Here is a 41,121-nt window from a genome sequence, read left to right on the forward strand (position 1 = left end):
GCCCGCCCAGCGTCTTGTGCGTGGTCGAAGTGACGACGTGCGCGTGCGGCACCGGCGAGGGATGCAACCCGGCCGCGACGAGACCGGCGAAGTGCGCCATATCGACCATCAGGTAGGCACCCACCTGGTCGGCAATCCGCCGGAATTCGGCGAAGTCCAGCTGACGCGGATAGGCGGACCAACCCGCGATGATCAGCTTCGGCTGATGCTCTTCGGCCAGCCGTGCCACCTCGTCCATGTCGACCAGCTGATCCTTAGCCCGAACATGGTATGCGGCAACGTCATACAGCCGCCCGGAGAAGTTGATCTTCATGCCGTGCGTGAGGTGACCACCGTGGTCCAGCGCCAAGCCGAGAATGCTGTCACCGGGGCGCAGCAGCGCGTGCATCACCGCGGCGTTCGCCTGCGCACCCGAATGTGGTTGCACGTTCGCGTATTCGGCGCCGAACAGCGCGCGCAGCCGCGACAGGGCCAGCGACTCGATCTCGTCGATGTGCTCGCAGCCGCCGTAGTAGCGGCGGCCCGGATAGCCCTCGGCGTACTTGTTGGTCAGCACGGTGCCCTGGGCTTGCATCACCGCGAGCGGCGCGTAGTTCTCCGACGCGATCATCTCCAGTCCGCGTTGCTGGCGGTCGGTCTCCCGATCGACCATCGCGGCGACCACGGGGTCGAATTCGCGCAGGGAGACATCGAGTGGGGTGCGGAGATCGGCGGCGGGATCTGCCATGGGGAGCCTTTCGTCGACGCGTGCGCGCGTAAGTGTGGCTCCTCCCGCTCTGTCCTAGGGCCTGAGAGATTCACGCGCTGTGCGTTTGCCCCGTCGGCGAGTGCCTCGATGCACTACTTTTCAGAGTTGCCTGATGCGCAGCGGTACTGGGCCTGAGAGTTTCCCGGGAGGTGTTGCTCCTTCGGCTCTCCATCGAACGGATGGAGATCTCCCGCTGCGTGTGCGGCGAATATTCAGTTGTTGCATATAGCGCAACAACTGCGCAATACGGCACTCAGTATTGTCGGCGGCCGCGCGCGTTGTCAATGGCGAACCCCGGCCCCAGGAGCCCGGCCCGTCAGCCGAAGTAGCCGAGCCGCCTGCTGATGTCCGCGGCGCTCGCGATCGCCAGTTCCGCCATCGGCGCGAAGCGGTCCGGGCCGAGCCGATACGACGGCCCCGAAACACTCAGTGCCGCGACGATCGCGCCGTTGCTGTCGAAGACGGGAGCGGCGACGGCATTCAGCCCGATCTCCAATTCCTCACGCACACTTGCCCACCCGTTCTCGCGCACCGCTACCAGCTGGGCGGCCAGGTCGGCGACCTTGGTCAGCGTGTTGACGGTGTAGCCCTCCAGCTTCGGGCCGACCTGCTTGCGCAGTGCCGCCGGTGCGAGCCCGGACAGCAGCACCTTGCCGCTCGACGTGGCGTGCGCCGGGCAGCTCTGCCCGACCCAGGAACGCAGGGCGATCGAGCCGGTACCCGCCGCCTCGACGATATTGATGATCCGATTACCGTCCAGCACAGCGATATTCGTGGTCTCGCCGGTCTCGGCCGCCAGCGCGTTGCACGCGCCCTGGCTCTGCCCGACGAGATCGACCTGCGCACTGGTGGATCCGGCCAGCCGGACGATGGAGAACCCGAGCCGATACTTGCCGCGGTCGGAGAGCTGCTCGACGTAACCGCGCGATTCCAGCACGGCGACCAACCGGGAGACGGTAGATTTGTGCACGCCCAGTTCGGCGGCGATCTCCGTGACGCCGGCCTGCCCCAGCTTGGCGATGATCTCCATCACCAGCAGCGCGCGGTCGACCGACTGCACCGCAGCGGCCCGACCTGTGTCCTCACCATCCTGTTTCGCCATGACGCCGTCATTCTAGGCTGATCCCCTGATCAGGTCCGCGCACTTCTCCGCCATGGCCATGACGGTGATGTTCGGGTTCACCGCGGGCAGTTTCGGCATCGCGGACGCGTCGACCACCCGCAGCCGCGACACCCCCTTCACCCGCAGCTCCGGATCGAGCACCGCCAGCGGATCCTCGGGCGCACCCATCCGTGCGGTGGCGGCCGGGTGGTAGACCGTGTTGTGGGTGGCGTGGATATAGCTCAGCAGCTCGTCGTCGGTGGTCGCGTCCGGTCCGGGGGCGAGTTCCGCGGCGACCCACTCGCGCAGCGGCGACTGCTCGGCGATCCTGCGGGCCAGCCGAACTCCGGCGAGCATGACCTTCTCGTCGTGGCCGTCCGGATCGGTGAAGTATCGCGGGTCGACTTTCGGCCTATCCCGGAAGTCGCGGGTGCGTAGCCGGACGGTTCCGCGCGAGCGTCCCTGGGTCACGTTGGGGGTCAGGCAGAAACCGTTGTCGGTGGTCGGGTAACCGTGGCGCAGGGTGTTCATATCGAACGGCACGCTGCCGTAGTGCATCATCACGTCCGGCAGGCGCAGCGCCTCGTCGGTGGTGGCGAAGAGCCCGATCTCCCACCACTGCGTCGAGGTCTGCACCATCGGCTTGGCGGCCTCCCAGAACACCAGCCCTTCCACATGGTCGTCCAGATTCGCGCCGACGCCGGGCGCGTCGACCAGCACCGGAACGCCGATCTCCCGCAGATGATCGGCGGGCCCGATCCCGGACAGCATCAACAACTTCGGCGTGTCGATGGCGCCCGCGGTGACGACGACCTCGCGCCGAGCCGAGACGGTGTCGTAGCCGGTGAGGTCGGGACGTTGGTAGCGCACGCCGGTCGCGCCGCGGGCCTCGTCGAAGAGGATCTCGCTGACCCGGCAGTCGGTGCGCACCACCAGATTCGGGCGCGAGTTCAGCACCGGATGCAGGTATGCGTGCGATGTCGACATGCGCGTGCCGTCCTCGGCCGCGTTGATCTGGAACCAGCCCGCCCCGTTACGCACGGTGGCGCCCCGGTTGAATTGCACCGTCGGCAAACCGACCGCCGCTGCCGCTTCGAGCACCGCAAGGCCGCACGGGTCGACGGGCGGAACATCGCGCAGCCGAACGGGTCCGGTGCGCCCGTGCTGCTCGCCGGGCGCGTCGTTGTTCTCCAGCCGCGTGACGTAGGGCAGCACCTCGGCCGCGCTCCACCCCTTCGCGCCGAGGGCGGCCCACTCGTCCAGATTCTCCGCGGGCGGCCAGAAGGCGATACAGGAGTTGTGCGAGGAACATCCGCCGAGCACTTTCGCGCGGGCATGGCGCAGATAGCTGTTCCCGCGTTCCTGCGGTTCGATCAGGTAGTCCCAGTCGTAGCCGGAGTCCAGCAGGTGCATCCAGCGGGTGAGTTCGAGAATCGCGCGATCGCCGACATCGGACGGACCCGCCTCCAGCAGGCACACCGACACGTCCGGATCCTCGCTGAGCCGGGCGGCGAGCACACACCCGGCGGTCCCGCCGCCCGCGATCACGTAGTCGAACACGGTGTCAGCCATCGGCCCGCACCTCCGCGGCGTGCGAGGCCAGCGTGCCGATTCGATTGCGCCCCTTCACCGCGTACCACAGCAGGCCGGAACCGAGGATCAGCCCGATGTAGACGAACGCACCCCAGGTGTTGTACCAGGGACTGCCGTACACCTCGGGACGCGGCCAGGCCAGGTTGAGCGCCATGCCGACGCCCCACACCACCGCGACGATATTGACGAGCATGCCCCACCGTCCCATCGTGAAGTAGCCGCCTTCGGCCAGTTCCTTCGGCGGCCACTGCCCTTGCAGCCGCTTCTTCAGCATCGGCCCGGTCACCATCAGGTAGGCCAGGTAGATCATGATGATCGCGATCGATGTCAGCACCGTGAAGATCTTGGGCTGGCCGACATTGATCACCAGGATGAGCGCGGCGAGGACGCCGATCAGGATGGCCGGAATCACCGGCGTCTGCGTCTTGGGATGCACCCGCGCGAGCCTCTCGCCGAACGGCAGCGCGTTGTCCCTGGCCATCGCGAAGGTCAATCGGATGGCGGCCGTGTGCACGGCGAGCGAGCACACCGTCACCGCGACCACGATGCAGCACAGGAAGATCGTGCCGAGCGGACCCCACATCACCTGCTCGACGATGTATTGCAGGCCGCCGCTGGAGCTGCCGATCTGCGGGTCGTTGAGATCGGGCGCCGCCATCACGGCGAAGGCCAGGATGCCCCCGCCGATGACGAACGAGGCCAGCACGGCGCGCAGGATGGCCTTTGGCGCGGTGCGCCGCGGCTCGACCGTCTCCTCACCCAGCGAACTCGCGGTGTCGAAGCCGTACATGACGTAGCCGGAGGCGAGCGAGGCCACCAGGAACGCGCCGAGATAGCCGCCGGACTCCCCCGCGCCGTAACCGTGGGTCGAGAAGAACACCTGCGGACCACGAGTCGCGTTGGCCGCCAGGATGATCACGATCAGCACCGCCGCGATGAGCTCGATGAACACGCCCGAGCTGTTGATCCGCGCCATCAGCCGCACGCCGAGCGCGTTGATCGTGGTGGTGAACACGATCATGATGGTGCCGAGCAGCACCGCGTTGGTGGCGTAGTCGTACTCCCCGGTCCCGTCGCCGATGATCTGGAAGCCGCTCCACAGCCGCGGCAAGTTCAGCTGGAGCGCGAGTACCACGGCGGCCAGCGTCACGATCGAGGCGGTCAGCATCAGCCAGCCCGACGACCATCCGACGATTCTGCTGCCCAACGACTTCGACCAGTTGTAGACCGACCCGGCCACCGGATAGCGCGCCGCGAGTTCCATGAAGCACAGCGCGACAGCCAGCTGTCCGACGAAAACGAGCGGCCAGGACCACAGATACGCGGGTCCGGCGCTGCCGAATCCGAAATAGAACAGCTGGAATGTGCCGGTGAGGATGGAGATATAGCTGACGCCGGCCGCGAAGCTCGCGAATTTTCCGATGCTGCGGTCGAGGGATTCCTTGTAGCCGAAATCCGCCATGCCGGTACCGTCGGGCACCCCGCGCTCTGTGACTACCATCGTTACTCTTTCGCGGTAATGGCCGATACGGGCTGTCCGGCCGACAATGAAACTACGATCAGACGCCCTTGAACCACTCCGCAGGCTTCGGTGCCGTGTTGTGCCAAATGTGTTTGATTTCTTGGTATTCGGCCAATCCGGTCGGGCCCAGCTCGCGGCCGTTGCCGGATCTCTTGAATCCGCCCCATTCCGCGCCTGCGGTGTAATAGCCGAAGTCGTTGAGCCACACGGTGCCGTGGCGCAGCGCGCGCACCACCCGCTCGCCGCGGGCCGCATCCGAGGTGCGAACCCCTGCTGCGAGACCGTATTCGGTGTCGTTGCCGAGCCGGATCGCCTCGGCCTCGGTGCTGAAGCGCTCGACCGTCAGGATCGGGCCGAAGGTCTCCTCCTGCACCAGGCGCATCGACCGGTCGCAGCGGTCGAAGATGGTCGGCAGGTAGAAACTGCCGTCGCGCAGGGCGGGGTCGTCGGGCCTGGCACCGCCGGTCACCAGCTTCGCGCCCTCCGAAATACCCAGCGCGACATAGGCTTCCACCTTCGCGCGGTGTTCCTCGGAGACCAGCGGGCCGGTTTCACTGGCCGGGTCGAGGCCGGGACCGACCCTGATCCGTTCGGCCCTGGTCGCCAGTTCCGCGACGAAGTCGTCGGCGATGGACTCCTCGATGATCAACCTGGTGCCCGCCGAACAGACCTGCCCAGAGTGCAGGAACACCCCGGTCAGCACGTGGTCGACGGCGCTGTTCCACTCGGCGTCCGCGAAGACGATGTGCGGGTTCTTGCCGCCGAGTTCCACCGCCACCTTGGTGACGTGCTCGGCGGCGACCCGACTGATCGTCCGGCCGGTGGCCAGCCCACCGGTGAACGAGATGAAATCGACCTCCGAGTTGTCGGTCAACGCCGTGCCGAGAACCGCGCCGCTGCCCTGCACCAGGTTCAACACCCCGGCAGGAACACCCGCCTCCTCGGCGAGTCGAGCGAACTCGATCGTGCTCAGCGGGGTGACCTCGCTCGGCTTGAGCACCATCGTGCAGCCCGCCGCCAGCGCTGGTGCAACCTTCCAGGACATCTGGAGCAGCGGGTAGTTCCACGGTGCGATCAGCACGCACACCCCGATCGGCTCGCGCACCACCCGGCTGATCACCGCCGGATCGCCCACGTCGACCTGCCGGTCCGACTGCACCCCGACCAAGCCGGCGTAGTAGCGGAACACCGAGATCACGTCGTCGATGTCGATCCGGCTCTCCACCAGTGTCTTCCCGGTGTCCGCCGTCTCCAGCCGCGCCAGCCGCTCCTTGTCGCGGGCCAGCAGGTCCGCGATCCGCAGCAGCAGCGCCACCCGATCGATGACCGGCGTCGCGGCCCAGCTTCCCTCGTCGAAGGCGGCCCGGGCGGCGGCGACGGCGTCACGCGCGTCCTGCGGTGTCGCCTCGTCCACCGTGGCCACGACCGCGCCGTTGGCCGGGTCGGTGATCTGGCGCAGCCCGCCGTCCGCGGCGTGCGTCCATCGACCGCCGATGAGTAGATCAGGGTCGCCATTCATCACATTCACCTCACGTCACCGATCCGACAGGACAACCATTCGTGGAACTCCGCGATGTGGTGCTCTGCGGGCACGAGCACCCCGCCCTTACGGTAGGAGCGGGAGGACATGGTCGGTTGTGTTCGCGCACATGCCGCGAAGTCTTGCTCGTTGACCCGGTGGAACAATTCGACAGAACGGGACACATCTCGTCCCGAGGCGACCACATCTTTGGTATACAACCAATCACACTCGACGATAGTGCGGTCTGCCGACACGGGGAACATCCGGTGAAAAATGATGTGATCCGGGACCAGATTCACAAAAACCGTCGGCCTGATGGTTATCGCGAAGTAGCGACGGTCCTGTTCGGGAGTAACCCCCGGTAGCCGGTCGAAACCCGGCGAGCCGTCGACGGTGAATCCGGCGATATCGGGTCCGAATTCGGCGCCGTGACCGACGAACACCTGTGCGGCCAGGCCCTGGGCGAATTCGGGCAGCACCTCGGTCAGCTCGGGGTGGATGGTCGCGCAGTGGTAGCACTCCATGAAGTTCTCCACGATGAGCTTCCAGTTCGCCGCGACGTCGTAGACCACTCGGCGGCCCACCTCGAGGGTGTCGATCTCGTAGGCGTCGATCGCGGCCGGGTCGCCGAGGCGTTCGGTGACCGCGCCCATCACGTCGTGCTCGAACGACGGGGGCTCGTCGGCCAGGCAGACCCAGGCGTAGCCGAGCCATTCGCGCAGCGCGACCGGGACGAGTCCGTAGGCGACCCGATCGATGTCCGCGCCGGTGGCGTCCTTCAGCGCACCCATGTTCGGCGCCGCGACCAAGGTGCCGTCGAGTGCGTAGGTCCACGCGTGGTACGGGCATTGCAGGTTGCGCCGCACCTGTCCGGTGTCCTCGGTGCACAGCATCGCGCCGCGGTGGCGGCAGATGTTCAGGAACGCACGTAACTGCTCGTCGCGGCCGCGCACGATCAGCACACTCTCGCGGCCGACCTGCACCCGCTTGAACTGTCCAGGTTGTGCGATATCGCCGGTTCTGCTGGCGCAGAACCACATTCGTTCGAAGAGCTGCTCCTGTTCGGCCGCGAAGACGCGGTCGTCGACGTACCACTTGCCGCCGAGGGTCGGGATCAGCGCCGGTGGCGCAGGCGTCGCCCTGCCAGGATCGCTATGCGAGGTTGTTTCCACTGGTCACCAACCTTTGCGGGTCGAAAAGTGTGATGGGGTGCGCGGTCTTCGCGTCGATGACCAGGTCGGCCAGGATCTCGCCCACCACCGGGACGAATTTGAAGCCGTGACCGGAGAAGCCGCAGGCGACGGTGACACGGGTGCCGCCGGGATGGCGGGCGATCACGAAATGCTGGTCGGGGGTGTTGGAGTACATGCAGGTCGCCGTGTGGACGCACGGACCGGAGACGGCCGGGACCAGGGCGGCGACGCGGTGGCGCATCTCCTCGACCTCGGATGGGTGCACGACGCGGTCGATGGTGTCCGGTGTGCAGACGATGCCCTTGCGGAAGAACGCCGTCTTGACCCCGCCGGTCGGTCCATCGATGGCGGGGAAGCCGTAGATCTGCGTGCCGGAGTCGTCCTCGGCGATGTAGATCGGCTGGTCTTCGAACGCGGCGGTCCCGCCGATCGGATCGAACCAGTAGAGCACCTGCCGTTCGATGGTGATCGGAATACCGAAGTCCGCCAGCAACTGTGGCGCCCAGGCTCCGGGGCAGACAACCAGCTGATCCGCGCGGTAGGTAGCTCTGGTCGTGGTCACCGTCACGCCAGAATCGGTTTCCGCCCAGCGGAGCACCTCTTCGCCGAACGACAGGGTCGCACCGGCCCGCAGCGCCAGGTCGATGTGTGCTTGCACGGTCAGTTCGGGGCGCGCGAACCCGCCGTTGGGCTCATACACCGCGATATCGTCGGGCGCGGGCGTGAAAAGCGGGAAACGCCGCCGGATTTCGGCGGCGTCCAGCACCTGGTGCGGCAGCGACCATTCGCGACTCGCCCGCAGACTGCCCGCGACCGTCAGGCTGTCCGGAGGGCCGAGATACAGGCCGCCGGTGCGTCGAATGACTTCGCGGTCGGCGTCGGTGGCCAGCTGCTCCCACAGTTCGTAGGCCCGCAGCAGCAGCGGAACGTAGGCGGGGTCTTCGAAATAGGACTGCCGGATGATGCGGGAACCGCCGTGGCTGGAGCCTCGGTCGTGCGCGGGCGTGAACTTCTCCAGCCCGAGCACCCGCTGACCGCGGGCCGCGAGGTGATACGCGGCGGCGCTGCCCATGCCGCCCACGCCGATCACGATGACGTCGTAACCCTGTGTGGTCATGTCGCTACCTCTTGATCCTGGACATCTCGGGATCCACCACCGGCTCCGTGTGCACCGTCGCGGGGTAGCGGGAGCCGAGGTAGTCGACCTCGACGGTGTCGCCCACGGCGACGGCCGCGGGTAGCCAGGCATAGGCGATGCAGCGGCCGAGGGTGGCCGAGTAACCCGCGCTGGTCACGTATCCCGCGCACGAGCCGTCCAAGTAGACCGGTTCCTTACCGAGGACGATCGCCGAGGGGCTCTCGAAGACAATGCTGCGCAGCAGTTTTGCCGGTTCTGCGGCCTGTTCCAGGGCGCTCTTGCCGATGAAGTCGGGCTTGTTCATCCGCACCGCGAAATCGAGACCCGCGGCGGCGGGCAGGTGCTCGGCGGTCATGTCGGTTCCCCAACTGCGGTAGCCCTTTTCGATCCGCAAGCTGTTGAACGCGATCCGGCCTGCCGCGATGACGTCGTGCGCGGCGCCTGCCTTCCACAGCACGTCCCAGAGTGCGTTGCCGTACTCGGCGGTCGCGTAGATCTCCCAGCCGAGCTCACCGACGTAGGAGACGCGCAGCATGGTGACCGGGATGGCGCCGAGGTTGGTGTGCAGGGCCCGGAAGTATTTGAACGACTGGTGTGACAAATCGTCGGAGCACAAGGACTGCACCAGGTCTCGCGCGTTCGGGCCCCACACGCCGATACAGCAGGTGCCGCCGGTGATGTCGCGCAGCAGCACCGACCCGTCGGTGGGCAGGTGCCTGCTGAACCAGTCGAAATCCAGCGGACCGTTGGCGCCCACCTGGAACCGTTGCGGACCGAGCCGGGCGACCGTGAGATCGCTGCGGATACCGCCTGTCTCGTCGAGCAGCAGTGCATAGGTCACGGAGCCGACGCTCTTGTCCAGATTGTTGGTGGTGAGCCGCTGGAGGAGTTCCAGCGCGCCCGGACCGGCGACCTCGTATCGGGTCAGCGGCGTCATATCGAACATCGCGACCCGCTCCCTGGTCCAGTGCGCCTCGGCAATGGCGATCGGCGACCAGAACTTGCTCGACCATTCGTCGCGGTCCGGGAACGGCAGCCCGTCGGCGCGAAGTCGTTGCGCCAGCGCGGCATTGGCTTCGTACCAGGCGGGCCGCTCCCAGCCGCCGCCCTCGAAGAAGAACGCACCCAGTTCCTGCTGGCGACCGTAGAACGGGCTGGTCCGCAGCCCGCGGAGCGCCGTCCGATACTGGTGCGGATGGATGATGTCGTAGACCTCGACGAAGGCCTGCGAGCTCGTCTGCATGATGAATTGGTCGCTGCGCGCGACGTCCTCGAAACGATAGAGATCGCACTCGTGCACGTCGGTGCCCGGCGCGCCGTCGATGATCCATTCCGCCGTCGCCTTGGCCACGCCGGCCGAATGGGTGACCCATACGGCCTCGGCGACCCAGAATCCCGCGAGGTCACGGTGCTCACCCATGATCGAGAAGCCGTCGGGGGTAAAGGAAAATATCCCGTTGAAACCCTCTTCCGGTTTCGAATCACCGAGCGCCGGGAGCAAATTCATCGATTCCCGCCAGGCGGGCGCGAAATCCGCCTCGGTGAAGGGCAGCATCGAGGGCATTGCCTCGTCGGCGGTGGCCGATTCCAGGGTGGACATGTCCACCGGCATCGGGGCGTGGCCGTAGTAGCCGATGCCCATGCGATCGCCGTGTTCGCGAAAATACAAATCTTGATCTTGGTGACGCAGGATCGGCAGGCTTGCGACTCGGCCGCGGTTTGCCAGCGCGGCCAGCGGTCCGGTCTTGGCGTATTGGTGGGCCATCGGCACCAGCGGCACGACGAGGCCGACCTTTCGCGCCAACTCCGCGCCCCAGAATCCCGCAGCGCAGACGACGATATCCGCGGCGAGCACGCCGTCGGCTGTCCGCACACCGACGACTCGGCCACCGCCCTCCTCGATGCCGAGCACCTCCTGGTTCGGCAGGAACCGCGCGCCACGACCGGTCGCCGCCCGCGCCTGCGCCGCCGCGGCATTCAGCGCATTCGCCAAACCATCTGCCGGAGTGTGGAATCCGCCGATAACCTGGTCGATATCGAGCAGTGGATACAGGGCCGCGCATTCGGACGCATCCAGCAGGCGCCCCTCGATGCCCCACGACTGCGCCCAGCCCGCCTTGCGGTGCAGGTCGCGCCAGCGGTCCGGGGTCGTCGCTACCTCGAGACCACCGACCGGGTCGAAGGCTCGCCCGTCGGAATGGTCGAGCGCGCCGAACTTTTCGGTGGTGTACCGGGCGAACTCGGTCATCGTCTTGGACGGGTTGGTCTGGAACACCAAACCCGGTGCGTGCGAGGTGGATCCGCCGGTACGGAAGAGGGGCCCCCGGTCGAGCACGGTGATATCGGACCAACCGCGGGCGGTCATTTCGTCGGCGAGAGATGTCCCGACTATCCCGGCTCCGATGATGACAACTTTCGGGTTAGCCAAAGGGTGCCTCCGGTGTTGCTTGTAGCGCAACGAATTCTTATTACGCAACAAATAGTCCGCCTGCGGAGGCGCGCTGTCAACAGCTGGAAACCTGTTGTTCACAGGGCGATTCAGGGGTTGACGGGTGCCGTTCACCGGCGCACACTGTTGCGTATTGCGATATCAGTTGCGCTCTGAGCAACTCTTGGAGGGTTTATGGAATCCCTTGCGAAACAGCCAGCCCCTTCCGGGACGGAACTGTTCGTCGCGCGCCTCGCGGACCTGCCGGTCGGCGAAGTCGCCACGGTGCGGCCGGACCACGGCGCGCCGATCGCGGTATTCCACACCGAGCAGGGGTTGTTCGCGATCGACGACACCTGCACCCACCAGGACGCGTCCCTCGCCGATGGCTGGGTGGAGAACTGCACGGTCGAATGTCCGTTGCACGAATCATGTTTCGATCTGCGCACCGGGCGGGTCTCGGGGCCACCGGCCAAGGTCGCGGTCCGTACCTACGCGGTGCGGGTGCTCGACGGCAACGTCGTGGTCTCGACCGAGGCGTCATGAGTGCATTGCGGTCGGCGACGCGCACGGTGGAGTCGCGTGTCAGCGAGACCGAGTCATGTAGCGAGCGAATCATGTGGCGCGCTATGCGCATCACGGAACCGAGCGCCGACGAGGCGAAGTCATGAGTGTGGTCGTCGTCGGTGCCTCTTTGGCCGGGTTCTCGCTGGTACGGGAGCTGCGCACGCATGGCTACGATGGCGAGATCACCGTCATCGGCGATGAGGTACATCCGCCTTACGACCGCCCACCACTGTCAAAGGAGTTCCTGCACGGCGACGTTGATATCACCTTGGACGACGGCACCGACGATCCCAGCACCCGCTGGCTTCTCGGCCGCCGCGCAGTCGGAATCACCTCGGCGGCAACCGGTCCCGGCGTGACCCTGGACGATGGCACAGTCGTTGCCGGGCAATCGCTGGTGCTCGCCACCGGGGCCCGCGCTCGATCATTACCCGGCGCACAGACACTCACCGGCATCCATACGCTGCGCACCATCGATGACGCACGCGCGATCCGTGCCTCCTTGCACACCGCACGCACCGTGGTGATCGTCGGCGCGGGCCTGATCGGTGCCGAAATCGCCTCGACGGCAGCTTCTCTCGGCGTGCAGGCGACCATCGTCGAACTCGCCACCGACCCACTCGCCGGTGTCTTCGGCCCGCGCCTCGGAGCGCTGTGCGCGGATCTGCACGCGGCCAACGGTGTCCGGTTACGCACCGGCATCGCCGTGGCCGAATTCGTGGGCGGCCACCGCGTCAGCGCGGTCCGGCTGACCGACGGCACGCTGCTCCCCGCCGATGTCGTGATCATCGGCATCGGCGCGATCCCCAACACCGAATGGGCACAGGATTCGCCGCTGCGCATCGACAACGGCTTCGTCACCGACTCCCGCTGCCGCACACCAGTTCCCGATATCTACGCCATGGGCGACTGCGCCCGCGCCTATCACGATGAGCTCGGCGCACTCCATCGTTGCGAGCACTGGTCGAACGCCACCGCGCAGGCCCGGATCGTCGCCGCCACCCTGACCGGCGCAGCACCGGAGCCCATGCCGTCCACCTATTTCTGGTCACGCCAGTACGGCCGAATGATCCAATTCGCCGGCTACCGCCGACCGGACGACGTGCTGCGCTTCGTCGACGGCGACCCGTCCACGCCGTCGTGCACCGCACTCTACGAACGCGACGACGTACCGGTCGCCGTCTTCGCCATCGACAACGCACGCCTGTTCACCAGGTACCGCAAGCAGATCGAGCGGCGGCCCGCGGCCATCGCCACCCCGTAGGAGGATTTGTGTCCGAAACCGTTCGCGGCGTCATCGCCCGCCGCACCGGCGCCCCGGTCGAGCTGGTCGACGTGGTGATCCCCGATCCCGGACCGCACGACGTCGTGGTGCGCGTGCAGTCGTGCGGGGTGTGCCACACCGACCTGCACTACCGCGAGGGCGGCATCAACGACGAGTTCCCGTTCCTGCTCGGCCACGAGGCGGCGGGCGTCGTGGAGACTGTCGGGGAATCCGTCACCCACGTGTCCATAGGCGATTTCGTCATCCTGAACTGGCGGGCGATCTGCGGCGAATGCCGCGCGTGCCGGCGCGGACGTCCCTGGTACTGCATCGATACCAGCAATGCCAGCAAGAGCATGACGCTCATCGACGGCACCGAGCTCACCCCGGCTCTGGGCATCGGCGCGTTCGCCGACAAGACGCTCGTCCACGAAAGACAGTGCACCAAGGTCGATCCCGCCGCCGACCCGGCCGTCGCCGGACTGCTCGGCTGCGGGGTGATGGCGGGCATCGGCGCGGCAATGCACACCGGCAATGTCTCGCGCGGGGACAGCGTGGCGGTGATCGGCTGCGGTGGTGTCGGCGATGCCGCGATCGCCGGTGCTCGTCTGGCGGGGGCGGCGACCATCATCGCGGTCGACCGTGATCCACGAAAGCTCGCCTGGGCCAGGCAGTTCGGCGCCACCCACGAGATCGACGCGAGCGCCGAGGACGTGGTCGAGCGGATCCAGGAACTCACCGGCGGCTTCGGCGCCGATGTGGTGATCGACGCCGTCGGCCGACCGGAGACCTGGAAGCAGGCCTTTTACGGCCGAGACCTGGCGGGCACCGTCGTGCTGGTCGGCGTGCCGACCCCGGAGATGACCCTCGAGCTGCCGTTGATCGAACTCTTCTCGCGCGGCGGCGCGTTGAAATCCTCCTGGTATGGCGACTGCCTGCCCGAGCGTGACTTCCCGATGTTGATCGACCTCTACCACCAGGGCAGACTGCCTTTGGAACACTTTGTCACCGAACGTATCTCACTCGACGAGGTGGAGAAGGCGTTCGACGCCATGCACCACGGCGACGTGCTGCGTTCGGTCGTGGTGTGGTGACGAGCCCGGGTCCGGTCAGCGTGGCGGCAAGAGCCCGTTCACTATGGCCGCCAGCCCATTCCGATGTATATCGCGATAGGTCAGCTCGCCCCACTGGTCTGCGATCGCGGCGAGCGTCGGCAGCTCTTCGGCATCGAGCCGATCCATGGCCGGGTCGGTAGCCGTCTCGAGCCGCGCCTTCCGGCGCTCCCGGTTCACTCGGATGATGAGGTCGCCCACGATGTAGTACCAGATGGTGCGGTACACGTCGACGGCTTCCTCGGTGCTGCACCCACAGTCGACAGCAGCGGCCACCATCAGCTCGACCATCCCCATCGCCGAGGGCACGAACAGCGGGTCGGAGGTCAATACCTCGATGATCCACGGACGCTCGGCGAGGCCTTCGTACAGGGCACAGGCGACTTCGAGGAGCCGCTCCCGCGGGTCATCGGAGTACTCCCGCCGCGGAATATGCCGGGCATGCGACTCCAACAGCAGCAGCAGGAGCTCGTCCTTGTCGCGCACATGGTGATACAGCGCCATCGGCGTGCTGCCCAGCTCCTTCGCCAGCCGCCGCATCGACAGGCCGTCGGCACCTTCGGTCCGCAGCAGTCGATCGGCGGCGACGACGATCGCGTCCTGCGACAAACGCGGTGGTCGGCCCACCTTTCCCTTGCGATCCGTTTCTCCGGGCATCGGTCCATCTTCCCCTTCGCCGGTCGCCCCTGAAATCAGGGGCGGTGCGCCGCCTGTGCTGAAGTGGGCGCTGCCACCTGGCTGATCGGATCTGGAGAACTTGATGAATGTGGTCGACCCCATGGAAAGCGTCGTCGTCTTCATGGTGGGGCCCGACCCCGACGACGGTTTCCTCGCCATGGTGCGCACGCAGGACGACCACGCGGTGCAGCGCGCCTGGCAGGAATTGGTCGCAGAGCACAACATTCGGGCCGAGCAGGTGACCGCCGTGGTCGCGGAATGGCAGCCGTCGGCGGCGGACGCCGCGTTCATCGAGCAGACGTTCGGCGAGGTCGACCTGTCCTATCTGTTCGACCGTCCCGCGGCAGACGGCTGGGATGCCGCGTTCGCCGCGGCGCAGGTCGCGCTGCAAGCCGAGATCGAGCGCCGCGACGCGGATCCGGCCGCGATGGCGCTGATCGAGGAGAGCACCAAGGACGGGGTGGTGCTGCCCGTGCTGCGCAGCCGTTCGCTGCCCGGCAGCGATATCGTCCGGGACGCGATGGAATATCTCCCGCTCGGTGACCATGTCTATGCCACGTTGGCGCGCATGGCGAAGACCCCGCGCGGCACCATCGCTCAGACGCCCCTGCTGAACCACGACTTCGCAGACCACGAGGATGTCGTCACGCAGTTCGCCAACGCGACCATCGCCTTGGCGGACGGCCTCGGCCTCGAGGGCTGGGACACCGAAGACGGTCCGATTGCCCGCGTGTTCCGGCGGGACAGCTTTCAGGGCAGCTCCGCGATTCTGTTGCCCAGGTTCCACAGCTGGGTTGCCGAGGCGACCGGTTGGCAAGAGCTCGTCGTAGCCGTGCGCTGCGCCGATGAATTGCTTGTTACGCCTGCGGATTCCCCGATGGCCGAGCGGTTGCGGCGCGACATCTCGAATGCCGAACCGGAGTGCGCCGAGCTCCGGCCGACGCTCTTCCGGGTCACCGGCGACGGGCTGGAGAACATCGAGTTCGTGCTCGAGAGCAGCGCCGCTTCGCCCTCCGCCATGGGCTGATCTGCAGCGAATCAGCACGTTCGGCCCCGGGCAGCCGCTTTGTCCTGTCAGAGAACAAACTTCGTCTCGATCTATCGAAAGCACCTCCAGAACTCACCGAAGTGCGGTTGAATTCGCTCAGTTGCAGAGAAAGAAGCATCTGATGCGGATCGCGGCACGACCTGAAAATGCCCACCAGGCCCGGATTTTGCGGTTGCTGCGGGATCGGGGGCCGCAGTCGCGGTCGGAACTGGGTCAGCCGATGGAGCTGTCCCGGTCCAAGCTCGCGGTCGAACTCGATCGGCTCGCCGCGCTCGGGCTGATCGAGGCCGGCGGATTGGCGGCCTCCAGCGGCGGCCGACGCTCGGCGATCGCCATGCTGGCGTCGGGTCTGCGTTTCGCGGCCATCGATATCGGCGCGACATCCATCGACGTCGCGGTGACCGACGGGGAGCTGCGGGTGCTCGGGCAGCTGTCCGAGCCGTGCGATATCCGGCAGGGTCCGGCCGCAGTGCTGGAGCGGGCCCTCGATCTGCTCGGCAAACTCCGCGCCGACCCGAGCATGTCCGGGCGGCTGCACGGGGCAGGCGTCGGCGTGCCGGGCCCGGTGAGTTTCCGGGAGGGCATGCCGGTCGCGCCGCCGATAATGCCTGGCTGGCACCGCTTTCCGGTGCGCGAGGCCATCGCGCAGGAGCTCGGCTGCCCGGTGCTGGTCGACAACGATGTGAACATCTTGGCGCTCGGTGAGATGCAGGCCGGCTCAGCGCATTCGGTGGCGGATTTCCTGCTCGTCAAGGCGGGCACCGGGATCGGCTGCGGCATCGTCGTCGACGGCGGCATCTACCGCGGTGTGTCCGGCAGCGCGGGCGATATCGGCCACCTGCGGATCACCGACGACGGCCCGGTCTGCGCCTGCGGCAACAGCGGCTGCCTCGAGGCCTACGCTGGTGGCGCCGCATTGGCCCGGGAAGCCACCGCCCGCGCCGCACGGTCACCCTTCCTCACCGAACGCCTGGCCGCCGCGGGCGCGCTCACCGCGACCGACCTGGCCGACGCCGCGGCGGCGGGAGACCCGTTGGCGGTGGCCATGATTCGGGACGCGGGCACCCATCTCGGCACCGCGCTGGCCGGGTTGGTCAGCTTCTTCAACCCGGGGCTGGTGGTGATCGCGGGCGGACTCACCGGGTTCGGCCATCCGCTGCTCGCGGAGATCCGCAGCGTGGTCTATCGCAGGTCGTCGCCGCTGGCCACCGGCAACCTCCCGATCGTGCTATCCGAGCTCGCCGAGCTCGGTGGGGTGATCGGCGCGGCGCGGCTCATCAGCGATCACATCTTCAGCGTCGCCTGACGACACGGCAAGGAATTCGGCCATGAACACCGTGCTGACCATGCGGGGCATCGTCAAGGACTTCCCCGGCGTGCGCGCCCTCGACCACGTCGACCTCGACATTCGCGCCGGCGAGGTGCACTGCCTGCTCGGCCAGAACGGCGCGGGCAAGTCCACGCTGATCAAAGTGCTTGCCGGAGCGCATCATCCGGATGCGGGCGAACTGCACTGGCTCGGCAAGCCGGTGCGGCTGTCCGGTCCCGCCGCCGCCACCCGGCTCGGCATCGCCACGATCTACCAGGAATTGGACCTGTGCGACGGCCTCGACATCGCCGAGAACATCTTCCTCGGGCACGAACAGGCGCGGGCCGGATTCACCCGCCGCGCGTCGACCGCCCGCGCCGCGACCGCCCTGCTCGAGCGCCTCGGGCACGGGGAGCTGCGGCCGGACACGATGGTCGGTACCCTGCCCGCGGCGGCCAAGCAGGTGGTCAGCATGGCGCGGGCGCTGTCCTACGACGCGCGCCTCATCGTGATGGACGAACCCTCCGCCGCGCTCGGTAACGACGAGGTGACCAACCTCTTCCGCATCATTGATCAGTTGCGCGCGGAGGGCGTTGCCGTCGTGTACATCTCGCATCGGCTGGACGAGATCCGCACCATCGGCGACCGGATCACCGTGCTGAAGGACGGCCGCACCGTCGCCACCGGACTACCCGCCCGCACCACCGGCACCGACCAGGTCGTCGCGCTGATGACCGGCGGCAATGGCGCCGAAGAGCTGCTCGCGCAACAGCCTTCGCATGCCGAGGATGCCGCCGAGGTGCTCCGGGTGACCGGACTCGGTCTGGCCGGGCGGTTCCGAGATATCTCGTTCGCGGTGCGCGCGGGCGAGATCGTCGGTCTCGCAGGTTTGGTCGGCTCGGGCCGCTCGGAAGTACTCGAAACGATCTACGGCGCACGGCCCGCGTCGACGGGGTTGGTCGAGGTCGACGGTCGCCGGGTCAGGCCGGGTAGCACGTCCGCCGCGGTGGCCGCCGGGATGGGGCTGGCGCCCGAGGAGCGCAAATCGCAGGGCTTGTTTCTGCTGGAATCGGTGGGGCGCAACATCTCTGCCGCGTCACTACCGCGCTATTCCCGGTTCGGCTGGTTCGACCGCCGCCGGGAACGCGCGGAGACCGGCGGCGTGCTCGCTCGCGTCGGCGTCCGCCCCGCCGACCCGGACTACCCCGTGCGTGGCCTTTCCGGTGGCAATCAGCAGAAGACGGTGCTGGCTCGCTGGCTGTTGGAGGACTGTCGGGTGCTGCTGCTCGACGAGCCGACCCGCGGGGTCGATGTCGGGGCCCGCACCGACGTGTACACGCAGGTCCGTGGGCTCGCCGAACGGGGTGTCGCGGTGCTGATGGTGTCCAGCGACCTGCCCGAACTGCTCGGGCTGGCCGACCGGGTGCTGGTCCTGCGCGACGGCGAGATCATCCACGCGGCGGCCGCGGCCGAGCTCACCGAGCCGGACATCATCGCCATGATCATGGAAGGGAGTGCGCTGTGACCGAACGCATCCGCAGCACACCCACAGTTCGCACCGAGGCGAAAACACCGGCGGTGGACGGTGATCCGCCGACCGCAAGCCGACGTAAGGGCGGGCGCGGCGAACTACGCAAGCACCTGACGTTGATCGTCGCGCTCATCGCGCTACTGCTCGTCGGGGCCTTGACCAAGGGCGAAGATTTCCTCAGCACCGGCAATATGATCACCATCCTGACCCTGGCGTCGGTCATCGGCGTGGTGACCGTCGGCATGACGTTCGTGATCATCGGCGGCGGCATCGACCTCTCGGTCGGCGCGATCATCGCGTTGGCCTCGGTCTGGTGCACCACCACCGCCACCCAGTCCTACGGCGTGGCCGGGATGGTGCTCTGCGCGCTGCTCGTCGGCCTCGGCTGCGGCGTGCTGAACGGGGCACTCATCGCCTACGGCCGATTGGTACCGTTCATCGTCACGCTGGCCATGATGGTGGCCGCCCGCGGGCTGGCGGAACAGATCTCCGGGCGGCAATCGCAGCTCGTCACCACCGACCTGCTCGCCCTCGCGCAGAACCGGGTGCTCGGCATACCCCTGCTGGTCTACCTGTTCGTGGTGGTTGTCGCGATCGGCTGGATCGTATTGGAGCGCACCACCTTCGGCCGACGTAGCGCGGCGGTGGGCGGCAATCCGGAGGCGGCCCGGCTGGCCGGGATCGACGTGCGCAGGCACACCCTGCTCCTCTACGCGGCGTCGGGGCTGTGCTGCGGTATCGCCGCCGTCATGCTCACCGCGCAGACCACCACCGGCACCAGCACCAACGGCCAGCTCTACGAGCTGGACGCGATCGCCGCGGTGGTCATCGGCGGCACGCTGCTCAGCGGCGGCTTCGGCACCATCACCGGCTCGATCCTCGGCGTGCTCGTCTTCACCGTGATCGAGGATCTGTTCATCCTCAACAACCTCGAACAACCCATCCAGGCGATCGGCAAGGGCGCCATCATCGTGGCCGTCCTGCTGTTCCAGCGCTTCGGTCGCGCCCGCGCGGTCCCCACCCTCACCTGAACTCTCACCAAGGAACATCATGGGCTCCACACTCTCGCTCCCCCGTCGCGGCATCCTGCTCTCCGGCCTGGCCGCAGGCGCAGGCGTCCTCGCCGCCGCGTGCACCTCGAACGACACCACCGCCAGCACGCAGGTGGCCGGTGGTACCGGCGACAACTCGGCTGCCGGAAAGCAAGTGCGCGTGGGCTTTTCCGCGCCCGCCGCCGATCACGGCTGGACCGCGGCGGTCACCCGCAACGCGCGGGCGCAGGCCGAGAAGTTCGCCGACGTCACGCTGAATGTCACCGAGGGCACCAACGACGTCAGTCGTCAGATCGAGCAGGTGCAGTCGATGATCAACCAGAAGGTCGACGTGCTCGTGGTGCTGCCGTTCGACGGCAACGCGCTCACCGAGGTGGCGAAAAACGCGATGGCCGCCGGAATTCCGGTGATCAACCTGGATCGGGTCTTCGCGTCGGCGCTGGCCTACCGCACCTGGATCGGCGGCGACAACTACGGAATGGGCGTCAACGCAGGCACGTTCATCGTCGGCAAGATGAAGGACGCGGGCATCGCCGATCCGGTGATCGTGGAGATCGCGGGCATCGACAACCTCCAGCTCACCCAGGAACGCAGCCGAGGTTTCCAGGACGCCCTCGCCGCCGCCGGATTCCGCGTCGCCGCAAGGCAATCCACCGATTTTACGGCCGCGGGCGGACAGCAGGTCGCCAGCCAGATGCTCCAGGCGACGAAGAAGATCGACGCGATGTGGAACCACGACGACGACCAGGGCATCGGCGTGCTCGGCGCGATCAAACAGGCCAACCGATCCGGTGAGTTCGTCATGGTCGGCGGCGGTGGCTCGGCCCAGGCCATGCGCGAGATCCAGGCGGGCAACTCGCCGCTGCAGGCCACCGTGCTCTACAGCCCGGCCATGGCCTCCTCGGCGGTCGCGCTGGCCCGGCTGCTCGGGCAGCGCAGGGCCCTCGGCGATCTCGCCGAACACGATGTGCCCGCGAAGATCACCACGTTCTCCGCGGTGGTCACCAAGGACAACGCCGAACAGTACCTAGCGAACGGCTATTGACCGATCGGAGCCAGATGACCTCGACAGACCGCCGCACGCTCGGCATCGGGATGGTCGGCCACGCCTTCATGGGGCGCGCCCATTCGCATGCCTGGCGCAGTGTGGACGCGTTCTTCGACCTGCCGCGGCGGCCGGTGCCCGTCGTGCTCGCGGGGCGCGATGCCGATCGGGCCTCGGTCGCGGCCGCCCGGCTGGGCTGGGCCGGCGCGGTGGGTGACTGGAAACAGTTGCTCGACCGCGACGATGTCGATCTCATCGATATCTGTACGCCCGGCGACAGCCATGCCGAAATCGCCATTGCCGCATTGCAAGCCGGCAAGCACGTGCTGTGTGAGAAGCCGATGGCCAACACGGTCGCAGAGGCGGAGTCGATGGCCGCCGCCGCCGAGCAGGCCGCCACCCACGGGGTCCGGTCGATGGTCGGGTTCAGTTATCGGCGGGTGCCCGCGCTGGCGCTGGCCCGAAACTTGGTGGCGCAGGGGCGGATCGGCACCGTCCGGCATGTGCGGGCGCTGTATCTGCAAGATTGGCTCGCCGATCCGGGCGCACCGCTGACCTGGCGGCTCGATCGGCGGCGCGCCGGGTCGGGGGCGCTCGGCGATATCGGGGCGCACATCATCGACGCCACCCAGTTCGTCACCGGGGAGACGTTGACGGGAGTGTCGGCGCTGCTGGACACGTTCGTCACCGAACGGCCGCTGCCGGGCGGGGTCGGCAGCGGTCCGGTGACGGTGGACGATGCCGCGCTGTTCCTCGGGCGGCTCTCCGGTGGCGGGCTGGCGTCGTTCGAGGCGACCAGGGTGGCCGCCGGGCGCAAGAACTCGCTTCGCCTGGAGCTCAACGGCACCCATGGCAGCCTGGCCTTCGACCTGGAGTCGATGAACGAGTTGTGGTTCCACGACCACACCGAAGAACCCGAGACCGCCGGGTTCCGCCGCATCCTGGTGACCGAACCGCAGCATCCCTACACCGGGGCCTGGTGGCCCGCCGGGCACGGGCTCGGCTACGACCACACCTTCACCAACGAGGTGGCCGATCTGGTCATCGCGATCGCGGCGGATAAGGATCCGAGCCCCAGCTTCGCCGACGGGCTCGCGGTGCAGCGAGTCTTGGCCGCAGTGGAGGCGAGCGCGGCGGACGACGGGCGCTGGACCGTCATCGGAGGAGGACAACAATGAGACCGATCACGCTGTTCACCGGGCAGTGGGCCGACCTACCGTTCGAGGAGGTGTGCCGGCTCGCGGCGGAATGGGGCTACGACGGGCTGGAAATTGCCTGCTCGGGCGATCATTTCGAAGTGGACAAGGCGCTCGCCGATCCCGATTACTCGGCACGCAAGCGGAAGACCCTCGAGCGACATGGACTACAGGTTTTCGCCTTGTCCAATCACCTTGTCGGTCAAGCGGTCTGCGACCATCCGATCGACGAGCGGCACCGGGCCATTGTGCCGCAGCGCATCTGGGGCGACGGCGAGCCGGAAGGTGTGCGCAGGCGCGCTGCCGCCGAAATGGCCGATACGGCAAGAGCGGCCGCACAACTGGGCGTGCGCACGGTCGTCGGGTTCACCGGATCGAGTATCTGGCACACCGTCGCGATGTTCCCGCCCGTGCCACCGGAGACCATCGAACGCGGCTACCAAGACTTCGCGCAGCGCTGGCATCCGATCCTCGACGTGTTCGATGCCGAAGGAGTCCGATTCGCGCACGAGGTGCATCCCAGCGAGATCGCCTACGACTACTGGACCACCGTGCACACCCTGGCCGCCATCGATCATCGCCCCGCCTTCGGGTTGAACTGGGACCCTTCGCATTTCATCTGGCAGGACCTCGATCCGGTCGCCTTCATCCTGGACTTCGCCGACCGCATCTACCACGTGGACTGCAAGGACACCAAGGTCCGCTGCGGCGACGGCCGTCGCGGCCGCCTGTCCTCCCACCTACCGTGGGCCGACCTGCGCCGCGGCTGGGACTTCGTCTCCACCGGCCGCGGCGATGTGCCGTGGGAGGACTGCTTCCGCGCCCTCAACGCCATCGGCTACACCGGACCGATCTCCATCGAATGGGAAGACGCGGGCATGGACCGCCTCGCGGGCGCCCCCGAAGCCCTCGCCTTCGTCCGCCGTCTCAACGCCATCACCCCACCGAGCGCCTCGTTCGACGCGGCATTCAGGTCCGAGCCGAGGAGCTGATTCACGCGTCCGCGGTTTCCAGTTGGGAAACGTTGCCGAACACCGCGACTGCGACGGCTCCGCCGATGGCCAGGACGAAGCCGGCACCGACGAGACATTCCAGACCGGGGCGCGCGGTGTCGCCGAGGACGAGCACGCCGACGATGCCGGGAATGACGGTCTCGCCGACCACCAGCGCGGCGGTAGCGCCGTTCACCGAACCCAGTTGCAGCGCAACGGTGTGCAAGTAGAAGCCGCCGATGCCGGCGATCGCGATGGTCCAGGCGGCGGGGTCGGCGAGCAGGGCCGGGATGTTCAACGGGTCGATTCCGTGCACGACACGCACCGCGATCGCCAAGGCCCCGAACAGCATTCCGGCGGCCAAACCCGCGGCCACCGCGCCCCTGGAGCCGAGGCGGCGCACCACCAGCTGGCTGCCGGCGAACAGCACCACCGAGCCGATCAGGACGCCCCAGTGCATCACGGGGTTGTCGCTGCCACCGCCTTCATGGCCCGCAGCGGCCCCTAGTGCGGCGAGGGCGAGGATCACCGTGCAGATCGCCAGCCAGTCGCGCAGGTGCAGGCGGATCCCGAGTATGAAGATGCCCAGCACCGCGGTGACGATCAGATTCGCGCTCATGATGGTCTGGGAGAGGAACAGCGGGATCAGGCGCGCGGACACCGCGTTGCCGGCGAAACCGACGATGTCGAGCACGCTGCCGACGATGAACCACACCGTCAATGCCGCGGCCACCGTGGCGGCAACGGTCGGTGCGCCGGTCTCGGTGACCTGCCCGCCCACCCCATGCTCGAGCGCCGCCGCAGCCGACCGGCGCGCGGCATACGCCTGCAAGACCGACCCCAACCCATACCCCACGCAAGCAAGTAATGCAGCGATCAAACCGATCAGCATGCGATCAGTCCCATTAGCGGCACGCTCGTCGTTTCGATCACGATCGACCATAACGTTCGCAGACCAAAGGATCTTCCACCGGCACCGCGTCAGCCGATCGAACCGGACAAATACCCGAACCACCCTGTCTGCACCGGCACAGCGTTCGCATTCGCCGTTTCCGACCGCGCGGAACTGTTTGGCAAGTGGTTTGGCCCGGCACCTCGCGGCCGCATACTCAGGGCACGCGCGCCTCGCGTTCACCGACCCGTAGGAGTCCTCATGGATCTCGCGGCACCCGTCTGCATTGTCGGTGCGGGCCAGAGTGGGATTCTGACCGCGGCGAAACTGCGCGAACTCGGGTTCGAGAATATCGATATTCTCGAGGCAGGCTCGGAGGTCGGCGGCTACGCACAGACCGTCGAGGTCGAGGGTGAAATCTATGACTTCCAAGCGCATCTCGTCGCTCAGCAGGACTTCGGTGCGGATATGGCGGGCACCGCCATCCATGAGTTGATGCGCAGGCATCCGGTTCGGACGCAGCCCGAAGCGCTGTACTTCGTCGGCAGATCCGAGTCCGGTAAGCCGCAGCTGGCGGTGCCGCCGCATTTCCCACCACTGTTCCGGACCCTCACCCCGGAGCAGGCGGTCGATCAGCTGATCGAGGCCTGGACCATCCTCGAGCAGGCGATCCGGAACAGGACCGCGCCGGGGCCGGGCGGATTGGCGTTCGATCGGATTCCCGGCGAGACGTGGGAGACGTACCGGGCGCGCCACGCACCGCTGGTCGGCGAGATATTGCAGGGCCTGGTGATCTACGCCAACATGCGTCGACCGCGCCAGCCCGCCGAAACCATCATCAATATCAATGCGCACATCTGCGGGCATGTCTCGCAGCTGGCGAAGCTGATGCTGTCGCTCTATCCGTCGGAGAAGCAGGCGCTGCTGGCGCGGATGCCACCGTCATTGGTCGCGCAGCTGGGTTCACGCCGACCGGTCAGCGTGAGCTTTCCGCAGGGGTTCGTCCGTTTCCTGCGGCAGGTGCTCGATGACCATCGGCTCGACGTGACGGTGAACAGTCGGGTGACCGGCATCGAACCTGTTCCCGCAGAAGGGGCTCGAGTCACCTACGCGGTGGACGGCGAATCGCGCAGCGCGATCTACTCGCGGGTGCTGGTGACGGCGCGGGCCGCGCAGATTCGAGAGATCTTCCCCGCCGGGGAGATTCATGAACTGTTCGCTGAGCAGAACTGTCCGCGGGCCTGGACGCGCAGCTATCTCATCCGGGTACCGGAGGAGCTGATCGCCTTCCCGCGGCGACCGGATTCCCCAGAGCCCCTGGGGTTCTGGGTGATCGACCCGTACGGCAGCTACACCGACACCGATCCCGAGCAGGCCAGGCACCGCATCACCGCGGCCAACAAGCAGCACCCCGGTCCGTACTGGGTGTGCTTCAGCAATTCCGACACCTCGATATCGGACGCCCAAGCCTGGTCGCTCGCCAAGGAGAGCTTGTTCCTGTTCCCCGACCCGCAGCTGGTCGCCGAGACCATCGCCGAATGGCCGGCGTACCCGAGCGCCGCCGCGGTCCGTGCGGGCTGGTTCGACCGGATAGCGGACATTCAGGGCAGGCACGGCATCTACTTCGTCGGTGAAATCCTGTCGGGTCCCACCGCCGAGTGCATCAGCTCGTTCATCTGGGACGTGATTCCGCGGTGGTTCGGGTCGCTCGCCGACAACCAGTAGGACGCCCGACCGGATCTACCGCTTCCGTGGACCCCGCATTTTCTTTGATACTTTGGTTGGCGAACTTCCAGTTACCGGAGATTTGCCAGCGTAAGGCGGTGGATCGGTGACCAACAGTCGAGCGATGGTGCGCGCCTGGTGGCGATACCGGGTCGATTATCGGTGGCTGATCGACACGCTCGAATCCCACTCCGCGCTCGGGCCGTTGAAAACGATGCTCGGGTCCGGGGGCATCGTCCTCGGTTTGATCACGGTGCTGGCACTGCTTTCGCATGCGGGTCAGACCGGGACCCTCGGCGATGTGCAGGCCATCGTCGTGGTCGGGCTCGCCGGGGTGTGGACGCTGCGCTGGTGGTTGTTGCCGTGGCCGAGCGAGGTGGAGTCGCTGCTGTGGGTCGCCGGGGTGGATCTCGCCATCACCGCCAACAATGTGATGATCCAGGATCGCCTGCTCGGCGCGATGGGGTGCGTACTGCTGGTGACCACGGGCGGATACATCACCATCTTCCACGGTCCGCAGGTGCTGGCCCTGCATGTCGGCTGGTCCGTGATCTCGATCGTGGTGCTGGCGGCGATGATGGTCCTCGGCATGCCGCCGGGCACGGGCCACGGGAAAGGCGATGTCGCGCTCGGCCTGGTGGTCGTGCTCGTCGTGCTCGCGGTGACCGTCGTGGTGCTGCCGGTCGTGCACTTCTGTAGCTGGCTGCTGCGGGTGGACGCACTGTCGGACCCCCTGACCAGACTGTTGAACCGGCGCGGTCTCGAATCGCACCTGCCGCGATTCTTCGGACCGCGCAGCCGCGGCGGCGTCTATGTGGTGACGCTGGACCTGGATCGGTTCAAGTCCGTCAACGACACCTTCGGTCATTCGTTCGGCGACGAGGTGCTCATCCGGACGGCCGACTGTTTACGGGCGGCGGCGCGACCCGACGCGATCGTCGTGCGCACCGGAGGTGAGGAGTTCATGGTCGTCGGCCACCTGCACGGTGAATCCATCGGTGCCGTCGCCGAGCGGCTGCGGCATGCGGTCGAGTCGATGCCCGGCCTGCCGAGCCCCGTCACCGCCAGTGTCGGGGCCGCGGAGTTCGAGCCCGTCCGGACTTACGGGCAGCATCCCGCGGCGATTCATCGCACCGTGTTCCGCAGTTCGGACGCGGCCATGTATCGGGCGAAGCAATTGGGCGGCAACGCCGTGGTGATCGCCGACCACCACGACGCGCTCGAATAGTTCAGTCGGTCACTGCTTTTCCGCAGGCGTATCGAGCTGTTTGGCCAGCCATGCCAGTGACAGCGGGTAGCGATAGTCGATGCCGCCGTGTTTGGCGTCGAACAGTTCGAAAGCGATGATGTCCGACGGCACTCCGTTGTCGAGCAACGCCTGTCGGAAGGCGTCGGCGCCGATATCGAGGTACCACTCGTCCTGGGTGCCGCCGTCGATCCAGATCGCCCGCATCGACCGCATCGCCTCGGCGTACTTCGGCACCATGCGAACCGGATCCCAGTCCAGCCAGCGTTGCCAGACCTCAGGTTTCAGCACGCCGGTGCGCGGATCGAACGGCAGCTCCGGTCGTCCATCCGCGCCCGGCGTGAAGCAGGCCGTAACCCCGTACAGCAGTAGCAGATCCTGGTCTTCGGGCTTGGTGAAGGACACCCGCTGCTGAAACTCCGCCCACCACCGATGAATATCGCCGTCGTACCCGCGCAGCTGCCGCACCGCGTCGGCGAAGCCCGGCAGATAGCAGTACTCGTAGAGTGCGTCACCGGCATGAGTTGCCAACGCGCCGAACAGATCCGGTCGCAGCATCGGCGTGATCATCGCACCGAATCCGCCACTGCTCTTCCCCATGATGCCGCGGTGATCACGATCGGCGACCGTGCGATAGCGCGCATCGACCCACGGCACGATCTCATCGCACAGATACGAGTGATACGGCCCCGTCCCCACCGAGTCCACGAACTGGCTACCGCCGTAGGCCGTCCACGCATCGACATACACCACGATGGCAGGCGGCGCCTCCCCCGTCGCGAACACCTCATCGGCGGTCTCGGTGAACGGACGGCGGTACGGCATCCGATTCCGCCACATCGAAACATGCCCGGTATAGCCCTGAATCACATAAATCGACGGATACCGCCGATCCCCCGCCTCCTCGTAACCCGGTGGCACATAAACCCACAACGGCCGCTCGTGCGGATCCCGCAACGGATTGTCCCGCAACAACACACTGTCGAAGACATGTTCATCGAGACGTCCGGCGAGCTCAGCAGACCAAGGCAACATCCCTGCGACGCTAGTCGCGCCCCGCCCCATCCGCCTCCGCATTTCGGCGACGATGGCCAGCACCATGCCCGTGAGGGTAGGTGGATACTTCTCGGGTGCGGATAGAGATCAGTGTCGAGTCGATTGCCGGGGTGCGGGTTGCTGCGCGGGCGGGGGCGGATCGGGTCGAGTTATGTGCTGGGCTTTCTGATGGGGGGTTGACCCCGAGTATGGCGTTGATCGAGCGTGCGGTGGCGTTGGAAATCCCGGTGCACGTACTTATTCGGCCGCGGCCGGGCGACTTTCACTACTCGGCTGAGGAAGTTTCGGTGATGGTCGGGGATATTGCGGCGGCTCGGGCGGCTGGAGCCGCGGGAGTTGTGGTCGGGGCGTTGGATTCGTCGGGTGCGCTCGATCCGGCGTGTGCGGCGTTCGTGGATGCGGCGGAAGGTTTGGATGTCACATTGCATCGTGCGATCGATGTCAGTGCTTCTTCGCAGCGGGCGTTGGACGACGCGATCGGATTCGGCTTCACCCGGGTGCTGACTTCGGGGCGGCAGCGCTCCGTGCTGGATGGCGCGCCGTTGATCGAAGAGCTGGTGCGGCAGGGGTTCGGGGCGATCGAGGTGATGGCGTGCGGTGGTGTGCGCGCGGCCAATGCCGTTCAGGTGATCGAGGCTACTGGTGTCGCCGACCTGCACGCTGCCGTTCGCACGCCGGTGCTCGGAGCTACGAACGGCGCGGTGTCGTTCGCAGGAGTCGGTGTGCCCCAAGGTTTCGATCGTTTCGAGACCGACCCCGACGAGGTCGCCGCACTGTGCGCGGTCATCCGTGACCGGAACCAGTTGCCCATCGAGTAGTTCAGGCACCGCGAGAAAACCGGTCCGGTGACAACACCGGACCGGTCTGAACTCACCTGCGGGTCGCCTCGATCAACCGCTGCCGCAACCAGGTCAGCGGCGTGGCTCCCCCGCCGACGGCGTAGCCGGGGTAGCTCTGGTGGATACCGGACTTCAGGAAGTCGTCGACCTGCCGTTTGCGCTCTTCGTAGGCCGAATTGTTGAGCTGGTCCGCCAGCAGGCCGAGTCCGCCCGCAGCGAGTGCATCGGCGATGAGTGCGTTCGCCTGCTGCTGGTAGATGTCGAACATGGCCGGGTTCGGGTTCGACATCTGCGCGAAGAGGCCGGCGAAGCGTGCGGCGAAGTCGCCGTCGGGGGTGGCGCAGTACAAATCGCCTGGGATACAGAAGGTGTAGGTCTGCGGGCTGAGCCAGCCGAAGCCGCCGAGACGCGGACCACCGGCGCCGGCGCCCGCGACGGGCGGGCCGATGAGGGTGTCGGTGGGCGAACGGCGCGGATCGGAGACGAGTCCGACCAGCTCGACGCGGCTGGGCGGCACGGCACCGAGCCCGGTGCCGATCTCCGCGGCGACGTCACCGGCGGCGTCCGCACCCTGGCTGTAGCCGAGCAGCGCGAATCGGGTGTTGTCACAACGCTGTGCCATCGCGCCGAGCAAGCCGCGCGCACCCTTGACGGCTTCCTGCTTGGACCGACCGTAGACGTCGCCCTCCCACGGGAACGCGGTCGCCGGGTACGCGACGTAATCGGTGAGGACATTGCCGGGCAGGTTGTCGGCGGCCGCGGCGAGGATTCCCTTGCCGGGCTCGGCATTCGAGGTCTCCCAGGTACCGGGGATCGCCACGACATACAGGTCAGGGCAGTCCTGCGGGGCGGCGTGCGCGGTCGACGCGACGCCGACCGGTAGTGCGGCCGTGACCATCGCTGCCGCGCATGCGGCGGTGTGCTTCCATCGCGAAACCATCGTGTACTCCGTGTTCACTGCCGGGTGGGTGCCCGGTCGGCGATGGCGCTCCGTGTCCGCTCGAGCGCCGATGACTGTCTTTCTTCAGGTGGTCATTTCGTCGGGAACGTCCCCGTACCTGGGAACAGTGTCCCCAGAAAGTCCGTCTGACGCCAGCGGTTCAAAGACTACGTTGCCCATCGGCGAATCGGCCTGCCGTATTCAGATGCCGCAGCGCCTGTGCGTAGGAGTCGAGCAGGCTCGTCTGGCAGTACGGCAATCCGAGTTCGGCGCAGAAGTCGATGACCATCGGCTGGGCCCGGCGCAGGTTGGACCGGGGCATGGACGGGAAGAGGTGGTGTTCGATCTGGTAGTTCAGTCCGCCCAGCGCGGTATCGATGACGGCGCTGCCGCGAACATTGCGGGAGGTCAACACCTGTCGGCGGAGAAAGTCGGTGGCATCGTCTTCGCTCAGCATTGCCATGCCTTTGTGGTTGGGTGCAAACGTGCAGCCCATGTAGAAACCGAACAGACCTTGCTGCACCAGGATGAACGCCACCGCTTTGCCCGGCGACAGCACCAGGAACGCCGCCCCGAGGAATCCGGCGAAGTGCGCCGCGAGCAGCGCGCCCTCCCAGACGCGATGCGGGATAGGCCAGCGGAACACCGCCCGGACGCTCGAGTAGTGCAGGCTGCCCGCCTCCAGCAGCAGCAACGGGAAGAACAGCCAAGCCTGGTACCGGAAGATCAGGCGCCGGAGGCCTTTCCCGGTGCGCGCGCGGTCACCGGAGTGCGCCAGGATTCCCATCACGTCGGGGTCGGAGCCCTCGGTGTTGGGATGTGCGTGGTGCCGGTTGTGATTGCTGGTCCACCAGCCGATGCTCAACCCGGTGGCGAGATTGCCTGCGATCAGGCCGAACACATAGTTGCCGCGTCGTCCGGCGAAGATCTGCCGGTGCCCGGCATCGTGGCCGAGGAAGGCGAGCTGGGCGAACACCGCCGCGAGGAACACCGCGACGGCCAGCTGCCACCACGAGTCGCCGAGGAAGAAGAACGCCGTCCACCCGGCGACGAACGCACCGGCGGTGATCGCGCTCTTCCAGGCGTAGTACCGCACCTGCCGGTCGAGCAGTCCCGCCTGACGGATCCGGCGCATCAGCACCGCGTACTCGCTGCCACGCACCGACGGCATCGGTGCCGAGGCCTGCGTGGGCGGCGGCGCATCCACCACCGCACTCGACGCGGCAGCGAATCCCGGCGCCGGGCCGGTTGAAGTTCCTGTGACCACGGGCGCCTACGCATCCTGCTAGCAGTGGTGTTCCTTGGGCACTAACTGTCGTCTACGAAGCAGCGGCCACCGACAGCGGGCCTCCGCAACCAGCTTGACCGCCGCCACCACACGATCGTCCGGGCAGACCACCAGCAGGTGAACGCCGGTACGGATCGGCGACACATCTGCGTGACAACTCTGGACGCGTCCTGCGACGGGTCAGCGGCCACCGCAGGCTTCCCCGGACGGCTCCGGATTACCTGATGCCACCCGCCGCCGCGAATTGCGTTGGATCAGCGCCGAAACAAGCGACGGAGCCGACCGCGGATTCCGGTGGCGTCCTGCGATGCCTCGGGGGCGGCCTCGGCTTCCTGCACCGCCGTCGCCTGCGCGAACCGCACGTGGAGCTGCTCGCGCACCTGCTCCGGGGTGTAGGCGCGACGGCGACGCTCGGCGCGCACCACCACGACACCGGTGGCGACCACACCGGCCGCACCCGCCAATCCCACTGCCTTCCACCACCTCATGGCACATAGGCTACGGCCATGACGGGTACGGCCATCACACTCGACCGCGCGCTAGAGCTCACCAGAACCGGCGACATCTGGTTGTTCCGCGGACATTCCGCCGCTGACCGGGCGATCCGGATGACGACGAACAGTCCGGTGAATCATGTCGGCATGTCGGTGGTGCTCGATGATCTGCCCGCCTTGATCTGGCATGCCGAGCTCGGCCGATCACTGCCGGACATGTGGTCGGGCAACGAGCACCGCGGCGTCCAGCTGCACAATCTGCGCGACGCGGTCCTGGTGTGGGCGAATCGCTATGGCCAGCAGGCGTGGCTGCGCCAGTTGAACCAACCGGCCACCCGCGAGATGGAAGACAGTGTGCTGCGCACTATTGCCCGGCTCGACGGCACGCCGTTCCCGTCCACCGCCGGTCTCGCCGGACGCTGGCTGCGTGGCCGGGTGAGCATTCCGCGTCGCAAGCGGCGTCAGGCGGTGGCCCGCGAGCTGGAGAACGCGTACTGCGCGGAGATCGTGGCGACGACGTACCAGGCGATGGAACTGCTGCCGTCGGATCGCAGCCCCAATTGGTATGACCCCGGCCGCTTTTGGAGCGGTGACCGACTGCGGCTGACCGGTGGCTATGAATTGGGCGACGAAATAGCCGTCCAGACCTGAAAAGCCAGTCCACTGGCGGTTTCTGCACTTTTGCAGACGATGCCTGCGCAATTCCCCCTTGTCTGCGCAGAGGGTGCCATCAATACTGTCCAACCGAGCCTGTGTGCGGTGCGTCACATTCGCACGAGGCGGCGTGTGGAAAGTAGAGGAACACCCGAATGACGTCCACGATCGAAGAAGAAGCCAGCTCCGAAAAGGGCCTAGCGCGAGTAGCGCAATCGCTCGCCAAGTGGACGGAGAAGTGGTTCCCGGACGCCTATGTCTTCGCACTGTTAGGCGTTGTCGTGGTCGCCGTCGCCGCGCTGGCCAACGGCTCGTCACCGAAGACAGTGGTGAACGCTTTCGGCGATGGCTTCTGGGACCTCACCGCTTTCACCTTGCAGATGGCCATGGTGGTGCTCACCGGCTACGTCGTAGCCACGTCCCCGCCGGTGGCCCGGTTGATCGAGCGGCTCGCCACGGTTCCGCAGACCGCAAGCAGCGCAGTGGGTTTCGTGGCGTTCCTGGCCATGTCGGTGTCCCTGCTGAACTGGGGACTCAGTCTGGTGTTCGGCGGTCTGCTCGCCCGAGCCATCGCCCGCCGGACCGATCTGCGCGTCGACTACCGCGCTCTGGGTGCCGCGGCCTTTATGGGGTTGGGTGCCGTGTGGGCACTGGGCCTGTCGTCCTCGGCCGCCCAACTCCAGGCCACCGCAACGTCGTTGCCGCCTGCCCTGCTGAAGATCACCGGCGTGCTCGACCTCGGAACCACGATCTTCACCTGGCAGTCCATGTTGATGTGCGTGATCATCATGGCGATGACCGTGGTGATCGCACACGTCTCGGCGCCGAAGGGCGCGGCCATCAAGACCGCGGAGGAACTGGAGGTCGACCTCGACGACCAGCCCGCGGAAGCGACACCGCGCAGCAGGCCCGGGGAATGGCTCGAGTACAGCCGCATCCTGCCGATCCTGCTCGGCGCACTGACGTTGGGATGGCTGGTCTCCCAGTTCTTTTCCAAGCCGGCACTCACGGTGGTCAGCAGCCTGAACGGCTATCTGCTGGTCTTCCTCATGCTCGGCTTGGTGCTGCACGGCACGCCGCGCAACTTCTTGCAGGCCGTCTCCCTCGCCGTGCCCGCAACGGCGGGCATTCTCGTCCAGTTCCCGCTGTACGCCGCGATGGCCGCCGTCCTCACCAAGGCGAAGGGCCGCGGCGGGCACACCGTCTCCGAGCACCTCGCGGAGTTCTTCACCAGCATCGGCGGCGGCGGCAGCTTCGCCATCGTGATCGCCATCTACACCATCGCGCTGGGCTTCTTCGTCCCGTCCGGTGGCGGAAAATGGCTGGTTGAAGCGCCTTACGTGATGCAGTCGGCGACCGACGTGCAGATGAACCTCGGCTGGACGGTACAGATCTACAACGTGGCCGAGGCGCTGCCCACCCTCATCAACCCGTTCTTCATGCTGCCCTTGCTGGCCGTCTTGAAACTGCGGGCGCGCGACCTCGTCGGATTCACGTTCTTGCAGTTCATGTTCCACCTACCAGTGGTGCTACTGCTCGTGTGGTTGCTCGGGATGACGTTCGACTACGTCCCGCCGATCATTCCCGGTAAACCCTGAGTCAGTTCCGCACCAGCAGCACGGCACCGGCGGCCAGCAGCGCGAGAACGATCGCGGCCAAGCCGTAAACCAAACGGTGCGTGCGCACTACGGGCAGGAAGCGGTCGAGGGCGTATCGACCGGGACCGGTGAGGGTCAGTGCGGCGGCAGCCGCGGCCAGGATCAGCTCGTACTCGATACCCTTGGGGGCGAAGAAGGCTCCTGTTCCCTTCACCGCGAGGGCATTGAGCATGGTGCCGACGATGGCCGCACCCGCGAGCGGGGTGAGCAATCCGACCACCAGCGCCAGACCGCCGAAGGTTTCGGTCACGCCCGCGACCAAGGCCATCGTCTCACCGGCCGGATACCCCTTGCTGGTGAAGAACTTTCCGGTCCCGTCGAGTCCGCCACCGCCGAACATGCCGAACAGCTTCTGCGCGCCGTGCGCGGCCATGGTCAGCCCGACCGCGATGCGCAGCAGGAGCAGTCCGGCGTCGTAGGCGTGTGGAGTCGCGCCATAACCCGACGGCTTCTCGAGGTCAGCAGTCGAGGTGGACGGCGCAGCTGTTGCGGTGGAACTCATTCGAGGTGCCTTTCGGTGGGGTACAGGTGGTTCAGCCGAATTGGAGTGAACGTTTGGCCAGGCCGCGCCAGAAGCCCTCGATAACGCTGCGCTGAGTTCCCAGATCAGCGGACGCGGCGCCGAGCGAAACGAACAGCGGGGCAAAGTGTTCGGTGCGTGGATGCGCCAACTGCGCTGCGGGAGCTTTGTGTTCGAAGTCGAGCAGCTCGTCGAGATCCGCGGCGGCCAGCGCGCGCCGGCCCCATTCGTCGAACTCCGTCATCACCGGATGCACCGAGCCGTCCTGGCTCAGAGCGCGCAGGTTGTGCGTGAAGAAGCCGCTGCCGACGATCAGCACGCCTTGATCGCGCAGCGGGGCGAGTTTGCGGCCGATCTCCAGCAGGCCCGCCGGGTCCAGCGTCGGCATCGACATCTGCAACACCGGCACGTCGGCTTCCGGGTACATCTCCACCAGGGGGACATAGGCGCCGTGGTCGAGGCCGCGGTCCGGTGCGTCGTGCACGGACATGCCGGGTCCGCGCAGGAGTTTGCGCACGTCATCGGCCAGTTCGGGCGCGCCGGGCGCCCGGTAGGTCACCTCGTAGTAGTGGCGCGGGAAGCCGCCGAAGTCGTAGATCAGCGGAACCGTGCTGGTTGCGCCGATCGTCAGCGGTGCGTCCTCCCAGTGCGCCGAGATCATCAGCACCGCTTCGGGTTTCGGCAGCTCCGCCGACCAGGCGGCCAGCTGGCCCGGCCAGATCGGGTCGTCGGCCAGCGGCGGCGCACCGTGCGACAGGTAGAGCACCGGCATCCGCATCGTCTCGCCATCCTTCCAGGTAGTTCAAATTTGAACTTCTAGCCCGATGGTAGATTATTGTTCGAATTTGAACAACTATGAGAGGTGGGCGATGACGGAGCCGCGCTGGCTCGACGACGAAGAAATGCGGGCCTGGACGGCGTTCCTCGCCGCCACGGCGCTGCTGAACCGACGGATCGAACAGCAGCTCAAGGACGATGCGCACCTGTCACACACCCAGTACGAGGTGCTCGTCCGACTGTCCCAGGCTCCCGGCCACCAGCTGCGGATGACCGAGCTCTCCGCAGCCCTCTTCACCTCCAAGAGCGGCCTCACCTACCAGATCGACCAACTGGCCAAGGCAGGCTTCGTCCGCCGCGCCCCCTCCCCCGACGACACCCGCGGCATCGTCGCCACCCTCACCCCGGCCGGCCGCCGCAAACTCGAAGCCGCCGCCCCCGGCCACGTCGCACTGGTCCGCGAACTACTGATCGATGTCCTCACCCCCGCGCAGCGCAAAGCCATCGCCGATGGACTCGGCGAGGTGGCTCGCAGGCTCAGTTGACGGCGATGTCAGAGGTCGCCCCGAGCTAGGGCGTACACCAACTCAACCGGCCGGACCTGATCGATCAGGTCCGGCCGGTGGTGGGCCGGTGCGGCGCGGTGCGTGCTTCGGTGTAGACCGCCACGATGTCGGCCAGGTGGCGGGATTGGCGGGGTTCGTCGGCATGGGGGGTGAGGGCCTGACGCATTGCGTGGAGTCCGGTTCGGTCTTGGGCGAGCGATTGCAAGATGGTGGCGATTGCGGATACCGAGGGGTCGGGGGCGCGGACTCCGCCTGCGGCGGGGATGGTTTCGGAGAGTTCCGGGTCGCAGTAGATGATCGGCAAGCCCATTGCCACCGCCTCCAGCAGCACCATGCCCTGGGTGTCGCAGTCGGAGGTGAGCAGGAGTAGGTCGTGGGTGCGCATGGCGGCGAGGCAGTCGGCTTGATCGACTTCGCCGTGTAAGTGGACGCGGTGACCGAGGCCGGCCTCGGCGATCGCCGTGCGGGCGCGGTCGGTGAGGGGGCCACTGCCGTAGATGTCGAGGGTGCATTCGTCGACCTGGCGGGCCACCTCGATTGCTTCGAGCGGACGCTTCTCCATGGACAGGCGGCCGCACCACAGCGCACGCAGTGGTGCGTCCGGGGTCGGCGGCGGGGCGCCCACGCTGCGGATGCGGTCGAGCAGGGCGTCATCGATCCCGTTGGACACCACGTGGATCGGCCGGTCCACGCCGCGGGCGGCCAGGCGGCGGGCGAAGTGGTGGGTCGGCACGGTTACCCGATCGGCCGCCTGGGCTTGTGCGATCAGCGGACGCCACGCGAGTCGGGCGACGCGGCCGTCTCCGGGATAAGCCGGTGGCTTGCGTGACCGCACGAAGGATCCGTGCAGCCACCGCATCGTCAACGCCGCCAGATACGGTGAGGGGGAATACTTTTCGATGACCGTGTCGTCGCGGCTCTGCATGGTCTGCACGATCGGCACGCCGTGTCTGCGTGCGGCGCGTGCGCCGAGAATCCCGCAGCCATAGGTGGTCAGCGCGTGCACCACATCGATCGGCCCGCGCTCGGCGAACGCGGCATCGATCGCGCGGCGGTTGGCGCGGGTCGGCAGCACCAGCGGCAGCCCGTTCGACATCGAGAACGGCACGGGCTGGAGCACAACGGTCTCGGCCTCGGGCGGCACCGAACCCGGTGCGGGAGCACAGAATACGGTCACCCGGTGACCGAGGCCGCGCAGGCCGTCGCACAGCGACCGCATGGCCGTCTGCACGCCGCCGAGCGTGGCCGGGTGGAAGTCGGTGAAGATCGCTACGTGTAGGGAATCGCCCACGGTCAGGCCGATGTCGTGACGGCGAGCTTCTCCACCGCGTCCGCCGCGGCACGAATACCGTTCTCGGCCGACACCACGCGGCCGAGTTCCGCAGCGCGCTCGGCCGCCTCCGGCGTCAACGTCCGAACCAGCGCGTCGTGCAGCCGATCCTCGGTCAGCGACGGATACGGGAAATCCGCACCGATGCCGAGCGCCGAGATCCGCCAGCCGTAGAAGAACTGGTCGCTGTGCACGCCGATCACCACCGCCGGCAGCCCGGCGCGCAGCACGTCGTGGGTGTTGCCGCTGCCGCCGTGATGGACGACGGCGCGGCAGCGCGGCAGGATGCGGTCGTAGTCGAACGAGTCCAGCACGAACAGCCTGCGGTCGTACCCGATGCCACGGGGGAAGCCGTCACCCTTCACCGTCACCAGGGCCCGGACCCCCAGCCTTCGGCACACGGCGTCGATCAGGTCGCAGCTACCGACGGGATCGAGGATGGGCATACCGGTCATGCAGAAGTAGACGGGCGGCTCGCCCTCGTCGAGCCACTCGGTGAGCTCCGGATCGACCGCCGCCTCACCCCACGCCGCGCGCATGTGCGACGGCAGGATCGGCGCACCGACGACGGTCGCGCGGTCCGGCCAGTCGCTCGGCTTCGGCAACAGCACCGGACTAACCATGTGCACCAACGGAATACCGTCGGCGCGGATGCGACGGAACGGATTCTGCGGCTTGCCCGGCAACCCCATCAGCTCACGCACCCGCCGATCCATCTTGCGATACGCCAGGCCGTACGCGAGTTCGAAGGCCGTGTAGCTGGCCAACCGCACGCGCCGCGAGGCCACCATGCGCTTGACCGTGAACGACGACGGAAACTCCGCGGTGCGTTCCAACGGATACGGCAACCCGCCGATCACCATCTGCCCGGTCTTCTCCGCCCGCTCCATCGCCCACGGCAGCGTCGAGGCGCACGACACGATCACCTCGGCCGATTCGCATGCGCCGCACAGCACCTCGTGCATCCGCTCGCCGCGCTCCCCCGCCATGATCTTGACCGTGTCCCGCATGATCTGAAGGAACGGCAGCGGGTTGCCCGAGGACAGCCCGCGTTTGGCGGCGGGTGACTCCAGCAACTCCGCGGAGTTGAACGGGATGACGTGCGGCTCGAAGCCGGAGCGCCGCACCACCTCCGCATAGTTCTCGGTGGCGGTGATCTCCACCTGGTGTCCGCGCGAACGGAATTCGTCGGCCAGGGCGAGATACGGCTGATGGTCGCCCCGGGTCCCCGCGGTCAACAACGCGATACGCATACTCTCGACTTTCGTTCGTGATCTGGGCGTACATGGTCGGGATCGGCGGGAGTCGGCGCAGCCCGGCTGCGGTGCGGTGCCGATGTTAATGTCTGCGCATGACCGAAGACACGCGCCCCGGACTCCGGATCGGGATCCTCGGCGCGGCCGCCATCGCGCCTGCCGCCCTGATCGCACCGGCCGGGCGGAACCCGCAGGTCGTGGTGTCGGCGATCGCCGCGAGGGATCGGTCGCGAGCCGAGGAATTCGCCCGTAAGCACGGCATCGCGCAGGTCTACGACAGCTATCAGGCACTCATCGACGCGCCGGATCTCGACGCGGTCTACATCCCGCTGCCCAACGGGCTGCACGGCCGCTGGACCCGCGCCGCGATACAGGCCGGCAAACATGTGCTGTGCGAGAAGCCGTTTACCGCCAATGCCGCGGAGGCGCGCGAGATCGAAGCGCTGGCAAGCGATTCCGGCGTCGTGGTGATGGAGGCTTTCCACAACCGCTACCACCCGCTGATCACCGGCGCCGAAAAGATCATCGCCTCCGGCGAGTTGGGCAAACTGGTGCGCGTGGAAGCGGCCTTCTCCTTCCCGCTGTCGAAGTCCTCCGACATCCGCTACGACTACCGCTTGGCGGGCGGCGCCCTGATGGACGCGGGCTGCTACCCCGTGCACCTGGCCCGCGTGCTCGGCGGCGAGAACCCGGAAGTGGTTGCGGCGCAGGCGAAGCTGCGCGGACCCGAGATCGATCGCGCGATGACCGCCGAGCTGCGCTTCCCGTCCGGTCACACCGGCCGCATCCGCTGCTCGATGTGGTCGGCGGACGTGCTGAGCGCCAGTGCCACCGTCGTCGGCGAGCAAGGCCGGATGCGGTTGCTCAATCCGATCCTGCCGCAGCTCGGGCACGTGCTGTCGGTCCGCTCGGTGGACGGCAGGCGGCTGCGTCGCTTCGGGCGTCGCCCCTCCTACGACTATCAACTCGACGCCTTCGTCGCCGCAATACTGCGCGGCGAGCCGATCGCCACCGGACCCGGCGATGCCGTCGCGACCATGACCGTCATCGATGCCATCTATCAAGCCGCCGGCCTGCCACTACGCCAGCCGAGCTGACGTCTCGTCGAGGAAATCGACGATGTGCCCGAACACGTCCAGCGCCGCGCCACGGCCGATGAACGTGTCGAGGTGCCCGTAGGAGGGAATTTCGGTGTAGCGCACGTCGACTCCGGAATTACGCGCCGAAAGCACCTCGTAGCACAGCTTGTTGGAGTCGAGCCACGCTTCGTTGCGGCTGCCCGCCAGCAACAGCACCGGGCAGTCGATTCGATCGGCTCGGTCGAGCGCGTTCTCCGGCAGCGCGGCGTAGCGCTCGTCGTCGACGTTCCAGCGGACCACCGCGTGCGCCAACTCCATCTGCCGCAGATGCGGCAGCACGGACAGCGGTATCGGCCCGAACAGGTCGGCGATCCGGTCGTGGGTGCGCGCGTCGAGGTGGTCGTGTTCGAAGAGCTTGGCGCCCATCCCCCATCCGTGCTGCACCATGCGGCAGGTCGGGTCGGGGCAGTCGCCCTTGCGGGACAGCGCGGCGTAGAGCAGGGTGCGCCGGTTCCACAGCCCGACCTTGCGGAAGTCGGATTCGATATGGCTGACCCGGGTACCGAGCAGCTCGCTGCCGAGCAGCACCCGCACCCGTGCCGAGGTGCTCACCTTCGGTGTCAGGAACACCCCCTGGGCGACCACGCCCGCCAGGCCGGGCAGCAGGCCGCCGGTCATGCTCAGCGACAACGCCAGCGCGCCGATGCAGTGCGCGACGACGAACAGCGGGCGGTCGCCGATCTCGGCCCGGATCTGCGCGACCGTCGCCGGGAGGTCGTAGAGCGCGACATCGTCGAAGGTGTAGGGCCGTCCGGAGGCGTTGTGCGGCAGGCGGCTGCTGCCGCGCCAGTCCAGTAGCCACGACTGGTAGCCCGCGTCGGCCAGCACGTCGGTGACATTGCGGATCTCGGGCAGCGCGAACATCTCCGACGACACTCCGTGCCCGTGCACCAGCAGCACCGCGGGCCCGTCGGCGGGACCGACGCGGCGCAGTTCGAGGTCGATGCCGTCGGCGGTGCGGAACGAAATGACCTCGTCACGGGCGAGTTCGGTTGATCTGGTCATCGGCGGTGCTCCTTACGCATGGCGCGGCGCAGATCCAGTAGATCGATGCCGACGCGGAGAACCGGCTCCAGCAGGCTCTTACCGAGCTGACTACCGAACCAGCTGAGCCACAACAGTTTCGCCAGCCGCTGCTGCCGTTCGGACAGTCGTGGATCGATCTCGATGCCGTCGATCTGGTCGGGCAGATAGGTGTGCATCGGGACGGCCACCTCACCGGTGTACGACGCGGGCTCCCCCGTGCGGCCGATCTCGATCACCTGGGTACCGAGCTGGCGGACCAGGCGGCGGCGCGCCGCGGCGAACTTGTACCCCTCCAGCCACCAGGTGCCGCCGGACGAATCACGCAGCGTCAGTTGGTAATGCATGATCGGGTGCCGCACCTCGTGCCGCAGCGGAGTGCCATCGTGCGGCCGGACCGTCGCGGTGCCCTCGACTGTGAGCGGCCCCTCGTGTAGCTCAGCGCACGTGAGCTCGCCGCTCACGTCCAGCGTTCGCGCACTGAACGCCTGGGCGCTGCTCGCCACGGACAGCATCAACCGAAGGTCGCAGGGCAGGTCGGCGGCGGCACCGACCGGACCGACTGCCCCGGTGAGTGTTTCGTGGAACCGCAGATAGGGATCCTCGCCCGGCTGCGGTCCGAGGCCCGTCATCGCCGCGAGCATCTTCGCGCGGGCCGCCGGGCCGGGGACGACGGGC

36 protein-coding genes, 1 pseudogene and 1 riboswitch (1 of these 38 running past the window's edge) are annotated in these 41,121 nt (G+C 67.2%); of the genes and pseudogenes, 17 read left to right on the forward strand and 20 right to left on the reverse strand.

All coding sequences use genetic code 11. From position 1 onward, the window contains the following. The 8 genes from glyA to NN4_RS01900 all read right to left on the reverse strand — a co-directional run. On the reverse strand, window positions 1–727 hold the 5' portion of the coding sequence (gene glyA / locus NN4_RS01865) for a serine hydroxymethyltransferase (protein WP_147128150.1). It extends 569 nt beyond the left edge of the window; the window shows 727 of its 1,296 coding nt (coding positions 1–727); its start codon is at window positions 725–727; the stop codon falls past the left edge of the window. 39 nt (window positions 728–766) lie between these two features. Next, window positions 767–861: riboswitch (glycine riboswitch) on the reverse strand. 203 nt (window positions 862–1,064) lie between these two features. Then, entirely contained in the window at window positions 1,065–1,850 is a 786-nt protein-coding gene (locus NN4_RS01870) for an IclR family transcriptional regulator (protein WP_107656845.1), read from the reverse strand. A gap of 12 nt (window positions 1,851–1,862) precedes the next feature. Beyond that, window positions 1,863–3,422 (reverse strand): GMC family oxidoreductase, encoded by a 1,560-nt coding sequence (locus tag NN4_RS01875; protein ID WP_147128151.1) that lies wholly within the window; start codon window positions 3,420–3,422, stop codon window positions 1,863–1,865. Then, the gene (locus NN4_RS01880; protein WP_147128152.1) at window positions 3,415–4,944 is read right to left on the reverse strand and encodes an APC family permease; all 1,530 of its coding nucleotides are present in this window, start codon (window positions 4,942–4,944) and stop codon (window positions 3,415–3,417) included. The genes NN4_RS01875 and NN4_RS01880 overlap by 8 nt, the downstream gene beginning before the upstream one ends. A gap of 58 nt (window positions 4,945–5,002) precedes the next feature. Continuing rightward, window positions 5,003–6,484, reverse strand: coding sequence for an aldehyde dehydrogenase family protein (locus NN4_RS01885; RefSeq protein ID WP_147128153.1), 1,482 nt, complete (start codon window positions 6,482–6,484; stop codon window positions 5,003–5,005). Between the two features lie 5 nt (window positions 6,485–6,489). Next, on the reverse strand, window positions 6,490–7,659 hold the full coding sequence (locus NN4_RS01890; protein WP_147128154.1) for an aromatic ring-hydroxylating oxygenase subunit alpha: 1,170 nt from the start codon (window positions 7,657–7,659) through the stop codon (window positions 6,490–6,492). Further along, window positions 7,640–8,797 carry an N-methyl-L-tryptophan oxidase gene (gene solA / locus NN4_RS01895; RefSeq protein ID WP_147128155.1) on the reverse strand — a complete coding sequence of 386 codons (1,158 nt, stop codon included), beginning with the start codon at window positions 8,795–8,797 and terminating at the stop codon, window positions 7,640–7,642. Before solA ends, NN4_RS01890 begins: the two co-directional genes overlap by 20 nt. A gap of 4 nt (window positions 8,798–8,801) precedes the next feature. Beyond that, entirely contained in the window at window positions 8,802–11,246 is a 2,445-nt protein-coding gene (locus tag NN4_RS01900) for a GcvT family protein (RefSeq protein ID WP_147128156.1), read from the reverse strand. Between the two features lie 195 nt (window positions 11,247–11,441). Here NN4_RS01900 and NN4_RS01905 point away from each other — a divergent pair, with 195 nt between their 5' ends. The 3 genes from NN4_RS01905 to NN4_RS01915 all read left to right on the forward strand — a co-directional run bounded on the left by NN4_RS01905 (window position 11,442) and on the right by NN4_RS01915 (window position 14,171). After that, entirely contained in the window at window positions 11,442–11,792 is a 351-nt protein-coding gene (locus tag NN4_RS01905; RefSeq protein WP_147128157.1) for a bifunctional 3-phenylpropionate/cinnamic acid dioxygenase ferredoxin subunit, read from the forward strand. A 121-nt stretch (window positions 11,793–11,913) separates the two neighbouring features. Beyond that, complete coding sequence (locus NN4_RS01910) at window positions 11,914–13,077, forward strand: NAD(P)/FAD-dependent oxidoreductase (protein ID WP_147128158.1); 1,164 nt, start codon at window positions 11,914–11,916, stop codon at window positions 13,075–13,077. Between the two features lie 8 nt (window positions 13,078–13,085). After that, entirely contained in the window at window positions 13,086–14,171 is a 1,086-nt protein-coding gene (locus NN4_RS01915) for an S-(hydroxymethyl)mycothiol dehydrogenase (RefSeq protein ID WP_147128159.1), read from the forward strand. Window positions 14,172–14,186: 15 nt separating this feature from the next. Here NN4_RS01915 and NN4_RS01920 read toward each other — a convergent pair whose 3' ends face one another. Then, window positions 14,187–14,846 (reverse strand): TetR/AcrR family transcriptional regulator, encoded by a 660-nt coding sequence (locus NN4_RS01920; RefSeq protein ID WP_147128160.1) that lies wholly within the window; start codon window positions 14,844–14,846, stop codon window positions 14,187–14,189. Window positions 14,847–14,949: 103 nt separating this feature from the next. Between NN4_RS01920 and NN4_RS01925 the strand changes: the two genes are divergently transcribed. The 7 genes from NN4_RS01925 to NN4_RS01955 all read left to right on the forward strand — a co-directional run bounded on the left by NN4_RS01925 (window position 14,950) and on the right by NN4_RS01955 (window position 23,040). Continuing rightward, on the forward strand, window positions 14,950–15,894 hold the full coding sequence (locus tag NN4_RS01925) for a hypothetical protein (RefSeq protein ID WP_147128161.1): 945 nt from the start codon (window positions 14,950–14,952) through the stop codon (window positions 15,892–15,894). Between the two features lie 142 nt (window positions 15,895–16,036). Continuing rightward, complete coding sequence (locus tag NN4_RS01930; protein WP_222594928.1) at window positions 16,037–17,221, forward strand: ROK family transcriptional regulator; 1,185 nt, start codon at window positions 16,037–16,039, stop codon at window positions 17,219–17,221. Between the two features lie 22 nt (window positions 17,222–17,243). Then, window positions 17,244–18,749, forward strand: a complete 1,506-nt coding sequence (locus NN4_RS01935) for a sugar ABC transporter ATP-binding protein (RefSeq protein WP_147128162.1) — start codon at window positions 17,244–17,246, stop codon at window positions 18,747–18,749. After that, on the forward strand, window positions 18,746–19,786 hold the full coding sequence (locus tag NN4_RS01940; RefSeq protein WP_246180650.1) for an ABC transporter permease: 1,041 nt from the start codon (window positions 18,746–18,748) through the stop codon (window positions 19,784–19,786). The genes NN4_RS01935 and NN4_RS01940 overlap by 4 nt, the downstream gene beginning before the upstream one ends. A gap of 19 nt (window positions 19,787–19,805) precedes the next feature. Next, window positions 19,806–20,852 (forward strand): substrate-binding domain-containing protein, encoded by a 1,047-nt coding sequence (locus tag NN4_RS01945; RefSeq protein ID WP_147128163.1) that lies wholly within the window; start codon window positions 19,806–19,808, stop codon window positions 20,850–20,852. A 14-nt stretch (window positions 20,853–20,866) separates the two neighbouring features. Further along, on the forward strand, window positions 20,867–22,030 hold the full coding sequence (locus NN4_RS01950; protein ID WP_147128164.1) for a Gfo/Idh/MocA family protein: 1,164 nt from the start codon (window positions 20,867–20,869) through the stop codon (window positions 22,028–22,030). Next, complete coding sequence (locus NN4_RS01955) at window positions 22,027–23,040, forward strand: sugar phosphate isomerase/epimerase family protein (protein WP_147128165.1); 1,014 nt, start codon at window positions 22,027–22,029, stop codon at window positions 23,038–23,040. The genes NN4_RS01950 and NN4_RS01955 overlap by 4 nt, the downstream gene beginning before the upstream one ends. A gap of 1 nt (window position 23,041) precedes the next feature. On the opposite strand, the gene NN4_RS01960 is transcribed toward NN4_RS01955, so the two are convergent. Further along, window positions 23,042–23,932, reverse strand: coding sequence for a DMT family transporter (locus tag NN4_RS01960; protein ID WP_147128166.1), 891 nt, complete (start codon window positions 23,930–23,932; stop codon window positions 23,042–23,044). A 261-nt stretch (window positions 23,933–24,193) separates the two neighbouring features. Here NN4_RS01960 and NN4_RS01965 point away from each other — a divergent pair, with 261 nt between their 5' ends. Then, window positions 24,194–25,657: an NAD(P)/FAD-dependent oxidoreductase gene (locus tag NN4_RS01965; protein WP_147128167.1), complete on the forward strand. Its 1,464-nt coding sequence runs from the start codon at window positions 24,194–24,196 to the stop codon at window positions 25,655–25,657. A gap of 106 nt (window positions 25,658–25,763) precedes the next feature. Next, window positions 25,764–26,885: a GGDEF domain-containing protein gene (locus NN4_RS01970; RefSeq protein WP_147128168.1), complete on the forward strand. Its 1,122-nt coding sequence runs from the start codon at window positions 25,764–25,766 to the stop codon at window positions 26,883–26,885. Between the two features lie 9 nt (window positions 26,886–26,894). Here the strand turns inward: NN4_RS01970 and NN4_RS01975 are convergent, their stop codons facing one another. Beyond that, window positions 26,895–27,938, reverse strand: coding sequence for an alpha/beta hydrolase (locus NN4_RS01975; protein ID WP_147128169.1), 1,044 nt, complete (start codon window positions 27,936–27,938; stop codon window positions 26,895–26,897). A gap of 95 nt (window positions 27,939–28,033) precedes the next feature. On the opposite strand from NN4_RS01975, the gene NN4_RS01980 reads away from it, so the two are divergent. After that, window positions 28,034–28,777 carry a copper homeostasis protein CutC gene (locus NN4_RS01980; RefSeq protein ID WP_186818203.1) on the forward strand — a complete coding sequence of 248 codons (744 nt, stop codon included), beginning with the start codon at window positions 28,034–28,036 and terminating at the stop codon, window positions 28,775–28,777. Window positions 28,778–28,829: 52 nt separating this feature from the next. Here the strand turns inward: NN4_RS01980 and NN4_RS01985 are convergent, their stop codons facing one another. The 3 genes from NN4_RS01985 to NN4_RS01995 all read right to left on the reverse strand — a co-directional run bounded on the left by NN4_RS01985 (window position 28,830) and on the right by NN4_RS01995 (window position 31,514). After that, complete coding sequence (locus NN4_RS01985; protein WP_147128171.1) at window positions 28,830–29,738, reverse strand: cutinase family protein; 909 nt, start codon at window positions 29,736–29,738, stop codon at window positions 28,830–28,832. A gap of 160 nt (window positions 29,739–29,898) precedes the next feature. Continuing rightward, window positions 29,899–31,005 carry a fatty acid desaturase family protein gene (locus tag NN4_RS01990; protein ID WP_246180651.1) on the reverse strand — a complete coding sequence of 369 codons (1,107 nt, stop codon included), beginning with the start codon at window positions 31,003–31,005 and terminating at the stop codon, window positions 29,899–29,901. A gap of 275 nt (window positions 31,006–31,280) precedes the next feature. After that, the gene (locus NN4_RS01995) at window positions 31,281–31,514 is read right to left on the reverse strand and encodes a hypothetical protein (protein ID WP_147128172.1); all 234 of its coding nucleotides are present in this window, start codon (window positions 31,512–31,514) and stop codon (window positions 31,281–31,283) included. 18 nt (window positions 31,515–31,532) lie between these two features. Between NN4_RS01995 and NN4_RS02000 the strand changes: the two genes are divergently transcribed. Together NN4_RS02000 and NN4_RS02005 are read left to right on the forward strand one after the other, a co-directional pair. Then, a complete protein-coding gene (locus tag NN4_RS02000; RefSeq protein WP_135231217.1) occupies window positions 31,533–32,171 on the forward strand; it encodes a hypothetical protein in 639 nt (212 codons plus the stop codon). 158 nt (window positions 32,172–32,329) lie between these two features. Continuing rightward, on the forward strand, window positions 32,330–33,772 hold the full coding sequence (locus NN4_RS02005) for a short-chain fatty acid transporter (RefSeq protein WP_147128173.1): 1,443 nt from the start codon (window positions 32,330–32,332) through the stop codon (window positions 33,770–33,772). Window position 33,773: 1 nt separating this feature from the next. Here the strand turns inward: NN4_RS02005 and NN4_RS02010 are convergent, their stop codons facing one another. Together NN4_RS02010 and NN4_RS02015 are read right to left on the reverse strand one after the other, a co-directional pair. Next, window positions 33,774–34,334 carry a DoxX family protein gene (locus NN4_RS02010; RefSeq protein ID WP_246180652.1) on the reverse strand — a complete coding sequence of 187 codons (561 nt, stop codon included), beginning with the start codon at window positions 34,332–34,334 and terminating at the stop codon, window positions 33,774–33,776. Window positions 34,335–34,365: 31 nt separating this feature from the next. Next, the gene (locus NN4_RS02015; RefSeq protein WP_147128224.1) at window positions 34,366–35,124 is read right to left on the reverse strand and encodes a DODA-type extradiol aromatic ring-opening family dioxygenase; all 759 of its coding nucleotides are present in this window, start codon (window positions 35,122–35,124) and stop codon (window positions 34,366–34,368) included. A 97-nt stretch (window positions 35,125–35,221) separates the two neighbouring features. Here NN4_RS02015 and NN4_RS02020 point away from each other — a divergent pair, with 97 nt between their 5' ends. Then, the gene (locus NN4_RS02020) at window positions 35,222–35,674 is read left to right on the forward strand and encodes a MarR family winged helix-turn-helix transcriptional regulator (RefSeq protein WP_147128174.1); all 453 of its coding nucleotides are present in this window, start codon (window positions 35,222–35,224) and stop codon (window positions 35,672–35,674) included. Between the two features lie 64 nt (window positions 35,675–35,738). Here the strand turns inward: NN4_RS02020 and NN4_RS02025 are convergent, their stop codons facing one another. Together NN4_RS02025 and NN4_RS02030 are read right to left on the reverse strand one after the other, a co-directional pair. Next, window positions 35,739–36,986, reverse strand: a complete 1,248-nt coding sequence (locus tag NN4_RS02025; protein WP_246180653.1) for a glycosyltransferase — start codon at window positions 36,984–36,986, stop codon at window positions 35,739–35,741. 2 nt (window positions 36,987–36,988) lie between these two features. After that, entirely contained in the window at window positions 36,989–38,278 is a 1,290-nt protein-coding gene (locus NN4_RS02030; RefSeq protein ID WP_147128175.1) for a glycosyltransferase, read from the reverse strand. Window positions 38,279–38,376: 98 nt separating this feature from the next. Between NN4_RS02030 and NN4_RS02035 the strand changes: the two genes are divergently transcribed. Then, window positions 38,377–39,378: a Gfo/Idh/MocA family protein gene (locus NN4_RS02035; protein ID WP_147128176.1), complete on the forward strand. Its 1,002-nt coding sequence runs from the start codon at window positions 38,377–38,379 to the stop codon at window positions 39,376–39,378. Here the strand turns inward: NN4_RS02035 and NN4_RS02040 are convergent. Together NN4_RS02040 and NN4_RS02045 are read right to left on the reverse strand one after the other, a co-directional pair. Beyond that, entirely contained in the window at window positions 39,361–40,425 is a 1,065-nt protein-coding gene (locus NN4_RS02040; protein ID WP_147128177.1) for an alpha/beta hydrolase, read from the reverse strand. The two genes, NN4_RS02035 and NN4_RS02040, sit on opposite strands and share 18 nt — an antisense overlap. Further along, window positions 40,422–41,121: pseudogene (locus NN4_RS02045) on the reverse strand (thioester reductase domain-containing protein); the annotation flags it as partial. The gene NN4_RS02040 and the pseudogene NN4_RS02045, both read right to left, overlap by 4 nt.

The organism is Nocardia ninae NBRC 108245 (genome assembly GCF_007990755.1).
GTDB lineage: Bacteria > Actinomycetota > Actinomycetes > Mycobacteriales > Mycobacteriaceae > Nocardia > Nocardia ninae.

What these genes read in the sequence shown, in the direction of transcription:
- NN4_RS01885 (WP_147128153.1), bottom strand. Translation starts at nt 6,484, where the DNA reads ATGAATGGCGACCCTGATCTACTCATCGGCGGTCGATGGACGCACGCC.
- solA (WP_147128155.1), bottom strand. Translation starts at nt 8,797, where the DNA reads ATGACCACACAGGGTTACGACGTCATCGTGATCGGCGTGGGCGGCATG.
- NN4_RS02005 (WP_147128173.1), top strand. Translation starts at nt 32,330, where the DNA reads ATGACGTCCACGATCGAAGAAGAAGCCAGCTCCGAAAAGGGCCTAGCG.
- NN4_RS02035 (WP_147128176.1), top strand. Translation starts at nt 38,377, where the DNA reads ATGACCGAAGACACGCGCCCCGGACTCCGGATCGGGATCCTCGGCGCG.
- NN4_RS02030 (WP_147128175.1), bottom strand. Translation starts at nt 38,278, where the DNA reads ATGCGTATCGCGTTGTTGACCGCGGGGACCCGGGGCGACCATCAGCCG.
- NN4_RS02015 (WP_147128224.1), bottom strand. Translation starts at nt 35,124, where the DNA reads ATGCCGGTGCTCTACCTGTCGCACGGTGCGCCGCCGCTGGCCGACGAC.
- NN4_RS01955 (WP_147128165.1), top strand. Translation starts at nt 22,027, where the DNA reads ATGAGACCGATCACGCTGTTCACCGGGCAGTGGGCCGACCTACCGTTC.
- NN4_RS01925 (WP_147128161.1), top strand. Translation starts at nt 14,950, where the DNA reads ATGAATGTGGTCGACCCCATGGAAAGCGTCGTCGTCTTCATGGTGGGG.
- NN4_RS01945 (WP_147128163.1), top strand. Translation starts at nt 19,806, where the DNA reads ATGGGCTCCACACTCTCGCTCCCCCGTCGCGGCATCCTGCTCTCCGGC.
- NN4_RS02010 (WP_246180652.1), bottom strand. Translation starts at nt 34,334, where the DNA reads ATGAGTTCCACCGCAACAGCTGCGCCGTCCACCTCGACTGCTGACCTC.
- NN4_RS01960 (WP_147128166.1), bottom strand. Translation starts at nt 23,932, where the DNA reads ATGCTGATCGGTTTGATCGCTGCATTACTTGCTTGCGTGGGGTATGGG.
- NN4_RS01875 (WP_147128151.1), bottom strand. Translation starts at nt 3,422, where the DNA reads ATGGCTGACACCGTGTTCGACTACGTGATCGCGGGCGGCGGGACCGCC.
- NN4_RS01920 (WP_147128160.1), bottom strand. Translation starts at nt 14,846, where the DNA reads ATGCCCGGAGAAACGGATCGCAAGGGAAAGGTGGGCCGACCACCGCGT.
- NN4_RS01905 (WP_147128157.1), top strand. Translation starts at nt 11,442, where the DNA reads ATGGAATCCCTTGCGAAACAGCCAGCCCCTTCCGGGACGGAACTGTTC.
- NN4_RS01950 (WP_147128164.1), top strand. Translation starts at nt 20,867, where the DNA reads ATGACCTCGACAGACCGCCGCACGCTCGGCATCGGGATGGTCGGCCAC.
- NN4_RS01965 (WP_147128167.1), top strand. Translation starts at nt 24,194, where the DNA reads ATGGATCTCGCGGCACCCGTCTGCATTGTCGGTGCGGGCCAGAGTGGG.
- NN4_RS01880 (WP_147128152.1), bottom strand. Translation starts at nt 4,944, where the DNA reads ATGGTAGTCACAGAGCGCGGGGTGCCCGACGGTACCGGCATGGCGGAT.
- NN4_RS01935 (WP_147128162.1), top strand. Translation starts at nt 17,244, where the DNA reads ATGAACACCGTGCTGACCATGCGGGGCATCGTCAAGGACTTCCCCGGC.
- NN4_RS01985 (WP_147128171.1), bottom strand. Translation starts at nt 29,738, where the DNA reads ATGGTTTCGCGATGGAAGCACACCGCCGCATGCGCGGCAGCGATGGTC.
- NN4_RS01995 (WP_147128172.1), bottom strand. Translation starts at nt 31,514, where the DNA reads ATGAGGTGGTGGAAGGCAGTGGGATTGGCGGGTGCGGCCGGTGTGGTC.
- NN4_RS02040 (WP_147128177.1), bottom strand. Translation starts at nt 40,425, where the DNA reads ATGACCAGATCAACCGAACTCGCCCGTGACGAGGTCATTTCGTTCCGC.
- NN4_RS01870 (WP_107656845.1), bottom strand. Translation starts at nt 1,850, where the DNA reads ATGGCGAAACAGGATGGTGAGGACACAGGTCGGGCCGCTGCGGTGCAG.
- NN4_RS02000 (WP_135231217.1), top strand. Translation starts at nt 31,533, where the DNA reads ATGACGGGTACGGCCATCACACTCGACCGCGCGCTAGAGCTCACCAGA.
- NN4_RS01930 (WP_222594928.1), top strand. Translation starts at nt 16,037, where the DNA reads ATGCGGATCGCGGCACGACCTGAAAATGCCCACCAGGCCCGGATTTTG.
- NN4_RS01975 (WP_147128169.1), bottom strand. Translation starts at nt 27,938, where the DNA reads ATGTTGCCTTGGTCTGCTGAGCTCGCCGGACGTCTCGATGAACATGTC.
- NN4_RS02020 (WP_147128174.1), top strand. Translation starts at nt 35,222, where the DNA reads ATGACGGAGCCGCGCTGGCTCGACGACGAAGAAATGCGGGCCTGGACG.
- NN4_RS01910 (WP_147128158.1), top strand. Translation starts at nt 11,914, where the DNA reads ATGAGTGTGGTCGTCGTCGGTGCCTCTTTGGCCGGGTTCTCGCTGGTA.